This window comes from Enterobacter sp. HMSC16D10, from assembly GCF_001807145.1.
In the GTDB taxonomy this organism is placed as follows: Bacteria; Pseudomonadota; Gammaproteobacteria; order Enterobacterales; family Enterobacteriaceae; genus Enterobacter; species Enterobacter roggenkampii.
Genome location: NZ_KV787924.1, coordinates 26,865 through 83,719, shown reverse-complemented (window position 1 = coordinate 83,719; position 56,855 = coordinate 26,865). Strand labels below are relative to the sequence as shown.

Below are 56,855 nucleotides of genomic sequence, written 5' to 3'. Positions count from 1 at the left end.
TGTTGCCATCAATACCAAAAAGCTGAATGAACTGGCCATGGGGATCAGCCCACTGCCGACCATCAAGGATTTGGTCTCTCTGCCGGGCATGTTTGAAGTCACTGACGAATTCAAAAAAGCCTCTGAGGCGGCGAAAAACGGTACCGAATACAGCGGCCCGGCCAACCACATCATTCCGATTTTCGAAACGCGCCCGGAAATGATCGATCAGAGCAAGTACAGCGGCTCTGACTACTATTTCGACAAGGTGGATTACACTACCACCGAAACCGTTAACGTCATTGGCGATAACTACTTTATCTCCGAACTGATTCGTCGAGAGATCAGCCGCTCCGTAGGCAGCATGTTTGCGATACGAGACGGTCTTGAAGGCGATGCGCTGGTACAAAACCTGATGGATAACGCCGGTATTGCGGCGAAAAACAGCGATCTAAATCTGGTGGTGGGGCAGCCTCTGAGCGAAGAGCAGCGCAATGGGCTAACCCAGGATATCGTCTGGTTCGTGAGCCAGAACATCAAAGGGACGGAAGTGCTGGTGCCGGTGGTCTACCTTTGCCCTGAAACCCTTAGCCAGCTGGCTAACGGTGATATCAGTAAAGGCACAGCGTCCATTGCAGCCGGAAATAGCCTTTCAGTTGATGCCACCGCCATTAACAACGTGAACGGTACCCTCTCCTCTAAGGGTGACGTCACGCTGAAATCCAAAGGGGATATTAACAACATCAGCAATGCGACAGATGCTGGCATCTCGGCGGGCGGTAACGTCTCAATGACGTCGGAAAATGGCAGCATTGCCTCAAACGGCGCGGCAGTGAACGCCGGTGGCGACATTGACATGAAGGCTGAAAAGGGCGACATCACCCTGACCGCATCTGTCGGACACGGCGAAGACGGCAAGCAGAAGATTCATGCGCACGATGATGGCGTCACCGCAGGCGGCAGTATCAACATGCAGGCGAAAACCATCACTTCCAACGCGGCTGATATTACGGCAGGCCAGGACGTGAATATGAAGGCGAGCGAAGGTGACGTCACCTTCAATGACCTGCATCAGATTGATTCTAACCGTACCATCAATACCGAGATCAACGGTCTGTCCAGCTATACCACCACCGACACCAAAACGGTGACCGGCGAAGCTATCGGCGCAACCGTCAAGGCTGGCGGCAATGTGCAGATTGATGCCAGCAAAAATGTGGTCATCGAAGGCGGCAGCATTGACGCGAAAAGCGGCTCCATCAACGCGGCAGAAAACGTTGAGATAAAGACGTCTGAAAACGTGTCCGCTGAGGAACACACCACACAGTCTCGCCAGTTTGTTGCTGAGGCCGGCATCAGCGGCGCCGGTAAATCCGCCTCGGCTTCCTACGGCAAAAACGACGGCACCACAAAAAATACCACCTCTGGCGACTACACCAGCGCAGGCGGTAATTCTGAAACCTCCGCGATTGGTGCCAAACCGGGCCGCGCACCGATCACCGATACTGCCGGTTTCAAGGTGGGTATGGAAGACACAACCGATACCGTGTCGACCCAGAGCAAGCAGAACACCAACGCGTCCATTAATTTTACCGACTCCGGTTCCGTAAATGCAGGAAAAACGGCGGATATTGGCGGCGCTGACCTCTCCGCCGGAGATAAGCTCAGCATTAACGCGAAGGATGTCGCAAGCACCAAATACGAGGATGAAACCAAAACCACCGTCACACATAAAGACCGCTTTGTCGGTGTTTCAGGTGAGGCCCACAGTGCGGTAGTTGATGCGATCGACAAAACCGGGAATCTCATTGATAAATCGCAGCAAGGCCAGTCGATTAACAGCGGAACCACGACGGCGGAAGTGCTGGGCGATGTGTCCAACATCATGCTAAACGATCTTGCTGGCGGCTCCGTCACTTTCGGCGGGAACACGACAAAAACGAAAGAAACGCGCACCGCAACGGCGGAGAATACCACCAATATTAATGCTAAAAACGTCAGCATTAATTCGACCAACGATACCACGCTCAACGGCGTGAACGTGAACTCGCAGAATACGGAGATCAATGCGGGTGGTAATGTGGACATTAACGCAGCGAAATCAACGACCTCTTACACCAATGAAACCGAAAAACACAAAGGCGGTCTTACCGCAGGCGTGGGAGTGGATATAACCGGCGCAAGCGGCGGTATTTCAGTCGATTACAACGGCAGTACGGAACACGGCTCGGGTAACTCTACGTCGTATAAGAACAGTACTATCAACGGCAACACGGTGACAGTGAACGCTGGCGGTGATATGAACATGAAGGGCGCTAACATCGATGCAGAAAAAGCGGATGTTAACGTTGCAGGCGATATGAATATCACCTCCGTGCAGAATACCGAGCACACCGAAAGTAGCCGCGGTAACTGGGGCGCTTCTGTGGGCATCTCCGTCTCGGCAGCGGGCATCATCCCGAACGCGTCCGTCAACGGGGGCGGCGGCTCTGAAAGTTACGATTCGTCTAAAACAGCGAAGCAATCCGGTATCAATACCAGCGGCGAGCTGAATGTGAAAACCGGAGGCGACCTCAATATGACCGGGGCTAATCTGGTATCTCAGGATGGCACCGGATCGGTGAACGTTGCGGGTGATATCAATGCGAAAACGCTGGAAGACCACGTTGAGCAGGATGGTCTGTACGGCGGTGGCGGCATTGGCCTGAGCAATGGCGTAGTGCCTTCCGGTAACATCTACGTCGACACCGTGGATGAAATTCACTACAACGAAACGCAGAAATCCACTATCGCCGTGGGTGACACCACCAGTGCGGCAGTGAATGGCGATCTCAATACCAATAAAGATGAAATGTCGGTTGTCACGCGTGATGAGAAAGAAGCAGGAAATAACATTTCCTACACGCTTGCCGATCCGGGGATTCGTAAGAAGAAGAAAAGCGGCGCTGACGCAGACAGCGATACTCCAGCGAAGCCGGATGACGGCCATACGGACGATGGCGGCTGCCCTCAGAAGTGTACGCCGACTAAGCCAGGCTCAACGCAGCAGCAGACGACAACCACGACGCGTACAACGTCTGATTCTCAGCATATGACGATTGAGAAAACGACGGCGACAACGACCTCCACGTCCGCCTCTTCGGTGGTCCATAAGGAGGCCGTCGCGTCTGAAACCGCACGCAGTGAAGCCGTGCCAAACGTTGCGCCGTCAACCTCCCAGCCGCTGACGCCAAAAGCGAAACCAGAGGCCGCAACGGTTACGCCAAAAGCGAAACCAGAAGCCACAACGGTTACGCCAGTGAAGAAATGGGCCGTACCGGAAACTAACTATCCTGTGCTCTCTCCTGGCTCTGCAACGGGTAAAACCGGTAAAGATATGCCGAAAACACCGGACCACAGGAAGTGGAATGGCGACATGACCAACGGCGTTGCGCCATCCAGCAACACCAAAGGCGATGACGTCAAGCTCTCGCCGGGTTCGTCCACCGGTCAGACCGGGATGGATATGCCGAAAACGCCGGAACACAAGCAGTGGAATGGCGACATGACCAACGGCGTTGCGCCATCCAGCAACACCAAAGGGAATGACGTTAAGCTTTCTCCGGGGTCGTCCACCGGTCAGACCGGGATGGACATGCCGAAAACGCCGGAACACAAGAAGTGGAATGGCGACATGAGCAAAGGTGCGATGAACGCGCGTCCACAGTGGAAGGCGTTGCAAATCGATCGACCGATTGATATCTATGCTCCGGTAACCATTACCTTCACCGACGAGCAGTACAGCTAAAACAAAAGGGTCTGACTTTCGTCAGACCCTTTTTTTAACGCCCCTTTCGAACGTTATTCGTCTTCCAGATACGTATATCCGTACAGACCCGCTTCAAACTCTTCCAGGAACTGCTGCTGCAGCGCATCGTCCAGCCCGGTGTTTTTCACCTGGTCGCGGAACTGCGTGAGCAGGGTTTTCGGATCCAGCTGAACGTATTCCAGCATGTCCGCCACGGTATCCCCTTCGTCAGACAGCTCAACTTCCACGCTGCCGTCAGGGAAGACAAACACGTCAACCGCCTCGGTATCGCCGAACAGGTTGTGCATGTTGCCGAGGATCTCCTGATACGCACCGACCATAAAGAAGCCCAGCATTGGCGGGTTCTCCGGGTCGTATTCCGGCATTGGCATCGTCGTGGCGATACCGTCGCCGTCCACGTAGTGGTCGATAGCGCCGTCAGAGTCGCAGGTGATGTCCAGCAGCACCGCGCGACGTTCCGGGGCGTGATTCAATCCTTCCAGCGGCAGAACCGGGAACAGCTGATCGATACCCCAGGCATCCGGCATCGACTGGAACAGCGAGAAGTTGACGTAAATCTTATCCGCCATTCGCTCCTGCAGCTCGTCGATAATCGGACGGTGGGCGCGGTTGCTCGGGTCGAGCTGCTTCTGCACTTCATGGCACATATTCAGATAGAGCTGCTCTGCCCACGCGCGCTCCTGCAGGCTGAAGGTGCCTGAAGAGTAGCCGACGTGAATGTCGTGCAGATCCATCTGGCTGTCGTGCAGCCATTCGCGCAGGGAACGACGCGTGCCGGGCTCGTGCATCTCCTGCCAGGTTTCCCACATGCTTTGCAGGGAACGCGGGGCATCGTCTGCCGGCGGCGTCGCTTCGGTGGTTTCGCTGCGCTCAACGCCGATGATGTTCGAGACCAGCACCGTATGGTGCGCGGTCACCGCGCGACCGGATTCGGTAATCACCGTCGGGTGCGGCAGGCCGTTCTCTTCACAGGCGTCGCCGATCGCCCAGATGATGTTATTCGCGTATTCGTTCAGGCCGTAGTTCACGGAACAATCAGATTGTGAGCGGGTCCCTTCATAGTCCACGCCCAGGCCGCCGCCCACGTCGAAGCACTGAATATTCACGCCAAGCTTGTGCAGTTCAACGTAGAAACGCGCCGACTCTCGCACGCCGGTGGCGATATCACGAATGTTGGCCATCTGCGAGCCGAGGTGGAAGTGCAGCAGCTGAATGCTGTCCAGACGACCACGCTCGCGCAGAATTTCTACCAGCTGCAGCACCTGGTTGGCCGCCAGGCCGAACTTGGATTTTTCACCGCCGGAGGACTGCCATTTTCCGGAACCCTGCGACGCCAGACGCGCACGCACGCCAAGGCGCGGCACCACGTTCAGACGCTCGGCTTCTTCCAGCACGATGGCGATTTCAGTCATCTTCTCGATAACCAGATAGACCTTGTGGCCCATCTTCTCGCCAATCAGCGCCAGACGAATGTATTCACGGTCTTTATAGCCGTTACAGACGATCACTGAACGGGTCATCCCCGCATGCGCCAGCACGGCCATCAGTTCGGCTTTGGAACCCGCCTCCAGCCCCAGCGGCTCGCCGGAGTGGATCAGCGATTCAATCACGCGGCGGTGCTGGTTTACCTTGATCGGGTAAACCAGGAAGTAGTCGCCTTTATAGCCGTAGGATTCACGCGCGCGTTTGAACGCGGCGTTAATCGAACGCAGGCGATGTTGCAGGATCTGCGGGAAGCAGAACAGTGCAGGCAAACGCTGGCCCTGAGCCTCACGGGCTTTCACCAGTTTGGCGAGATCCACGCGCGCTTCAGGGACGTCCGGATCCGGGCAGACGCTGATGTGGCCCAGTTCATTGACGTCGTAGTAGTTATTGCCCCACCAGGCAATATTGTAAGTGCGCAGCATCTTGCTGGCTTCCTCGGAGCTCATCGCAACCTCCTGCATAGAACGTAGTACACCCTGTTCGCCCGCTGACGAAGGCGAAAAAGAAGACATGTCGTCAGACATAGCGAACCTCAACTCTTTGTATTCAGTGTAAAACAGTTGACTACTATCGCAGCGTTATACGGCGATAACAACCCATAAACGGCTCCGTTTCCCAGCAGAGTATGCTGAAATCCAGACCGTGCGACCGGTTTCTTATTCATATCATTGTAAAACACGTATCCGAACTCTGTATGACAAGGTTCGGCGAAACCACGAGAAAACTCTTGTATTAACAAGAGCGCCCTTGTTCAGTTTTCACAAAGCGTGACCGGCCCTGGAATCCTGAGAAGCGCCGAGATGGGTATAACATCGGCAGGTTTGCAGACTAGAAATGCGGGTTGCGGGAATCAAATGCGCGCCAGAACGGCTGCGCTGAATTAGCGGAAAACGATGGTTCATTATCTCGTATCACCTCCACGGCCGCCTCTGCTGAAACGGACCCCAAGCCAAAGCTAAAAGTTCACTGCTTTACCCGGCTGGAAGTGGCGACACGATGAGTTCATCGAGCGCTTATTTTATATGAGCCGCGCGCCGCGTTTTATACCGAGAAGGGGGCTAAAAAGCAAAACAAAAATGCGCGTGTTGCCAGCACCGTCAGGAATTTTTGCCAGCAGCAATTTCAACTGAGTGAGAGATGAGTCAAAAAAAACTGGAAATCGGGTGAAGAAGTGACCTAAAATAGCCATCCAGATGTTAATCCATCTATACTGATTAACACTCATACTGCCAGTGTCAAAAACCTGCAGGCCTTGGTAGAATTATCTCCTTTGGCTATTCCACACAGCAGCTTGAGCTAACCAAATTCCTCTTAGGTGAAATAAAACATGGCAAAACACCTGTTTACGTCCGAGTCCGTATCAGAAGGACATCCTGATAAAATTGCTGACCAAATCTCCGATGCGGTGCTGGATGCGATCCTCGCGCAGGATCCAAAAGCACGCGTCGCGTGTGAAACCTATGTCAAAACCGGCATGGTTCTGGTTGGCGGTGAGATCACCACCAGCGCATGGGTTGATATCGAAGAGATCACCCGTAACACGGTGCGTGAGATCGGTTATGTGCATTCTGATATGGGCTTTGATGCCAACTCCTGCGCGGTACTGAGCGCAATTGGCAAACAGTCTCCAGACATCAACCAGGGCGTTGACCGTGCCGATCCGCTGGAACAGGGCGCGGGCGACCAGGGCCTGATGTTCGGCTATGCAACCAACGAAACCGACGTGCTGATGCCAGCGCCGGTCACCTACGCACACCGTCTGGTGCAGCGTCAGGCTGAAGTGCGTAAAAACGGCACCCTGCCGTGGCTGCGCCCGGATGCGAAGAGCCAGGTCACCTTCCAGTACGACGACGGTAAAATTGTCGGTATTGACGCGGTGGTTCTGTCTACCCAGCATGCCGAAGATATCGATCAGAAATCCCTGCAGGAAGCGGTGATGGAAGAGATCATCAAGCCGGTTCTGCCAACCGAATGGCTGAGCAGCGCCACCAAATTCTTCATCAACCCGACCGGACGCTTTGTTATCGGCGGCCCAATGGGTGACTGCGGCCTGACCGGTCGTAAAATCATCGTTGATACCTACGGCGGCATGGCGCGTCACGGTGGCGGTGCATTCTCCGGTAAAGATCCATCAAAAGTGGACCGTTCTGCAGCGTACGCGGCACGTTATGTGGCGAAAAACATCGTGGCTGCCGGCCTGGCTGACCGCTGTGAGATTCAGGTTTCCTATGCTATCGGCGTGGCTGAGCCCACCTCCATCATGGTGGAAACCTTTGGTACCGAGAAAGTGCCTTCAGAACAGCTGACCCTGCTGGTGCGCGAGTTCTTCGACCTGCGTCCATACGGCCTGATTCAGATGCTGGATCTGCTGCACCCAATCTACAAAGAAACCGCTGCATACGGTCACTTTGGTCGTGAACATTTCCCATGGGAAAAAACCGACAAAGCCGCCCTGCTGCGTGAAGCTGCCGGTCTGAAGTAATCGACTGACATCGCTTTTAAAAGGCCAGCCTTCGGGCTGGCCTTTTGCATTTGTGCGATCATCCTTGCCCGGCGGCGCTTCGCTTGCACGGGCCTACGAGTTTTGGGCATTTGTAGGCCGGGTAAAGCGCAGCCGCCACCCGGCTGAAAGGCGCACTATTTGGAACCGATTACACCGCACCGGCAGCTCTCCGCTTTCAGAATATTCTCTTTGCATGATCGCCATTCTTCTGCTGTTACATTCCCTTTCAGTTAAGTCTGAAATATCTCCTTTCGCGATGCGCCTCACTTCATTTACCTCTATATTTTCAAAGCTTTAATTTTATTTACGGTTGCACACGAGTGTAACCGATTACACCTATGTGATTAATCTCACATATTTTTACGGGTCGCTCACCTACCCTTACCATCAATAAAACTGATAACCCAACTGGAGGGCATAATGCCTGACAATAAAAAACAGGGGCGTACGTCCAACAAGGCGATGACATTCTTCGTCTGTTTCCTCGCCGCCCTGGCAGGATTACTTTTTGGCCTGGATATCGGCGTGATTGCCGGTGCATTACCTTTCATCACTGACGAGTTCCAGATTAGCGCTCACACCCAGGAATGGGTGGTCAGCTCCATGATGTTCGGTGCGGCCGTTGGGGCCGTCGGCAGCGGCTGGCTCTCCTTCAAGCTCGGACGTAAAAAGAGCCTGATGATTGGCGCGATCCTGTTCGTGGCCGGCTCACTCTTCTCCGCTGCTGCACCTAACGTTGAGGTCCTGCTGGTTTCCCGCGTGCTGCTCGGTCTGGCCGTGGGCGTGGCGTCCTATACCGCCCCGCTCTACCTGTCTGAAATCGCGCCGGAGAAAATCCGCGGCAGTATGATTTCGATGTACCAGCTCATGATCACCATCGGTATCCTGGGCGCGTACCTTTCCGATACCGCGTTTAGCTACAGCGGCGCATGGCGCTGGATGCTCGGCGTGATCATCATCCCTGCGGTTCTGCTGCTGATTGGCGTCTTCTTCCTGCCGGACAGCCCGCGCTGGTTTGCCGCAAAACGTCGCTTCCACGATGCCGAACGCGTGCTGATGCGCCTGCGCGATACCAGCGCGGAAGCGAAAAACGAGCTGGAAGAGATCCGCGAAAGCCTGAAGGTCAAACAGTCCGGCTGGGCGCTGTTTAAAGAGAACAGCAACTTCCGCCGGGCAGTGTTCCTCGGCGTGCTGCTCCAGGTGATGCAGCAGTTCACCGGGATGAACGTCATCATGTACTACGCGCCCAAAATCTTTGAGCTGGCGGGTTATACCAACACCACCGAGCAGATGTGGGGGACCGTCATCGTGGGTCTGACCAACGTGCTGGCGACCTTTATCGCCATCGGTCTGGTGGACCGCTGGGGACGTAAGCCAACCCTGACGCTGGGCTTCATGGTGATGGCGGCCGGTATGGGCGTCCTCGGTACCATGATGCATGTGGGCATTCACTCCCCAACCGCCCAGTACTTTGCGGTAGGCATGCTGCTGATGTTTATCGTCGGGTTTGCGATGAGCGCCGGGCCGCTTATCTGGGTGCTGTGCTCTGAGATCCAGCCGCTGAAAGGGCGTGATTTTGGTATCACCTGCTCTACCGCAACGAACTGGATTGCCAACATGATCGTCGGCGCAACGTTCCTGACCATGCTCAACACTCTGGGCAATGCCAATACCTTCTGGGTCTACGCCGGTCTGAACATCTTCTTCATTGTGCTGACTATCTGGCTGGTTCCGGAAACCAAACACGTTTCGCTGGAACATATTGAACGTAACCTGATGAAAGGTCGTCCTCTGCGCGAAATTGGCGCCCACGACTGATCCTCTTGCGGGAGGCGCCTCTTGCGCCTCCCTGCTTCCCGCTTTATGCTCTGCCCTATGAAAGCTCCCCGTCTCCCCATCGCCATTCAGCAAGCCGTTATGCGCAGCCTGCGGGAAAAACTCGCCCAGGCGAACCTGAAGCTTGGTCGCAATTACCCTGAACCCAAACTCGTCTACCAGCAGCGTGGCACCTCGGCCGGTACCGCCTGGCTGGAATCCTATGAGATCCGCCTGAACCCGGTTCTGATGATGGAAAACCAGCAGGCGTTTATTGATGAGGTGGTGCCGCACGAGCTGGCGCACCTGCTGGTGTGGAAACACTTCGGACGCGTCGCCCCCCACGGCAAGGAGTGGAAGTGGATGATGGAAGCGGTGCTCGGCGTTCCGGCGCGCAGAACCCATCAGTTCGAGCTGGAATCGGTGCGTCGCAATACCTTCCCCTACCGCTGCCTGTGTCAGCAACATCAGCTTACCGTCCGCCGCCATAATCGCGTGGTGCGCGGCGAGGCAACCTACCGCTGCGTGAAATGCGGCGAGCCGCTGGTGGCGGAATAATTATCTGAACGTTCAGGAACTTTCCTGATCTGACTGATTGCATACAGGAACAACATTCGTTACGTTGCGGGCTCGTTTTGACACGGAGTGTAAGATGTCCCGTAATTTTTCTCTCGCGGTCGCCTTTCTGACGACGGCGCTCTCAGGCCACGCCCTGGCCGACGGTATCAACAGTTTCTCTCAGGCCAAAGCGGCCGGTGTAAAGGTCAACGCTGACGTACCGGGCGATTTCTACTGCGGCTGTAAAATTAACTGGCAGGGTAAAAAAGGGGTCGTAGACCTTGAGTCCTGCGGCTACAAGGTGCGTAAAAACGAAAACCGCGCCAGCCGTATTGAATGGGAACATGTCGTTCCGGCATGGCAGTTTGGCCACCAGCGCCAGTGCTGGCAGGATGGCGGACGTAAAAACTGCGCCAAAGATCCGGTATACCGCCAGATGGAAAGCGACATGCATAACCTGCAGCCCGCGGTGGGCGAAGTGAACGGCGATCGCGGCAACTTCATGTACAGCCAGTGGAACGGTGGCGAAGGTCAGTACGGCCAGTGCGGTATGAAGATTGATTTTAAAGAGAAAGTCGCCGAGCCCCCTGCCCGCGCGCGCGGCAGCATTGCCCGCACCTATTTCTATATGCGTGACCGTTACGATCTCAACCTCTCCCGCCAGCAGACCCAGTTGTTCAACGCCTGGGACAATCAGTACCCGGTGACGGAGTGGGAATGCCAGCGCGACGAGCGTATCGCCAGAGTCCAGGGGAATCACAACCCTTACGTCCAGCGGGCTTGCCAGGCGCAAAAGAGCTAACCTACACTACGGCAATTCGCTTATATCGCATGACACATGGAATTTCTGACTATGCGCATTCCCCGCATTTACCATCCTGAACTGATTACCGCAGGCCGTGAAATCGCCCTGTCTGATGACGCCGCTAACCACGTTGGCCGCGTGCTGCGCATGGGCGCCGGCCAGGCAATACAATTGTTCGACGGCTCTAACCAGGTTTTCGACGCGGAAATCACGCGGGCGGATAAAAAAAGCGTACACGTGAACGTCCTGCGTGGTGAAGTGGATGACCGGGAATCACCGCTGCATATCCATCTGGGCCAGGTGATGTCGCGCGGCGAGAAAATGGAGTTCACGATTCAGAAATCCATTGAACTGGGTGTAAGCCTCATTACGCCACTTTTTTCTGAGCGCTGTGGCGTTAAACTGGATGCGGAACGTCTGAACAAAAAGATCCAGCAGTGGCAGAAAATTGCCATCGCGGCTTGCGAACAGAGTGGCCGCAACCGTATTCCGGAGATCCGTCCGGCGATGGATCTGGAGGAGTGGTGTGCAGAAGAGGACAGTGGGCTGAAGCTCAATCTTCATCCGCGCGCCAGCGCCAGCATCAATACGCTGCCGCTGCCCGTTGAGCGCGTTCGCCTGCTGATTGGCCCTGAAGGCGGCCTGTCGGCGGACGAAATTGCGATGACGGCACGTTACCAGTTTACTGATATTCTGTTGGGACCACGCGTTCTGCGCACTGAGACAACGGCACTCACGGCCATTACCGCGCTACAGGTACGGTTTGGCGATCTGGGTTGACGCATTATTGGAGAGAAAGATGATCAAGCTCGGCATCGTGATGGACCCCATCGCAAACATCAACATCAAGAAAGATTCCAGCTTCGCCATGCTGCTGGAAGCGCAGCGTCGCGGCTATGAACTCCACTATATGGAGATGAACGATCTTTACCTGATCAACGGTGAAGCCCGCGCCCGCACCCGCATCGTTAACGTCGAGCAGAACTACGACAAATGGTATGAGTTCGGCACCGAGCAGGACATTGCGCTGGCCGATCTCAACGTCATTCTGATGCGTAAAGATCCGCCATTCGACACCGAGTATATCTACTGCACCTATATCCTTGAACGTGCAGAAGAGAAAGGGACGCTGATCGTCAACAAGCCGCAGAGCCTGCGCGACTGCAACGAGAAGCTCTACACCGCCTGGTTCTCTGACCTGACGCCGGAAACCCTGGTGACCCGCAGCAAAGCGCAGTTGAAGGCATTCTGGCAGAAGCACGGCGATATCATCATGAAGCCGCTGGACGGGATGGGTGGTGCGTCGATTTTCCGCGTGAAGGAAGGCGACCCGAACATTGGCGTGATTGCCGAAACCCTGACCGAACTGGGCACCCGTTACTGCATGGCACAGAACTATATTCCGGCGATCAAGGACGGCGACAAACGCGTGCTGGTGGTGGATGGCGAACCGGTCCCTTACTGCCTGGCGCGTATCCCGCAGGGTGGCGAAACCCGTGGTAACCTGGCGGCCGGTGGCCGGGGTGAACCGCGTCCGTTGACCGAAAGCGACTGGGAAATTGCCCGCCGCGTAGGCCCGACGCTGAAAGCCAAAGGCCTGATCTTCGTCGGACTGGATATCATCGGCGATCGTCTGACCGAAGTGAACGTCACCAGCCCGACCTGCATTCGTGAAATTGAAGCGGAATTCCCGGTCTCGATCACCGGAATGCTGATGGACGCCATCGAAAAACGCCTGCAGAAATAACCCACCAATGAGTGACAGCGCCCGGGTTTCTCGGCATACTGGTCGCTGTCGCTTTTTAAACCAGGAAACAGTACCTCTGACAATGAATTTACAGCATCACTTTCTTATTGCCATGCCTGCTCTCCAGGACCCGATTTTTCGCCGCGCCGTGGTTTATATTTGTGAATACAATGAAGACGGCGCGATGGGTATTATCATTAATAAACCGCTGGAAAATCTTCAGGTTGAAGGGATTCTGGACAAGCTGAAAATCCCGGCTGAAGCGCGACTGCCGGAGATCCGGCTTGATAAGCCCGTGATGCTGGGTGGACCTCTTGCAGAAGATCGCGGCTTTATCCTGCATACGCCGCCGGTGTTCTCTTCCAGTATTCGCATTTCGGATAACACCGTCATCACCACCTCGCGTGACGTGCTCGAAACGCTGGGCACCGCAGAGCAGCCTTCTGAAGTGCTGGTGGCGCTGGGCTATTCGTCGTGGGAGAAAGGCCAGCTTGAGCAGGAGATCCTCGATAACGCCTGGCTCACCGCCCCTGCGGACATGAATATCCTGTTTAAAACGCCGATTGCCGATCGCTGGCGCGACGCGGCGAAGTTGATTGGCATTGATATCCTGACCATGCCTGGCGTAGCGGGGCACGCCTGATGAGCGGAACGCTTCTGGCCTTCGATTTTGGCACCAAAAGCATTGGCGTCGCCGTGGGGCAGCGCATCACCGGCACCGCGCGTCCGCTTACCGCCCTGAAGGCCAACGACGGTACGCCGGACTGGAACCTCATTGAGCGTCTGCTCAAAGAGTGGCAGCCGGATGACGTGATTGTCGGATTACCGCTCAACATGGACGGTACCGAACAGCCGCTGACCTCCCGGGCGCGTAAGTTCGCCAATAAAATCCATGGTCGCTTTGGTGTCTCCGTGAAGCTGCACGACGAGCGTCTCAGCACCGTCGAAGCGCGTGCGGGTCTGTTTGAGCACGGCGGCTTCCGGGCGCTGAACAAAGGCAGCGTGGACTCCGCTTCTGCCGTCATCATCCTCGAAAGCTATTTCGAGCAGGGCTTTTAAGCACAGGGGCCTACAGCCGCCCCTGCGCCCGTCTCTCCGCCAGGCTTTGGTCAAAGTTCTGCATGCCTGCCTGCTGTCCGGTTTGAATAATGCCGGGCAGCTGCCACGTTTTTCCTTCTCGTATCAGATTTGCCGCCGCCGCGGTATTCACCAGCAGCTCATACAGCGCGACGCGCCCGTCCTGTAAGTCAGGAACCAGCTTCTGCGCCAGCACCGCCCGCAGGCTGCCGGCCAGCTGGTTACGCACCGGATCTTTCTCCTGCGCCGGGAACGTATCGACCAGCCGCTCAATCGCCTGCGATGCCCCGCGCGTATGCAGCGTCGCCAGCACCAGATGCCCGGTCTCCGCTGCCGTTAGCGCCAGGCGGATCGTTTCGCTGTCGCGCAACTCTCCCAGTAAAATCACGTCCGGATCCTGGCGTAAGGCACTGCGCAGCGCATCGGCAAATGACGGGCTGTGCTGGCCGATCTCCCGCTGCTGGATCAGGCAACGCTCGCTCTGATAGATAAACTCCACCGGATCTTCGAGCGTGAGAATATGGCCGTCAGTATGGTGGTTGAGAAAATCGACCATCGCCGCCAGCGTCGTGGATTTGCCGCTGCCGGTCGCCCCCGTCACCAGAATCAACCCGGACGCATTGGTTAACAGTTCCGGGATTGCCCTCGGCGCGCCCAGCGAAGCGAGCTGCGGACAGGTACGCGGCAACAGCCGCAGCGTCACAGAGACTCCGCGCATCTGCTTAAAGGCACTGCCGCGCAGGCGCTGGCCTCCCGCCACCGTCGCGGCAAAATCCACCTGCCCGCTGGCCCACCATATCCCCTGCTGCTCATCGTTGAGCCACGCTTTTAACAACGCCCCGAGGTCCGGAGAAGGAAACGGTGCCGGTTCAAGGCGGCCCGTTCTGCGCCAGCGGGGTGGCGAATCACTGCACAGGTGTAGATCGGAGACGTTATGCTTTACACTAAGGGCCACAATTTCTTCCACATCCATAGACTACTCCTCGGAAAATGAACGACATTGCGCATAACCTGGCACAGGTCCGGGACAAAATCTCAGCCGCCGCAACGCGTTGCGGCCGGGCTTCAGAAGAAATTACGCTGCTTGCAGTCAGCAAAACCAAGCCTGCGAGCGCCATCGCAGAAGCCATTGACGCAGGCCAGCGGGCGTTTGGTGAAAACTACGTCCAGGAAGGCGTGGATAAAATTCGCTACTTCCAGGAACAGGGGAAGACGGATCTGCAGTGGCACTTTATCGGCCCACTGCAGTCGAACAAAAGCCGTCTGGTGGCGGAGCACTTCGACTGGTGCCATACCGTTGACCGTCTGCGCATTGCGACACGCCTGAACGACCAGCGTCCGGCAGAGATGCCAGCGCTTAACGTGCTGATTCAAATCAACATCAGCGATGAAAACAGCAAGTCCGGTATTGCGCTGAGCGAGCTGGATACGCTGGCAGCCGAGGTGGCCGAACTGCCGCGCTTAAGCCTGCGTGGTTTGATGGCAATCCCGGCGCCTGAGTCAAGTTATGAAAGGCAGTTTGCCGTGGCACAGCAAATGGCTGTAGCATTTGAGGCGCTTAAAGCGCGCTATAACACGGTAGACACGCTTTCTCTGGGCATGTCGGATGATATGGAAGCCGCCATTGCGGCAGGCAGCACGATGGTGCGCATCGGCACGGCAATTTTCGGTGCGCGCGACTACTCAAAATAATAAGGAAACCTGAGGAACGCCATGAAGACGTTGACTTTCCTGCTCTCAACGGTCATTGAGCTGTACACGATGGCGCTTTTGCTGCGCGTCTGGATGCAGTGGGCCCGCTGTGATTTTTACAATCCGTTCTCGCAGTTTGTCGTGAAAATCACGCAGCCTGTTGTTGGACCGCTGCGCCGTATTATCCCGGCCATGGGGCCCATCGACAGTTCGTCTCTGCTGGTGGCGTTTATTCTGAGCGTTATCAAAGCGATTGTGCTGTTTATGGTCTTCACCTTCCAGCCGATTATCTGGATTGTCGCCGTCCTGATTTTGATCAAAACCATCGGTCTGCTGATCTTCTGGGTGCTGCTGGTCATGGCGATCATGAGCTGGGTGAGCCAGGGCCGTAGCCCGGTGGAGTACGCCTTGATTCAGCTGACCGAGCCGCTGCTGCGCCCGATCCGTAACCTGCTTCCGTCTATGGGCGGCATCGATTTTTCGCCGATGATCCTGGTTCTGCTGCTCTATGTGATCAACATGGGGGTCGCTGAACTGCTGCAGTCCACGGGCGATATGCTGCTGCCGGGGCTGTGGATGGCGCTATGAGTGCCGTAAGCACCTGCGCTGACGGGCTGGTTTTACGGCTGTATATTCAGCCGAAAGCCAGCCGTGACGGTATTGTTGGACTGCATGGCGACGAGTTAAAAGTCGCCATCACTGCCCCGCCGGTTGACGGCCAGGCGAACGCGCATCTGACCAAATATCTGGCAAAACAGTTTCGCGTCGCCAAAAGCCAGGTCATCATTGAAAAAGGCGAACTGGGGCGACATAAACAGGTAAAAATCCTTAATCCGCAATCTATCCCGACGGAAGTCGCGGCTCTGACAGAACAGGACTAAACCATGCAGAAAGTTGTTCTCGCGACCGGCAACGCCGGTAAAGTGCGCGAGCTGGCCTCGCTATTAAATGATTTTGGTCTGGACGTGGTCGCCCAGACCGATCTTGGCGTGGATTCCGCCGAAGAGACGGGGCTGACGTTTATCGAAAACGCGATCATTAAAGCGCGCCACGCTGCGCAGGTAACTGGCCTCCCCGCGATTGCCGACGACTCCGGCCTGGCCGTAGACGCCCTCGGCGGCGCGCCGGGGATCTACTCTGCCCGCTATTCCGGCGTTGACGCTACCGACCAGCAGAATCTGGAAAAGCTGCTTGTCGCCCTGAAAGACGTCCCGGACGAGCAGCGCACCGCGCAGTTCCACTGCGTGCTGGTCTATCTGCGTCACGCGGAAGACCCGACGCCGATCGTCTGCCACGGCAGCTGGCCGGGCGTGATTACCCGTGAAGCAGCTGGCAAAGGCGGCTTTGGCTATGACCCGATTTTCTTTGTCCCTTCCGAGGGCAAAACCGCTGCGGAACTGACCCGCGAAGAAAAAAGCGCGATATCCCACCGCGGACGCGCGCTGAAACTGTTACTGGAAGCACTGCGTAATGGCTAATTTGCCACCTCTGAGTCTTTATATTCACATCCCGTGGTGCGTGCAAAAATGCCCGTACTGTGATTTCAACTCGCACGCGCTGAAGGGCGAAGTGCCGCACGATGACTACGTTGCGCATCTGCTGGCCGACCTGGATGCCGATGTACCTTACGCACAGGGACGTGAAGTTAAGACCATTTTCATTGGTGGCGGTACGCCGAGCCTGCTGTCAGGCCCGGCGATGCAAACGCTGCTGGACGGCGTGCGTGCGCGCCTGAACCTGGCAGCGGATGCTGAAATTACGATGGAAGCCAACCCCGGCACCGTTGAGGCCGACCGTTTTGTCGACTACCAGCGCGCGGGCGTGAACCGCATCTCCATCGGCGTGCAGAGCTTTAGCGAGCCGAAGCTGAAGCGCCTGGGGCGTATTCACGGCCCGGAAGAGGCGAAACGCGCGGCAAACCTGGCGACCGGTCTTAATCTTCGCAGCTTTAACCTCGATCTGATGCACGGCCTGCCGGATCAGTCTCTGGAAGAGGCGCTGGACGACTTACGCCAGGCCATTGCGCTGAATCCCCCTCATCTGTCGTGGTACCAGCTCACCATCGAGCCCAACACCCTGTTTGGCTCGCGTCCGCCGGTGCTGCCGGATGACGACGCGCTGTGGGATATCTTCGAGCAGGGTCACCAGCTGTTAACCGCTGCGGGCTATCAGCAGTACGAAACGTCGGCATATGCAAAGCCGGGCTACCAGTGTCAGCACAACCTGAACTACTGGCGCTTTGGCGACTATCTCGGCATCGGCTGCGGCGCACACGGCAAGGTGACCTTCCCGGACGGGCGTATTCTGCGTACTGCCAAAACCCGCCACCCTCGCGGGTATATGGAAGGCCGCTACCTGGAGCGTCAGCACGACGTCGAGGCGGCGGATAAGCCGTTTGAGTTCTTTATGAACCGCTTCCGTCTGCTGGAAGCCGCGCCGCGCGCTGAGTTTGCGCTGTACACCGGGCTGCCGGAGTCGGTGATTCGCCCGCAGATCGACGAGGCGCTGGCGCAGGGGTATCTCACGGAATGTGAGGAATACTGGCAGATCACCGAGCACGGCAAACTGTTCCTCAATTCCCTTCTTGAGCTGTTCCTCGCCGAAGATTCCTGAAGGTTGGTTCAGGATTTTGCATCCCGTTCTGTCGGCTGAGGGAAAGGCTGGCAGAGTGTGGGGATGGAAATTACGCGTTCATATGCAAAACAGCTCAGACGCGAGCTGACAACGGAAGAAAGGCGGCTTTGGTATCTACTGCGCAGCCGCCGTTTCGAAAATTATAAATTTCGCCGACAGCATCCGGTAGGAAACTACATACTGGATTTCGCCTGCTGCGAAGCACGTCTGGCAGTTGAGCTGGATGGCGGACAGCATGATGAAAATCAGGAATACGATCATCAAAGGACGTTGTGGTTAAACCAAAAGGGCTGGCACGTTATTCGATTCTGGAACAACGAACTTTGGAATAATGAAGAGGCTGTGTTGGAAAAGATCCTTGAGACACTGCAAATGCTGCAACCCTCACCCCGGCCCTCTCCTTGAAAGGGAGAGGGAGCAAACCATCCCCTCGCCCCTTTGGGGAGAGGGTTAGGGTGAGGGGCCCAGCGCGCAGAGACCTTACTTCAGCGTCCCCACCAGCGCCTTCCGGCTGTCTTCCAGCGACACCACGCGTTTACACACGTCTTTGCCGAACTGCTGGAAATCATCTTCCTGGTTTTTCCACTCGTTCTGAATGGAAGTTTGCAGGCCGCCCAGACTGCCCAGCACGCCCTGCAGCGGGTTACCGCCGCCTTTCAGCACCGCTTTGGCGCCCATCTCGTTGATGCTGTCCTGCAGGATGCCGCCCATCGCCTGGTTCACCAGCTGCTGCCCGTCAGCACGGACCTGATCGATCGCCTTGTAGTGGAACGTCAGGCCGTCGGAGCGCGTCTCGATAATGCGGTTCATCTGTTCTTTAAGCTGCTTGTCCAGCTTCGTCAGGCGGGTGCGCATGTTACTGCTCTCACCCACCTCTTTGGTGATGATCTTATCCAGCGCCACGCGGCTCTTTTCGACGCGCGTCAGGGCACCTTCATTAATCCACGGCAGCGCGGTACGCAATTCGGACTGGTAGTCTTTCGCCTGCTCGCGCTGTGCGGCAGTCAGGTTGTACTGTTTGCCGTTATAGGTGACGTTCCCTTCTGGCGTAATTACCAGATTGCCGTTCTCGCCTTTGACCTGCACGGTTTGCGGGCTTAACACCACGTCATCACGCGGGGTGACGCTACATTGATAATCCGCATGGGCGGTGAATACGGTTGCCATCAAAGCAACTGCCAGCAACGTTTTGCGCATCTTAAACACTCCCTCAGACAAAACGGGCCAGCTAATGCTGGCCCCTTACTGCTTAATTAGTCCCACCAAACGTCGAAAAGTTCGCTGACGCGGACATCTTCGAGCTTGTGGTCTTCAAGCCATTTACGGACCAGGGCCTGATGTTCTTCGGTGCATTTACCCACTTCCTGGGTGCAGATCAGACCTTCCCAGGCCAGATAGCCGCTACCGTCGAAGGCCAGTTTGTTTGGCTCGATCACCTCGTTGATGAACGCATCCACGTCCTGATCGATCTGCTCAACGCTGGTGCCTTCCGGGAAACGCCACGCAACGGAGAAGCCCACTTCCTGGAATTCTTCGATGTGCATCTTTTTACGCAGACGACGGCTACGATTCTTTGCCATTATTTCACCCTCTCGAACATTAAGTCCCATACACCGTGACCAAGACGATGGCCACGCTGTTCAAATTTCGTTACCGGACGCGATTCCGGACGCGGTACATAGTCGTTATTCGCAGACTGGTTTTTATAACCGTCGAGCGATGACATCACTTCCAGCATATGTTCCGCATACGGTTCCCAGTCGGTCGCCATATGGAAGACACCGCCCAGCTTCAGCTTGCTTTTAACCAGCTCGGCAAACGGCGCCTGAACGATACGGCGTTTATTATGACGCGCTTTATGCCACGGGTCAGGGAAAAAGAGCTGAACCATGGTTAAAGAATTGTCAGGAATCATTTTGTGCAGCACTTCCACCGCGTCGTGACACATCACGCGCAGGTTCTCAACGCCCTCTTCATGGGCCGTTGCCAGACACGCACCGACGCCCGGGGAGTGGACTTCGATACCGAGGAAGTTCTGCTCCGGGCGCGCTTTCGCCATGGTCACCAGCGAGGCGCCCATACCGAAGCCAATTTCCAGCGTGACCGGCGCGTCGCGGCCAAACAGCTCGGCAAAATCCAGAGGCTGCTCGCTGAACTCAACGCCCATCACCGGCCAGTAGTTGTCCAGCGCGTGTTGCTGACCTTTTGTCAGGCGGCCCTGACGACGGACAAAGCTGCGAATACGGCGCAGCGGGCGACCGTTTTCATCAAATTCCGGTGAAATGACGTCGTTTTTCATAAAAGAGTTGTCTGCTTGTGAGAATGTTCGGGAAACGGGCATTATCCAAAGTTAAGGCTTCTATGCAAGCATGGGAAAGATCCGGTTTACAGCAGATTGACGCTGTGCTGCAATCTGCGTCCCTGATTATGCGAATCGATGACCATGCAAGCCTCTCAATTTTCAGCCCAGGTGCTGGACTGGTACGACAAATACGGGCGTAAAACCCTGCCCTGGCAAATTGAAAAAACGCCGTACAAAGTATGGCTCTCCGAGGTGATGTTGCAACAAACGCAGGTCGCCACGGTGATCCCTTACTTCGAGCGTTTTATGGCGCGCTTCCCGACGGTCACCGATCTGGCCAACGCCCCGCTGGACGAGGTGCTGCACCTGTGGACCGGGCTGGGCTATTACGCCCGCGCGCGCAACCTGCACAAGGCCGCACAGCAGGTCGCGACGCGCCACAACGGGAAATTCCCGGAAACCTTCGATGAGGTGGCCGATCTCCCCGGCGTGGGACGCTCAACCGCAGGCGCTATTCTCTCCCTGTCTTTAGGCAAGCATTTCCCGATCCTCGACGGCAACGTGAAGCGCGTGCTGGCACGCTGCTATGCCGTTGACGGCTGGCCGGGGAAGAAGGATGTTGAAAAACGCCTTTGGGAAATCAGTGAAGCGGTTACCCCAGCCAACGGCGTCGAGCGTTTCAACCAGGCGATGATGGATCTCGGCGCCATGGTCTGCACGCGCTCAAAACCCAAATGCGAACTCTGCCCGGTGAATAACCTCTGCGTGGCGTATGCCAACCATTCCTGGGCGCAGTATCCGGGCAAGAAACCCAAACAGACGCTGCCGGAGCGCACCGGCTATATGCTGCTGATGCAGCACGGCGATGAGGTCTTCCTCGCCCAGCGTCCGCCGAGCGGTCTGTGGGGTGGTCTATACTGCTTCCCACAGTTTGAAGATGAAGACTTGCTGCGTGAATGGCTTAAACAGCGCGGGATTGCTGCCGATAACCTGACGCAGCAGACCGCGTTTCGCCACACCTTCAGCCATTTCCATCTGGAGATTGTGCCGATGTGGCTTCCCGTGTCCTCCGTCGCCTCGTGCATGGATGAAGGCACCGCTCTCTGGTATAACTTAGCGCAACCGCCATCAGTCGGACTGGCGGCTCCCGTGGAGCGCCTGTTACAGCAATTACGTGCCGGTGCAATGGTTTAGCATCGACAAGAAAAAGAGGAATGAGTATGGCCAGAACGATTTTTTGTACTTTCCTGCAGCGTGACGCTGAGGGCCAGGATTTCCAGCTTTATCCGGGCGAGCTGGGTAAACGCATCTACAATGAAATCTCCAAAGAAGCCTGGGGACAGTGGCAGAAAAAGCAGACCATGCTGATCAACGAGAAGAAACTCAGCATGATGAACCCGGAACACCGCAAGCTGCTGGAGCAGGAGATGGTGAGCTTCCTGTTCGAAGGTAAAGACGTACACATCGAAGGCTATACGCCACCGGAAAAATAACATCGAGCGGCTGTTGCCGGGCGGCGCTTCGCTTGCACGGGCCTACGGTTTTGTAGGCCGGGTAAGCGCAGCGCCACCCGGCGAAAGCAACGACTAAGCAAACACAACACGCACTCCCGGAATGATGAAAAAACTTTTAGCGCTAGCCCTTGTTGCGCCGTTGCTTGTCTCGTGTTCGTCAAAAAAAGGCGATGATTACAACGAAGCCTGGATCAAGGACACCAACGGTTTTGACATTTTGATGGGGCAGTTTGCCCACAACATCGAGAACATATGGGGATTTAACGAAGTTCTTATTGCCGGACCTAAGGACTACGTTAAGTACACCGACGCCTATCTGACCCGTAGCCACATCAACTTTGATGAGGGGACGATCACGATTGAGACCATCGCAGGCACGGACCCTGCGGCTCGACTCCGTCAGGCGATTATCAAAACCCTGCTGATGGGTGACGATCCGGGCTCAATCGATCTCTACTCCGATGCCGACGATATCACCATCTCGAAAGAGCCGTTCCTGTACGGTCAGGTCGTCGATCAGACCGGCCAGCCGATCCGCTGGGAAGGTCGCGCCACGAAATTTGCCGACTACCTGCTGCAGACGCGCCTGAAAAGCCGCTCGAACGGTCTGAAGATTATCTACAGCGTCACCATCAACCTCGTCCCGAACCACCTCGACAAGCGTGCGCATAAGTATCTGGGCATGGTGCGTCAGGCCTCGCGTAAATACGGCGTGGATGAGTCGCTGATCCTGGCGATTATGCAGACCGAATCCTCGTTTAACCCGTATGCGGTAAGCCGTTCCGACGCCCTGGGGCTGATGCAGGTGGTGCAGCACAGCGCCGGTAAAGACGTGTTCCGCGCGCAGGGGAAATCCGGCACGCCGAGCCGCAGCTATCTGTTCGACCCGCAGAGCAACATTGATACCGGCACGGCCTATCTGGCGATGCTGAACAATGTCTACCTCGGCGGCATCGACAACCCGACGTCGCGTCGCTATGCGGTGATCACCGCCTATAACGGCGGCGCGGGCAGCGTGCTGCGCGTCTTCTCAAATGACAAAGTGCAGGCCGCAAACATCATCAACAGCATGGCGCCAGGGGATGTCTACGCCACCCTGACCACCCGCCACCCGTCCGCGGAATCCCGTCGTTATCTGTATAAGGTGAATACGGCGCAGAAGAACTACCGTCGCCGGTGATCCGCACACCTTCTCCTGCAAGGAGAAGGTGTTCTGCTTCCCCCCACCCATACGAAAATGTTATTTGCATCACAATCCAAACTGCAAATTAATGTGGATTGCATTTTTTTGCGGGAGGTAACAAAACATATCGTTGCCAACTGATAGAATTGCATCAAATAACAACCCTGAATGTTTCTATAACAACATATCTCCCGCTCACTTGTGAGGAAAGTAACATGAACCTTAAGCTGCAGCTTAAAATATTGTCGTTTCTGCAGTTCTGCCTGTGGGGTAGCTGGCTGACTACACTCGGCTCCTATATGTTTGTGACGCTCAAGTTCGATGGTGCGTCAATCGGTGCCGTCTACAGCTCGCTCGGTATTGCGGCTGTCTTCATGCCAACGCTGCTGGGGATCGTGGCGGATAAATGGTTAAGCGCCAAATGGCTGTACATGCTTTGCCACCTGGTGGGCGCGGGGACGCTGTTTATGGCAGCCCAGGTGACCACGCCGGGGGCGATGTTCATGGTGATTCTGCTCAACTCGCTGGCCTATATGCCAACGCTTGGGCTGATCAACACCATCTCCTACTACCGCCTGAAGTCCGCGGATATGGATATCGTGACCGATTTCCCGCCAATCCGTATCTGGGGCACCATCGGCTTTATCATGGCAATGTGGGGCGTAAGCTTCGCGGGCTTCGAACTGAGCCATATGCAGCTCTATATCGGTGCGGCGCTCTCCGTATTGCTGGCGATCTTCACCCTGACGCTGCCAACCATTCCGGTGTCTAACCAGCAGAAAAACCAGAGCTGGAGCACCATGCTCGGCCTGGATGCCTTCGCGCTGTTCAAAAACAAACGCATGGCGATCTTCTTCATCTTCTCCATGCTGCTGGGCGCGGAGCTGCAGATCACCAACATGTTCGGCAACACCTTCCTGCACAGCTTCGATAACAACCCGCTGTTCTCCGGCAGCTTTATCGTTGAGCATGCGTCGGTGATGATGTCCATCTCTCAGATCTCTGAGACGCTGTTCATCCTGACCATCCCGTTCTTCCTGAGCCGCTACGGCATCAAGAACGTCATGCTGATCAGTATCGCGGCGTGGATGCTGCGCTTCGGTCTGTTCGCCTACGGCGACCCAAGCCCGTTCGGCACCGTGCTGCTGGTGCTGTCGATGATTGTTTACGGCTGCGCCTTCGACTTCTTCAACATCTCCGGCTCGGTGTTTGTGGAAAAAGAGGTTAAACCTGAAATCCGCGCCAGCGCGCAGGGTATGTTCCTGATGATGACCAACGGCTTCGGCTGTATTCTGGGCGGCGTGGTAAGCGGTAAAGTGGTTGAGATGTACACCACCAACGGCATCACCAACTGGCAGCCGGTGTGGCTGATCTTCGCGGCGTACTCGCTGGTGCTGTTCTTCGCGTTCATCGCACTGTTCAAGTACAAGCACGTGCGTGAACCGCACGGTGCGCAGCCGATCGCGCATTGATTGTTGTGCCCGGTGGCGGCTTCGCTTACCGGGCCTGCAAAACCAGACCGTAAGCCGGGTAAGGCGAAGCCGCCACCCGGCTATTTTATTGCAGACAACACCCACCCCACCGACAGCAAATCCGCGCTGCCGCCCGGGCTCAGGTTCCGTTCAATCAGTGCGTTATCCATTCTAAGCAACGCCTCGCGGTCCCAGCCGTTATCCAGCAGTTCCCGCGCGTAGCCCTGAACGTAGCGCAGCCCTTCCATGCCGCCGCGCGACACGAGATTACTGTCCTGATTGACCGCCATCAGGCGCAACAGCAGGCCGTGAAGTGACTGTCCGTTCCACGAATCTAAAGCCTTACGCACCGTCGCAAAGCCGCTCTCCGCCTCACCGCGCGCGCCGGTTAAGCCGTACTGCTTAAACTGCCGCTCGCCCGCCGTCGCCTGTCCGCTGCGTGCGGCCAGCTCCCGCGACACCAGCCCGCGGCAGATGTTACTCACCTCACAGCAGAGGCTCTCTGCGGAGACATTTTTCACACGCCCGGCGGCGAAGCACAGTAACCCCAGGGCAAAAATGCCGCCCTTGTGGGTGTTCACTCCGTTCGTCGCGGCATACATCGCCTGCTCGCAGGCCAGCCCCATCGGGCGGAGAAGTCGTAGCTGTTCCCCAGCCGGTTTATCCGCATGCGCGCTGCCCAGCTCGGCAAAGCGCGAAAACCACGGCGTAATCGCCGCAATGCTGCGGACAAACAGCGCGTGGTCCATATCGCGATGGGAACCGTTGTTGAGCCTGTCCACCAGCCCCGGCTTGGGCGTCAGCTCCAGCTCCTGCCACAGCGCCGCTTCGGCAAGCGCGGGCACGTCAGCCGGGCGCGGTTTAGTCGCGAGCAAACCAGTCATCGATCGTCTTCTCCACGCGGGAAACCACCTGCTCAATGGGGTGATTGCGCGAACGGGAACAGACATGCGCGGGCGCGTCGCAGATCAGGCAGCGCCTGAGATTCCCCCCCAGCGACTGACGCCCGACGTGGCCGTGCTGAGGGCAAATCACGTCCAGATCCCACAGCCTGCCGAGCGGGTGCGTCTGCTCCAGATCCGCACAGTGCGCTTTGATTTCCACCGCCGGATGGGCCACGCACCACAGGGCTTCGGGCCCGGTCGGGAGCCACAGCACCTGGCGGTCCAGCACCTGCCAGCGGTTTTCCCACAGCAGCTGGTCGCACATCTGCAGCGCCACGCCCATGGTATTGCGGTAGCGCAGGCTGTCCTTGATTTCCCCCGGCGTGACCAGCGTGAGGGAGATCACCGGTTGTTGATAGTGCTCAAGCATGTCAGCCTGGCGCGCTGCGCGGCGCTCTTTCGCCGCCAGCAGTTCGTCAAGGCAGACACCCGCCCGCACGGGTGTCGCTAAAGTCATACGTCCTCCTTCACCTGTCGCACGGTGTCGATCACGCTGCCGTCGCGGTAGCGGATCACCCCGACGATTTTGTCGGTGAACTCAATCGGTTTCGGGACGCCGGTCAGGGAGATCGCTCGCTCGTACAGCGCGTTGATATCCACCACCTTCAGCCCCGCCTCCAGCAGGCGCTCGCGGATTTCGGGGCGCGCCGGGTTGACCGCGATGCCGTGATCGGTAACCAGGACATCGATGCTCTCCCCCGGCGTAAGGCGCGTGGTAACGCGCTTCACCACCGTCGGAATGCGGCTGCGCAGCAGCGGCGCGACCACAATGGTCAGGTTCGCCGCGGCGGCCACGTCGCAGTGCCCGCCGGACGCGCCGCGCATCACGCCGTCTGAGCCGGTGATGACGTTGACGTTGAACTCGACGTCGATCTCCAGGGCGCTGAGGATCACCACGTCGAGCTGGTCGCAGCTTGCCGCCTTGCTGCCGGGGTTGGCGTAGACGTTGGTGGAGATCTCCACGTGGTTCGGGTTACGCGCCAGCGAGGCCGCCGCCTGACCGTCAAAGCACTGGGTATCGAGCAGCTTTTCGATGAGCCCCTTCTCGTGCAGATCCACCAGGCTGCCGGTGATGCCGCCGAGCGCAAAGCGAGCCTTCACGCCGCTGCGCTCCATCTTCTCTTCCATAAAGCGGGTGCAGGCCGTGGCCGCCGCGCCGGAGCCGGTCTGCATCGAGAAGCCCGGTTTGAAGTAGCCGGAATGCTCGATCACGTCCGCCGCATAGCGGGCAATCATCAGCTCGCGCGGGTTGCTGGTGACGCGCGCCGCGCCGACGCTGATTTTCGCCGGGTCGCCCACGCTCTCCACCTGCACGATGTAGTCCACCTGGTCCTGCACCAGGCTGGCGGGCATATTGGGGAACGGCACCAGCTCTTCGGTCAGCAGCACTACCTTGCGGGCAAAGTGGGCGTCCACCATGGCGTAGCCCAGCGAGCCGCAGCACGATTTTCCGTGCGTCCCGTTGGCGTTGCCAAACTCATCGCTGCACGGCACGCCGAGAAACGCCACGTCGATATTCAGCTCGCCGTCCTGGAGCAGCTTCACGCGCCCGCCGTGGGAGTGAATTTGCACCGGCTCGTCCATCAGCCCGTGGGAGATGGCGTCTGCCAGCCTGCCGCGCATGCCCGAGGTGTAAATCCGGGTGATGACGCCGCTTTCGATATGCTCGATCAGCGCGTCGTTGCAGGTCATCAGCGAGCTGGAGGCCAGCGTCAGGTTTTTGAAGCCCATCCGCGCCAGCAGCGCCACGACGGTGTTAATCACCCGGTCGCCTTCGCGAAACGCATGGTGGAAGGAGATGGTCATCCCGTCCTGCAGGCCGCAGCGTTTAACCGCCTCTTCAATGGAGGCACACAGCTTGCGGCTGTGCTTCGCATCGCTGTCCGCCAGCCACGGCGTGGCGCTGTGGGCGGTATCAAACGGTTTTAAGTCCCGCAGATGGGGAAAATTCACGTGAAGAAGTTCAGTCTGATTCATTGTCTTATCCTTACCGACGCACGCCGGAGGCCGCCGCGCGCTCCAGCACCACCTGCGCGTGGTTAATAATCGGTGCATCCACCATTTTGCCGTTGAGCGACACCACGCCCAGGCCGTTACGCTCGCCCTCTTCTGCCGCCTCAATCACCCTTCTGGCGTGATCCACCTCTTCCTGCGTCGGGGCGTAGGCGTTGTGCAACAGGTCAATCTGGCGCGGGTTAATCAGCGATTTGCCGTTGAAGCCCATCTTGCGGATCAGATCGACCTCGCGCAGGAACCCGGCCTCGTCGTTAACGTCTGACCACACCACGTCGAAGGCGTCGATGCCCGCCGCGCGGGCGGCGTGCAGCACGGCGCAGCGGGCGTAGAACAGCTCGGTGCCGTCGCCGCGCTCGGTCTGCATATCCATCACGTAGTCAAAGGCGGCCAGCGCAATGCCGATGAGGCGCGGAGAGCTGCGGGCAATCGCCACGGCGTTGATGACGCCAATGGCCGATTCAATCGCCGCCATCACGCGGGTGGAGCCGACCTCGCGGCCGCACGCCTGCTCGATGCGCTCGAGGTGGCCCTCCAGCTCGTAAATGTCGTCCGGGGTATCGGTTTTCGGCAGACGGATCACGTCCACGCCGGCCCGCACGGCGGCTTCCAGATCCAGCAGACCAAACGGCGTGCTCAGCGGGTTAATGCGCACCACGGTTTCGATATCCTGATACATCGGGTGCTGCAGCGCGTGGAACACCAGCATGCGCGCCGTATCCTTCTCGCGCAGGGCAACGGCGTCCTCAAGGTCAAACATGATAGAGTCGGGACGGTAGATAAAGGCGGTGGAGAGCATGGCGGCGTTAGCGCCCGGCAGGAACAGCATGCTGCGGCGGAGTTTGCTCATTTTAGCGCCCCCCAGTTGATGGCCTGTTCATCGGCGGCACGCATCAGCGCGCTTTGCAGGCGGGCGCGGATCACACAGTCCAGCGCCCCTTTGTCTTCAATAATGATTAATCCCTGGTGCACGTTCATGGCGCGCAATGTGTCGTTGACCACCTGGCGAATCTGCTCGCCAAACTGCTTAATCACTTCGCTGTGGATGACGATCTCCAGCTCGCCGTGAGCGGGAGCAATTTTCACCATCAGGTCGCTGGACTCCTGCGTTCCGGCCAGCGCCTCCCTTACAATTTTCATGATAAATTCCTGGTAGTTAAGCGACTTCGGCACTCGCACGGTAATGCGTTTCGAGGTGCGCGAAGGTGGAGTCCGGGACAATCTCCCGGATCCGGGAAAACTGCTGTGTCTTCAGTAATCGGCGCACTTCGGACGCCGATATGGCGTTACCGGTGGCCTTGATGCGCGGCATTTCCACCACCTCGATATGCGAGGCCAGCAGGTCGTGCAGCGTCTGGTTGTACTGGCGGGTGATGTCGCAGAACGGCTCCGAGCCGATGAAGCGGTGCGTGATGCCGAGCGCCGGGGCGATGAAGTCCCGGAAGATCAGCACGTCGATCTCGCTCCACGCCTGCTGCACCTTGCCGGTCTCCTTCAGGAAGTAGGCCGGAAAGGTGGCGCGAGAGATGATGTACTGCGAGCCTTCATGCACCACCACGTTCGGCAGGTGCGCCACGCCCGCGCGCACCATCTCGAGACGCGCGCTGAACGGGAAGAACGACGCGTCTTCGCGCACCACGAACAGATGCAGGGCGTCACACCGCGCTGCCGCCTGCTCCACCAGATGGCGGTGCCCGAGGGTGAACGGGTTGGCGTTCATCACGATGGCGCCAATCTTCTCCCCACATTTGCGGCTCGCGCGCAGAGAACGGCAGTAGCGCGCGATCCCCTGCGGGGTGTTCTCCATCAGCACGGCGTTGTTCCCGCTCTGGGCAATCGGCCAGAAGCCGCTGCGGGCAAAGCGCTCCCGGTTGCACGGCCGGGTGCAGAGGAAGAGATGAAAATGGCCGCGCTCCAGCGCCGCATTTTGCACCTCCGCCAGCAGCCGCGCGCTGAGGTTCTCGCCGCGAAGCTGCTCGTTAACCGCCACGCACTTGATGACGTTGGCGGCAAGCCCTGCGCACCCCACCAGCTGCGAGCCGGACCAGGCTTCGACGAACAGCGTGATGTCGTTGTCCAGGCCAAGGCCGCTGTCTGCCAGCAGATAACGGATCTGACTCAAGCGTTCCGGGTGTTTCGCCACCAGCGTGTGGCGAAAATCGATGGGTTGCGAATGCATGCTGCCGCCTTACTTAATGTGCTGCCGCAAGCCCGACGGCTGGCGCTTCCACGATCACGTTGCTGAGATGACCGATATGCTCGATCTCCACCTCAATGCGATCGCCCTCTTTCATAAACAGCGGCGGGTTACGCTTTTTACCCACCCCGCCCGGGGATCCTGTGATGATCACATCGCCAGGACTTAAGCGGGTGAAGGTGCTGATGTACTCGATCAGCTCCGCCACCTTGTGGATCATGCTGCTGGTGTTGTCTTCCTGCACCATGCGGCCGTTCAGCCAGGTGCGGATTGCCAGTTGGTGCGGATCGGGGATCTCGTCCGCCGTCGCCATCCACGGGCCAAACGCGCCGGTTTTGCGCCAGTTTTTACCGGCGGTGAACCAGGTGTGCTGCCAATCGCGGGCGGAGCCGTCCATGTAGCAGCTGTAGCCCGCCACGTGGCGCAGGGCGTCGTCGCGGCTGATATTCTCCCCGCCTTTACCGATGATCACCGCCAGCTCGCCTTCGTAGTCGAATTCGCTGGAGTGGCGCGGCTTCAGCACCGGCTCGTTGTGGCCGGTCTGTGAATCCGGGAAGCGGACAAACAGCGTTGGGGCCGGGTTGTGCTGGTCAAACTCCTTGCGCTTGTCGGCGTAGTTCATGCCCACGCAGAGGATTTTTTCCGGCTGCTCAATCACCGGTAAGAAGGTGATGGCGCTCATCGGCACGTCCACGGCATCGTTCAGGTAGCGGGTGGCCTGCGCCAGCCCGTTGCCCTGCAGCAGCGCCTTAAGGTCGCTGTAGCGGTCGCCCAGACGGCGGCCTAAATCAATCACGCCGTCGGCCTGGACGATGCCGTAGCTGCGTTTTCCCTGGTATAAAAAGCTTGCGAGTTTCATTGTTCTTTCCTGAAAACTTAAACGAGGAAGTTGCCCAGAATCAGCAGTGAGATGGAGACGTTAATCGCCCCGCCGATACGGGTAGCAATCTGGGCGAACGGCATCAGGCTCATGCGGTTGCCTGCGGTCAGGATCGCCACGTCGCCGGTACCGCCCTGACCGCTCTGGCAGCAGGAGACGATGGCGACATCAATCGGGTGCATACCAATCTTTTTGCCGACGAAGAACCCGGTCGCCACGAGCGCGGAGACGGTGCTGATAATCACCAGCAGGTTGGTCAGCGTGAAGGCGGCCACCAGTTCATGCCACGGGGTGATAGCCACGCCAACGGCAAAGAGAATCGGATAGGTCACAGAGGTCTGGAAGAATTTGTACACCACCTGCGAGCCTTCCAGCAGGCGTGGAGAGGCACCGTTACAGAGCTTCACCAGAACCGCCATAAACAGCATGCCGACCGGAGCAGGCAGGCCAATCAGCTTGTGGCCGAGCATGCCCAGCATGTAGAGCAGCACCGCCAGCAGCGCGCCGGAGGCGATAGTGGTCACGTCCGCCTTGCCGGAGAATGCAGGCTGAGAGACGGTGGCATCGGCATTGGCGCGGTTAGGCATCAGCTGGCCTTCACCGGTCAGGTGCGGGTAGCGTTTACCGAGCTGGTTCAGGCAGCCGGAGATGATGATTGCCGTCAGCCCGCCGAGCATGACCATCGGCAGCACGCGGCCGAGCGCCACGCCCTGATCCATATGCAGCAGGGTGGCATAGCCGATGGAGAGCGGGATTGCACCTTCGCCCACGCCGCCCGCCATAATCGGCAGAATGATAAAGAAGAAGATCTGGAAAGGCTCAAGGCCCAGCGCCAGGCCGACGCCCATCCCTACCAGCATGCCGACGATTTCGCCGCACAGCATCGGGAAGAAAATGCGCAAGAAGCCCTGAATCAGCACCGTGCGGTTCATGCTCATGATGCTGCCGACGATAATGCAGCAGATGTAGAGATAGAGAATGTTGGTGGATTTGTAGAACTTGGTGGTGGACTCGACCACCACGTCCGGCAGCAGGCCGTAATAGACCAGCGCGGAAGGGATAAAGGTGGCGCAAATCGCCGCCGCGCCGAGCTTGCCGACAATCGGCAGGCGTTTGCCAAACTCGCCGCAGGCAAAGCCGAAGAAGGCCAGCGTGGCGACCATCACCACGATATCGCTCGGCAGTTTTCCGCCCAGGCAATCAATCGCAATCAGCACGCCCGCCAGAACGAACAGCGGCAGAGGAATAATCCCGATTTTCCAGGTATCCATAATATGCCACCAGCGCTCTTTAAGCGAAGGCCGCTGAATTTCAATCGGGTCGTGGGTAACAGAGAAAGAATCGTCAGTTGTGCTCATAATAAGCCCCTTGGTTATTTTGTGCGTTCAGCTTAGAGTCACAAAGGCTTACTTTATGTGAGGAATGGCATATTAAAAGCGAAGTTTTAATGGCAGCTATGGTTTTAATGGTTTCTTTTATTTAATGTGATTTACGCCTTATTTATGGCCGTGGTTTTTATGGTTTCTTTTCTGAATTGAACAAACAAATAACATTTATTCGTGCAGCCAGAGGCCACCCCTCTTTGGGATAACGCTTTTACAACGCCCGCTGTGCAAGGGATCACAAGTTTTCGGCAAAGCGGACGTCCGCGCGAAAAAAGATGATATATTGGCGTTCTTTGTCGCTACCTTGCGTGAGAGTTATGAAAGTCTCTTTCCAGATAAAGCTGTTTATTTCGCTGGTCGCCTTTTTCTCAGTGCTTTTTGCGTTACTGGGCGGATATTATTATGCCGATGTCGGGAAACAGCTTTATCAGGAAATGAGCACGCGCGCCAAAATACAGGCTGAAGAGATTGCGCTTATTCCAACATTGCGACATGAAGTTGAACAAAAGAATATCATCGCCATCCATGATTTTATGCAGAAGATTTCTGCGCACAGTGACGCCAGCTTTATTGTGATTGGTGATAATAAGGGCCAGCATCTTTTTCACTCCGTCTTCGCCGACAGAGTGGGCACCACGCTGGTAGGCGGTGACAACGAAGCCGTATTGCAGGGTAAAAGCACCACCACCATCCGCAAAGGCGGGTTGGGTATTTCGCTGCGCAGTAAGGCCCCCATCTTCAACGCTGCCGGACAGGTGGTCGGCATTGTTTCGGTCGGCTATCTCACCAGCTACCTGGACACCATTACCGTCAGTAAAGTGGTCAATATCCTGATTGCCGCGGTGCTGCTGCTGATTGCTCTCTTTATCTTCTCCTGGTTCTTTACCCGCAGTATTAAGAAGCAGATCTTCTCCCTCGAGCCGCGCGAGATCGGCCTGCTGGTGCGCCAGCAGAAGGCGTTGATGGAGTCTATTTATGAAGGCGTAATTGCCATTGACGATCAAAGGCGGATTGAAGTCATCAACCAGGCGGCGCGCAAGCTGCTGGGGCTGAGCCAGCCGGCCCGTGAGCTTCGCGGGCAGCTGATAAACCAGGTGATCGATCCGGTCCCGTTCTTCGACACGCAGACGATGCTGGCGAAAGATACCCATGATGAGATTTGCCGTTTTAACGATCTCACGGTGATTGCCAGCCGGGTCCACATCATGCTTGAGGGATCGCTGCAGGGCTGGGTGATCACCTTCCGCGATCGCAACGAGATCGACTCGCTGAGCGCCCAGCTCAGCCAGGTCAAACGCTACGTCGATAACCTTCGCATCATGCGCCATGAGCAGTTAAACCGGATGACCACCCTCTCCGGTCTGCTGCATATGGGCCGCTATGAGGAGGCGATTGGCTACATTCAGGCGCAGTCTGAACACGCTCAGGAGCTGCTGGACTTTATCTCTTCGCGCTTCAGCTCCCCGACCCTGTGCGGCCTGCTGCTGGGGAAAGCCGCCCGCGCGCGGGAGAAAGGGGTCGAGCTGAGTTTCGACCCGGCCTGTCGGCTGGACAGGCCGTTCCTGCCGTTGGGGGAACAAGAGCTGATTTCGATTATTGGCAACCTGCTGGATAACGCTATCGAAGCGACGCAGCGGTCGCCGCTTCCCCACGCGCCGGTGGAGGTGCTGATAAAGCTCAGCGACCAGGAGCTGATTATTGAAGTGGCCGACCAGGGCGTTGGCATCAAGCCGGAGATCCGTGAGCGGATCTTTGAGCGCGGCATCACCACCAAAACGCGCGGCGATCATGGGATTGGTCTGTATCTGATCGAAAGCTACGTCACACAGGCTGGCGGCGCGATAGAAGTTGCCGATAATATCCCGCGCGGCGCCATTTTCTCCCTGTTTATCCCGTCCACGGGAACCGCCCGGCAACTGGAAGACACCGACTATGCAACATGAACTTATCGACGTACTGATTGTTGAAGACGAGAACGAGCTGGCGCAACTGCACGCGGAGCTGATAAGCAAGCATCCGCGTCTGAGGCTGGTGGGCATTGCCTCGTCGCTGGCTGCGGCCCAGGCAGAGCTTGCAAGCAAACAGCCGCAGCTGGTGCTGCTGGATAACTATCTGCCGGACGGCAAAGGGATCTCGCTGATCAATAACCCCATGCTGGCCCGCGCCAACTGCTCGGTCATTTTTATCACTGCCGCCAGCGATATGGACACCTGCAGCCAGGCCATCCGCAACGGCGCGTTCGACTACATCCTCAAACCCGTCTCCTGGAAGCGGCTCAGCCAGTCGCTGGAGCGGTTTGTGCAGTTTGCCGAACAGCAGCGCGTCTGGAAGATTGTCGACCAGCAGAACGTCGATTCGCTCTATCAGCTTCAGGCGAAAAACTACCGCCAGGACAACGGCAGCAAGGGCATTGAGGAAAATACCCTGGCGCGGGTGCAGTCGCTGTTTAACGACAAGGCAACGCACTGCTTTACCGTGGATGAAGTGGTGAGCGAGACGGGACTGAGTAAAACCACCACCCGTCGCTATCTGGAGCACTGCGTAGAGACCGGGTTTCTCAGCGTGGAGATGCTGTACGGCAAGATTGGGCATCCGAGGAGGATGTACCGCCGCGCAGAAGCCTGAAGCGATATTGTAGGCCCGGTAAGCTTGCGCCACCGGGCAAATCGCCGGGTGGCGCTAACGCTTACCCGGCCTACGTTCGGGGGAGAGTCTACTTCAACACATATCCATACAGCCGCTTAATCCCGTCGGCATCCTTCTCGCTGTAAACGCCCTGCAGCTCCGGCGAGAAGCCCGGCAGCAGGTTGATGCCCTCCTCCAGCGCCAGGAAGTAACGCTGTACCGCCCCGCCCCAGACTTCACCCGGCACCACGCACAGCACGCCCGGCGGATAGGGCAGCGCCCCTTCGGCAGCAATCCGCCCTTCGGCATCCCGTATGCGGACCAGCTCCACGTTCCCGCGAATATACGCCTGATTGGCATCCTGCGGGTTCATCAGCACCTCAGGCAGGCTCTCCTTGCGGAACATCGCCTTCTGCAAATCCTTCACGTCGAAGCTGACGTAGAGATCGTGCATCTCCTGACACAGCTGGCGAAGGGTATAATCCCGATAGCGCACCGGGTATTTCTGGAAGATCGTCGGCAGCACGTCGGCCAGCGGGGTGTCGTCTTCAATATGCTGTTCAAACTGCCCCAGCATTGCCACCAGTTGCGCCAGCTTCTCGCTGCTTTCGGCAGGCGTCAGCAGGAACAGGATCGAGTTAAGGTCGCATTTTTCCGGCACGATGCCGTTTTCACGCAGGTAGTGCGCCAGAATCGTCGCCGGGATCCCGAAATCGGTGTACTCCCCGGTTTCGGCATCAATGCCCGGCGTGGTCAGCAGCAGCTTGCACGAGTCAACAAAGTACTGCTCGCTCGCATAGCCCTCAAATCCGTGCCATTTGGCCCCCGGCTCGAAGCTGAAGAAGCGCAGCTCGCTGGCAATGGCGTGCGTCGGATGATCCTGCCACGGCCGCCCCGCCACCACCGGTGGGATAAACGGCTTGATCATATGGCAGTTGGCGATGATGGCCTTGCGCGCCTCAATGCCCAGCTCCACACACTCGGCCCACAGCCTGCGCCCGCTTTCCCCTTCGTGGATTTTCGCATTGACATCCAGCGCCGCGAACAGCGGGTAAAACGGGCTGGTGGAGGCATGCAGCATAAAGGCGTTGTTCAGCCGCTTGTGCGGGCAGAAACGCGCCTGGCCGCGAATGTGGTTATCCTTTTTATGGATCTGCGAGGTTTGCGAGAACCCGGCCTGCTGTTTGTGCACCGACTGGGTCACGAAAATGCCCGGATCGTTCTCGTTCAGTTCCAGCAACAGCGGGGACGTTTCCGCCATCATCGGAATAAACTGCTCGTAGCCTACCCAGGCGGAGTCAAAAAGAATGTAGTCGCACAGATGGCCGATCTTGTCGATCACCTGACGGGCGTTGTAGATCGTCCCGTCGTAGGTGCCAAGCTGAATGATCGCAAGGCGGAATGGACGCGGCTCGTCGGCCTTCTCCGGCGCCGCCTCGCGGATCAGGTCCCGCAGATACGCGTCGTCAAAGCAATGCTCGTCAATCCCGCCAATAAAGCCAAACGGGTTACGCGCGGCCTCAAGGTAAACCGGCGTGGCGCCCGCCTGGATCAGCGCCCCGTGGTGGTTAGATTTATGGTTGTTGCGGTCGAACAGCACCAGATCGCCGCGGGTGAGCAGCGCGTTGGTCACCACCTTGTTGGCCGCCGACGTGCCGTTCAGCACGAAGTAGGTTTTATCCGCGTTGAAGACTTTCGCCGCAAACTTTTGCGCATGCTTGGCGGACCCTTCGTGGATCAGCAGATCGCCCAGCTTCACGTCGGCATTGCACATGTCCGCGCGGAACACGTTCTCACCGAAGAAATCATAGAACTGCCGCCCTGCCGGATGCTTTTTGAAAAACGCGCCGTGCTGGTGGCCCGGACAGGCGAAAGTGCTGTTGCCCATCTCCACATACTGACTCAGGGTGTCGAAAAACGGCGGCAGCAGGTTCTCTTCGTAACGGCTGGCAGCAGTCTCCAGTTCCAGAAACTCCTGAGCTTTACCCGAGATGACCGCGGTGGCGCCGTCGGGCACCTCCGTCGGCTCCTGGGAGAAAATAAACACCGGTAAATGAAAGCCCGTGCGTTTCAGCAAGGCAAGGATGCCGCTGCGACTCTCTGTCGTCGTCATGACGACGGCTGCCACATCGGTGAAATCCGTGCTGTCCAGCGTCACCTTTTCGCGATGCGTAGACACCGTTGAGAGCAGCTCGCGGCTGACGGCGATTTTCATGGTTTTCATAAGCGCAATTACCCTCACCGAACGGTGAGACAGGGAGGAGAAAATTCGCGCAATAATGTCACCTTTTATTTTGAGGTGCAAGAAGGAATCAGTATGCACTTATATCACCCAAAGCTAAGGCCCGCGCAGCGCTGACGTGCCATAATAATGCAATATCAATGATTAAATAACAGGAGTTAAGCGTGGTTATCGGGCCATTTATCAACGCAGGAGCCGTATTGCTGGGCGGCGTACTCGGCGCAGTACTGAGCCAGCGGCTGCCGGAGCGTATCCGCTCATCCATGCCCTCGATATTCGGCCTGGCCTCGTTAGGGATCGGTATTCTGTTAGTGGTCAAATGCGCCAACCTGCCGGTGATGGTGTTGGCCACCCTGCTCGGCGCGCTGATTGGCGAGTTTTGCTATCTGGAAAAAGGCATCAATAATGCGGTAGGCAAAGCCAAAAACCTGATAGCCCGACCGGGCAAGGCGAAGCACGGCACGCACGAGACGTTTATTCAGAACTATGTCGCCATCATTATTCTGTTTTGCGCCAGCGGCACCGGGATTTTCGGTTCGATGCAGGAAGGGATGACGGGCGACCCGAGCATTTTGATTGCAAAAGCGTTTCTGGATTTCTTCACCGCCACCATTTTTGCCACCACGCTCGGCATTGCCGTCGCGGCGATTTGCGTGCCGATGCTGCTTATCCAGCTGGCACTGGCTACCTGCGCCACGTTAATTCTCCCGCTCACTACGCCGGCGATGATGGCAGACTTTACCGCCGTCGGCGGCCTGCTGCTGCTTGCTACCGGGCTGCGCATCTGTGGGATTAAGATGTTTGCCGTGGTGAACATGCTGCCCGCGCTGCTGCTCGCCATGCCGCTCTCCGCGCTCTGGACGCACTTTTTCGCTTAAGGATGCGGCGAAATGGTGAGAGATTGCGCAGTCCGTAACGAAAACAACATTTTTCGTTGACGCCACCGGGCAGATCGGGTTTAATGCGCCCCGTTGCCCGGATAGCTCAGTCGGTAGAGCAGGGGATTGAAAATCCCCGTGTCCTTGGTTCGATTCCGAGTCCGGGCACCACTATTTAAAGAACCCGCCCTCGTGGCGGGTTTTTGCTTTCTGAGTCAACAACTTGTTGGTTTATCAGTAGTTACCCCTCTTATCTTTCCTCCGGCCCCGCTTCCCGGTGGTACAAAATGGGCATTATGATAAAGCCTACCAAAGACCGAAACGGCACCTACTATACAGTGGACACATGCCGGATTGCCCAGGGCCTCCGAAAACGTCCAGTCGTGCTGCACATCCGGCCTGATTGATGGTGAAATTCCCGACAAAAACGGCTGGCTTTCCGCTGGTGTTGCCCTTTCCCTACTACAGCGGCCACTCAAGCGAGAACGGGCTTCTCATTGATGCCATTGAGCAAAAATCTGGCCTGATACTTTCGGTGATGCCCGGTGAAAGCCGTCTAGTAGGCCGAGGTGTGTAGCTGCAAAAAGCGACTTCTGCTTCAGACCCCGTAACCACATTGCTACTATATTGTGCATGCGTTGGCACGCATGGCAGTCAGAGGGAGCCGTTTATCAGTCTAAACAGACGCCGGTAAAGCAATTGAGAGGAATTACAATGGATGCAGCATTGCTTAACATGATGCAATCAGGTGGAAGAAATAAAGCCTGGGCGGAAACGATGGTGAATATGGAAGCCAGGAAACTGGTAAATACAGCCAACACTCTGTCGGCTTTTCATCTCAGCGATGGTCTGACTCGAATGAAGTTCATTCAGGAAATTCGGGACCTCATAGAACAACAGTTTACGCTAGCTCGTCAGGCTAAATCAGATAAAGAATGCATGGACTGCGTTAAAATACTTCGAGAAGAAAACTATAACCTCCTGGAACAAGCTCGTTTATTACGAACGAAGGCAGCGAAGCTTTACGCGAAAGTCGAGTTCATCCGAGAGAATAACAAAATTGTTGGGTATGTTATCTCGGCAGTTAGTGTTGTCCTGGCCGGTGCTGAAATAGCCGCAGGATTTACACTGATTGGCACGATGACCCCTCTCGGAGTTCTTGCTGGTGCGATTCTGGTTACTGACGGGGCAAACAGCATCAGTAAAGAAGTGGCTCGCTACGCAACGAACAACACTACCAGTGAAGGGCTGGTCGCGAATGCCGCGATGTCTACAGCTGAGTTTATGGGCTTTAGTCGTGAGAATGGTTTAGGTGTCTACAAATCAATCTCACTGGCCGCTAATGCGTATACCATTTTTGGCTTGTTACGGCGACCTGGTACCTGGCGACTGTTTCGTTATCTACCCACAGACTATTACCGAAAGGTGAGCACATTGAGCCGCCCGCAGCTTACAATGAAAATAGCAGGTTACGGCGTGAAAGCTAAGATTATTTTTGATCTGTTGTCCGTCAGCGACCCGTCTCAGAATTAGTCAGCATTTTACGGTAACGCCAGGATTTGTAGCCAAGTTTTGCTGGCGTTATATACCAGATAAAAGGTAGTACAATCAATAACGTGAGCGCAAGTGTCAGACTTGTATCCCTGGATGCAAGTAAAAGAGTTAAAGCCAGTATGATAAAGGCAATAATAGTTATCCACTTCATTGCCTTAAAACGATTGGCCAGATCATGAGTTACGCTATCAAACGAACCACCGTAATTCTCGATATTGTTTTTTAGCTTTTGAAGATCTCGTTTACTAAAACCTGATTTTAAAAGTGCTTCTTCGCTGGTCATTCTACTAACCATCCCATAACTCACTGAAACATGTGACGAAGTTTAACTGAATTTGACGGATAAATCGCTACCTGTCGATATTTGTCAAATTTATATTTATATCAAATAGTTGAAGATATCTTATAGTGGCGGTGACCAGACTCTTCAATCGTGTCCATGACAACGTCCTTGTGTCGTTTTGAGCCAGAGTAAATCCAAACCCAAGGCCAGGAAGTTGTCCTCATCCAGCGTTCTCAAACCTCTGAATACCGCCCGCAATTATGCTTTTGTTCTCTCCCCAACCTAGGGATCGTTCCCACCTGCGCCCAGCAGTTTGTTTTTGAAGATAAACAAACACGCCTCGTTGAAGTTCTCCGCCCCCAGTCGTTCCGAGAGCGCCATTCGTTTGCGATAGAGACTTTTCACCGACGTATTCAGCTCGCCTGCAATCTCCTCCATTGACATCCCTGCTCTCAGCAACCTCAACATGATCGTTTCATGCGTGCTCAGCCGTAAATTCAGCAGCCACTTCGTGGTCAGGCGACGGCCCTTCATATTGAGCACCAGGTTAAACAGCGAGGCCATGTCCGGCGCCGTCAGCGACGTGTTCATAAACAGCTTCATACTGAGCAGATTCTCCTCGCGATGGCGCATATCAAGCATAACGCAGCAAATCGTTTTTTTCGTTCTGGCCGGATGGCGTATCAGATAATCATATAGACGGAGCGGCGCACGACTATCAATCAATATAGAATATTCATCTGCACCGTTATCAAATATGTTTCTGTCAATCGAATCGAGCAGGATAATATCCGGAAAAAATATCCGCATCCCCCTGACAAGGTAGCGATCCTGAGTCACTAACACTATTGAAGTTGCCACTAACCATCCCTTTTAGATTAAAGCAAGAACGATCCTGCGAAAAGAAGACCGCCTTCGTTTTATAGCGCTGTTATATTAACGATAGATGTATTCTGGCTTTGGACATCCCTCAATACACACATTGATGAGTAAGACTTCCTGTAGACTATCATTCAATGTCTGTCTTTAATTATAAATAAAAAACAATCGCAGAAAAGTCACTTCTCTAAACATTAAGAATTTTTGTCATGAAACTTCCCAAACATGCACCAGAAAGTACTTTAATTGAGGCTAGCAAGCGTCATTAAAAATATATACAAAACTGTCACAATAAAAATAAAATCATTATATTTCAACGAATTACAATTAATCACTCAATTCAAAATAAACACAAAAATCTGCTCATTACAGAATTATCTCAAAACGACACAGCCGCTTTTCAGCATATTTATCGGGCAACATATCGGGTGTACATTACCTCCCATCCAGTCCACTAAGATGAGGCGCCATAATTACCTTTAAGTAAGTACCCCTTAACGTTACTGCATTCAGATTTAATGTTCTCATTTATGGCCTTTAACGCAGAGTTAAAAGGCAGCCGTGTTATGCAATGGATTCATGATAAACAAATGGCAAATAGATATGGAAAGATCGCTTCGCTTCAGTACATTATTCTTTTATCGCACCCCAACATTATTGTTTCTGTTATTACTCTTTCCTGTTCTGGTTCAGGCGACGGAATCCGTTTATGAGCAACAGATTCAACAGGCGCGTAACGGTAATTACACGTCGTTTCTCGATTATCTTCAGCGCTATCAGCAGCAGCATGCCCTGACGCCTGAGCACGTTGCGGACTGGTTACAGGTGGCGGCCTGGGCAGGCCATGATGACGAGGTTATTCAGGTCTGGCAGCGCTACAGCATTTATATGCCGCTGCCCGCCCGCGGCGTTGCGGCTGTCGCGCAGGCCAGACGAAATCAGAAAGCGTGGGAGCCCGCTCTGGCGCTCTGGAAAGAAGCGCGCAGCCTTGCGCCGGATAACGACGATTATCGTATCGGCTACATCAAAACCCTGGCCGATGCCCGTAAAGATACGCTTGCCCTGCAGGAAGCCCGACGGCTGGTCGCGGAGGATCCCTCTCAGGCGCATCTTCAGACGCTGGCATACGTCTGGTTACGCCAGGGAAAAAGCTGGGATCGGCTTTTAGCCGACACGCGCGCGCTGTATGTCGCGCCAGAAAATCACGCGCTTCTCCGCGAGCGGGTCGACGCGCTAACGGATAACCGGGTCAATACCCCCGCGCTCCTGCTTTCACAAAAGGTGGCGCTAGCCCCCGCGGAGCGTCGTCGTCTTGAGCTGAATGCCGCCGCCGAAAGCGTTCGCCTTGCTGATGTGCCGGGCAGAACAGAAAAGGAGCGCCTGCAGCTTGCGCAATCTGCGCTGAATCGTTACGAAGCGCTGCTGTCTCGCTGGCAGAGCGAGCCGCAGGCCGCGGAAGACGTCGTGCTTGCGCGTATCGACCGGCTCGGCGCGCTGTATGCCCATGCCGATTACCCGCGGGTCATCAGCGAATATCAGGATCTGACGGCAGCCCGGCATCCGGTGCCGGGCTGGGCAATCGGCTGGGTGATCTCCGCATATCTGCAGGAGAAAAACGCTTCCGCCGCCTTCGCGCTTCTGCAACGCTATCCGCAGTACGCATCCGATCCGCAGGACGAGGAGCACGCGCTTTTCTACGCCTGGCTGGATACGGGAGAGTATCCGTCCGCCCGCCGGTATGCAGAGCGCCACACCCGCAACGTTCCCTGGACCCGTTACGATTTCGGTTCCCCTACCCCTCAGCCGAACGATCGGTGGCTTACCGGTCAGTCGCTCCGTTTTAACTATTTGCTGGCGACGAATGCCCTGCCGGAAGCCGAAAAGCTGGCGCGACGTCTGGCAGCAACCGCGCCGGGCAATCAGGGATTGCAGATTGACTACGCCACCCTGCTTCAGGCGCGAGGCCTGCCGCGCGCGGCCGAGCAAACGCTGAAAATGGCGGAGGCGCTGGAGCCCTCGAATCTGGAACTTGAGCAGCAGCAGGCTTACGTCGCCATGGATCTGCAGGAGTGGCGGCAGATGGATTTACTGGCCGACGACGTCGTTGCCCGCGCGCCGCGCGATCGCAGCGCAAGGCGTCTGGACAGGCTCCGCACCGTCCACCATATGTCCGAGCTGCGCCTCAACGCGAGCAAGGGTTTGCACTCCGATAACCCCGTCAGCGGGACGCACGATCTCAACTGGGACGCCACGCTCTATGGCCCGCCCGTAGCGGATAACTGGCGGCTGTTTGCCGGCACCCGCTATGCAGAGGGCAATTTCGATGAAGGCAAAGGCACCAGCCGTCACCTGTTGGGCGGCATCGAATGGCGGCCACGCGATCTCCAGCTCGAAGCCGAGCTCTCAAGCAACCGCTATCACGGCGCGAACAAGCCGGGCGCTCGCCTCTCAACGACGTACAGCCTCACCGATAGCTGGCAGGTCAGCGGCAGCCTTGAGCGCCTGTCGCGCACCACGCCCCTGCGGGCGTTACGCAACGGGATCAGCGCCAACCGGGGGGAAGGCGGCGTGCGCTGGTATCAAAACGAGCGCCGTGAGTATCAGTTCAGCGCCGCCCTCAGCCGCTTCTCGGATCATAACCGCCGACAGGAATACACCCTCACGGGCAAGGAGCGTCTCTGGCAGACCCCGTCCCTGACGCTGGATCTCGAACCGGGGATCGCCGCCAGCAAAAACAGCCTGCGGGACACCCTCTATTACAACCCGGCACGGGATCTTTCCGTGACGGCCGCCCTGGCCGTTGACCATGAGATGTATCGCCATTACGACACCCTCTGGAGCCAGCAGTTCGTGGCGGGAGGCGGCCGCTACTGGCAGAAAAATCAGTCCGCTGGCGCCATCGCTCTGCTGGGTTACGGACAACGCGTTCAGTGGAACAACGTCATGGATACCGGCGTGATGCTGAACTGGGACAAGCGCCCTTACGACGGCAAACGCGAGAGCAACCTCTCCGTCACGTTTGATGCGACTTTACGCTTTTAAGGATGATGAAGATGAACACACGTTTTTCCACGAGCCTGATACTCATCGGCTGGCTCTGCCTCAGCGCAAATGCCTGCGCGCAGGCATTTTCGTTTATTGCGCCCAAAGATCGGCCGCAGCTGGAGGCGAGCAAACCCTGGCCGCAGAACCAGTTTCTGGTGCTGGCCTACCACGACGTCGAAGACGATGCCGCCGATCAGCGCTACCTCTCCGTGCGCACCAGCGCGCTAAACGAGCAGATAAGCTGGCTGCTGCACAACGGTTATCACGTCATCAGCGTGCAGGACATTCTGGATGCCCATGACGGAAAAAAAACGCTGCCGCCCAAAGCCGTTCTGCTCAGCTTTGACGACGGCTACAGCAGCTTTTACACCCGCGTCTGGCCACTGCTTCAGGCGTGGAACGTCCCTGCGCTCTGGGCGCCGGTGGGCAGCTGGGTGGATACGCCGGAAAATCAAAAAGTTAACTTCGGCGGTCTGATGACGGCCCGCGATCGTTTCGCGACGTGGGATATGGTGCGCGAGCTCAGCCGGTCTCCGCTGATTGAGATCGGTTCGCACACCTGGGCCTCGCATTACGGCATTGTTGCCAACCCGCAGGGCAGCCGCGAACCCGCCATCGCCAACCGCTTTTACGATAAAGCGACGGGCCGCTATGAAACCGATCGGCAGTTCAACCAGCGGATCGGCGATGACGTTCGCAAAGTGACTGAAAAAATCACGCAGGTGACGGGCAAGGCGCCGCGCGCCTGGGTCTGGCCCTACGGTGCCGCCAACGGCACGTCGCTCGCCATCGCCAGACAGCAGGGTTATCAGCTGGCCTTTACCCTTGAGGACGGGCTGGGGAACGTGCAGGAGCTGGGCAATATCCCCCGTCTGCTAATCGCCGGCAATCCCTCGCTTAAGGCGTTTGCCAGTACGGTCAGCCAGGTTCAGGAGCGCGAACCCGTGCGCGTCATGCACGTCGATCTCGACTACGTTTACGATCCCGATCCAGCCCAGCAGACGCAAAATATCAACAGGCTGATCCAGCGGGTCTACGACATGAAAATTAGCCATGTTTTCCTGCAGGCGTTTGCCGACCCGCAGGGCGACGGCAGGATCAGGGCGCTCTATTTCCCCAACCGCCAGCTGCCGGTCCGGGCCGATCTCTTTAATTTTGTCTCCTGGCAGCTGCAAACCCGGGCGGGCGTGAAAGTCTTCGCGTGGATGCCGGTGCTCTCGTTCGATCTCGATCCTGCCCTGCCGCGCGTGCAGCGTCGGGACCGCTCGTCAGGCCAGCTGTGCGAAGCCACCGATCCCTATATCCGGCTCTCCCCGTGGGACCCGCAGGTGCGCCAGCAGGTGACGGACATCTATGAAGATCTGGCCCGCTATGCCAGCTTCAACGGGATCTTGTTCCATGACGATGCGGTGCTGACCGACGTGGACGATAGCCCTCAGAGCACAACACGTCAGAAAAGCCAGACGCTTATCGGGTTTACCCACGCCCTGAGCCTCGCGGTGAAGCACATCCGTGGCCCGCAGATAAAAACCGCGCGCAACATGTTCGCCTTGCCCATACTGCAGCCCGAAAGCGAAGCGTGGTTCGCGCAGAATCTTGACGATTTTCTGGCGGAGTATGACTGGACGGTGCCGATGGCCATGCCGCTGATGGAGTCCGTCCCGGCAGACGAAAGTGATGCCTGGCTGACGCGTCTGGTTAACGCGGTCGCCGCGCGTACCGGCGCGCTCGATAAAACCATTTTCGAGCTGCAGGCCAGGGACTGGGATGGGAAACCGCAGCGCGCCGTTTCCGACAGCCAGCTGGCACAGTGGATGCGCGTGCTCCAGCTGAACGGCGTCAAAAACTACGGTTACTACCCCGATGATTTCATCAACAACCAACCTGATATCTCACGCATCAGGCCTGTATTTTCTTCGTACTGGTACCCTGACAATGACTGATCGCATTATCGCCTTTTCCATTTTATGTCTGGTATTCGGGTTGCCGTTAGGCGTGGCCGCCCTCTTTACCGGCGAGCTGATTCTGGATTTTGTGTTCTTCTGGCCGCTGTTCATGTCGGTGCTCTGGATAACCGGCGGCCTCTATTTCTGGTTTCAGCTTGAACGCCACTGGTCGTGGGATAAAGAGACGCCCGCCCCGACGCTCGCCGGTGAGCCGCTCATCTCCATTCTTATCCCCTGCTTCAACGAGGGAAGGAATGCCCGGGAGACCATCAGCGCCGCGCTGGATCAGCGGTATGAAAATATCGAAGTTATCGCCATCAACGACGGCTCGTCTGACAACACCGCGCAGGTGCTGCAGGCGCTGGTGCAGGAACATCCGCGCCTGCGGGTAATTAATCTCGCGGAAAACCAGGGGAAAGCGCTGGCGCTCAAAGCCGGGGCAGCGGCGGCCCGGGGCGATCTGCTGGTCTGCATTGACGGCGACGCCCTGCTCGACCGCGATACGGCAGCGTATCTGGTGGCCCCGCTGATTCAGTATCCCCACGTCGGTGCGGTCACCGGGAATCCGCGTATCCGCACGCGCTCCACGCTGATTGGCCGCATTCAGGTGGGCGAGTTCTCATCGATTATCGGGCTCATCAAGCGGACGCAGCGGATCTATGGCCGGGTCTTTACCGTCTCGGGCGTCATCGCCGCCTTTCGCCGACAGGCGCTGGCGGACGTCGGGTACTGGAGCCCGGACATGATCACCGAAGACATCGACATCAGCTGGAAGCTGCAGCTGCGCCACTGGGATATCTTTTTCGAGCCGCGGGCGCTGTGCTGGATCCTGATGCCGGAGACGCTGAAGGGCCTGTGGAAACAGCGTCTGCGCTGGGCCCAGGGCGGTGCGGAGGTGTTTCTGGTCAACCTTCGCAGGATTGTGCGCTGGGAGCATCACCGCATGTGGCCCCTGTTTCTTGAGTATGCCCTGTCAACGCTGTGGGCCTTCGCCTACGCCATGACGGTGCTGTTATTTATCCTCAGCCATATCACGCCGATTCCCGCCAGGCTGACCGTGGAGAGCCTCTTTCCACCGGAGTTTACCGGGCTGCTGCTGGGCGTGATGTGCCTGCTGCAGTTCCTGGTCAGCCTGTTCATCGAGCGGCGCTATGAACGGAAGGTGGCCAGCTCGCTTTTCTGGGTGATCTGGTTCCCGATGGTGTACTGGATGATCGGCCTGTTCACCACCCTCGTCGCGTTTCCAAAAGTCATGCTTAAACGCCAGCGCGCCCGCGCGCGCTGGATCAGTCCGGACCGGGGAAAAGGACGCATTTAATGAACGAAAATACCTTAATTCTGACCGAACATCGGCTGTTGCCACGTCTTTTCGATGCCGCGTTAACGCTGGTGGCGTGGGGAGGCTTTCTGTTTTTCCTGTATGCCCGGCTCTGGATGCAGCTCACCGAGGAGAGCGACCACCGCTGGAGCGTGATTATTGCGTCCTTTAATACGGTGTTGCTCTACCTGCTGTTCGCCGCGCTCAACGGCTGGCTGCTGATTTTGTGGTATCAGTACAATCGCCGTCGGGCCCACGCGAGGCGGCGTCAGCCGGGTTATTTTCACCAGGAGGAGCTGGCCCGCAGCTTTAATGTCTCACCGCAGATCATCTCTGAGATGAGCCAGTACAACCTGCTGACGGTCTATCATGACCAGATTGGCCGCATCATCGATCTGAAAATCAACGGGCAGGAAGAGGAAGAACAGTAACGAAAAGCCCCCGCAGGATGCCCTGCGGGGGCTTTTTTATTGCGGGTAAGAGCTACTTATCTTTAACCACGATCAGCGGCTCAATATCGCTCTCTTTCTTCACCACCAGCGAGTCATCGCCGCGCAGGCAGGTCCCACCGTAGTTCCCGCCCACGGTAAAGGTACAGACCTGTATGTACTTGCCGTCGACCTTCGGCAGGCACCACAGCTGCTGGTAGATGTTTTTGCGGTCAACAAACTTGCCGCTGGATTTATCCAGCAGTTCGTCTTGGGCGCTGATCAGATCGATATTGCTGCCGCAGCGTCCGGCAATCGGCTTAACGGCGTATCCGGTCTGCTTCAGCAGATCGTTGACCTCAAAATCGGTGTCGAGCAGATAACGGTGGTTCGGGAACAGTTGCCACAGCACCGGGAGAATCGCCTTGTTGCCGGGAATAACGGTCCACAGGGGTTCAAAGACCAGCACCTCCGGGCGCAGCAGGACGTCAATCAGGCGCACTTCGCCTTCAGGGTGTCCGGTGCGGATCGGCACCGCCGCGTATTCGGTTTCGCTGACCTCGCGGATCTGCTCAATCGCCGTCTCCCACGCCCAGGTTTTCCACACGCAGTTGACGTGGCGGCCTTCGTCGTCAATCAGCTGTCCGGCGGCATCCCAGCTGAGCGCCCCCAGCCCGTGGAGGATTTTGGTCTCGAACCCGGCCTGCAGCAGAGAACGCTGGATAAAGAGCGCGTGATAGTCCTCTTCGACATCGTTGTCCTGCATGATGTGGACAAACGGCCGCGCGTGGCTGTGCTTCCAGGCGCCGGTCAGCTCTTCCAGCAGCCCTTCCGCCGGGTTATGCCCGTTGCCGCGATAGCCATTTTTCACCCACTCTTCGAGAATCAGCCCGCCCTCGGTATGGCAGGAGGCGGAGTCGGCGTTGTACTCGTAGACCTTGATGCCGCGCTCATCCATGCAGAAATCCATACGACCGGTGATCATATGGTGACGACGCCACTGCCAGGAGAGGCGCAGGCGCGGCCAGAGGATTTTCGGGATGTCGAAAAGCGCCAGCAGGCTATCGTCTTTCAGCACCTTGTCCGTCGCGTGCAGGTACATCAGGTGCAGCTCGTTGGTGGCTTTGATCAGCTCCTGTTCGGCGCTTTCGGTAATGGTGAAGTACTGGCAGGGATCTTTGTTGATCACGTGACCGTTGGCGCGAATATACGCCTGCTGCAGCGCGTCATTTTCGTTGAGCCACTTGCCGTCGAACTGACGTGTGTTTTTCAGCCGCGCGCCGCTGATTTTCAGCAGTTCGCCGTCGATTTCCGGCTGCGGAATGCTGTGTTCTGTGTCGTCGGTCTGGATCATCCAGCCGAGAATTTCCGTGTCGCTGAAGGTGTCGTGGAGGGTGTAACACCCGTTCTCCACGCTCAGGCGCAGCTCGCGCGTCCACTGCTGCCCGAGCGGCAGCGGAGAGTGAATCACGTTCTGCTCGGCGATACGCACCTTATCGTCCAGAAGCTGGGTGATCACCGCCACGTGGCCGGTCTCATGAAACTCGCCGCCTTTTTGCCAGATCAGCAGCGCTCCGGCGCGCGGCGCGCGTTTTGAGCCGTTGGCAAACGCCTGAAGGGGCAGAATGTTATCGTTCACCACCTGACGCAAAAAGCGCAGGGAGAAAATTTCCCACGCCATACCAACGTCGGTAAACACAAAGCCATAGTTGAGGAACAGGAAACGGCGGGCAAACTCAACGCACTGCCACTTGTGGCCCATGTATTCGTTGCCGATGTAGCTGCGGAAATCCGCATCTTCCGGATAGTTTCGCGGGTCCAGACTGCCGTAATTTGAAGAGTAAATCGCCACGCCACCGGGCGCATAGCCTAACAATGTCCCGAATGGCGCATCACTGCTTAACGTTCCTTTACGCATGTATCCAACCTAAAACAGGCAGGCGGCAATTTTTATGGGTTGTCGTCGTCTGCACGTTGTAATTAACCTGACAGAGGAGCGTTTATCATACACCTGCGTGGTAAATAATTCGCCTTACCCGGCCGACAAAACGCAAAACCCTGTAGGTCGGGTAAGCGAAGCGCCACCCGACACGTTTAAGGCTCACATCTTAAACAGCCAGCACGCCGCGAAATGCCCTGGCGCGATCTCCTGCATGGCAGGCTCCTGCGTCTGGCAAACCGGCACGGCGTGCGGGCAGCGGCTGCAGAACTTACAGCCCGGCAGCGCGGACGTAGGGCCGGGCATTTCGCCGCGCAGGGTTGCGTCTTCGAGGTTGCGAATCCGCGGGTCGGGCTGGGGAACCGCCGCCAGCAGCGCGCGGGTATAAGGGTGCGCCGGACGCTGATACAGCTCATTCGCCGGGGCCACCTCCACCAGCTTACCGAGGTACATCACCCCAATGCGGCTGGAGATATGACGCACCATCGAGAGATCGTGGGCGATGAACAGATAGGTCAGCCCCAGCTCCTGCTGCAGATCCTGCAGAATATTCACTACCTGCGCCTGCACCGAGACGTCCAGCGCCGAGAGCGGCTCATCGCACAGCACAAATTCGGGACGCACGGACAACGCGCGGGCAATACTGATGCGCTGGCGCTGCCCGCCGCTGAACTCATGCGGAAACCGCTCAAGGTGTTCCTGCTTAAGCCCCACTTTGTAGAGCAGCGTTTCCGTTCGTTCGCGCTGTTCTTCACGACTGTAGCCGTGGATCTGCATCGGCTCGGCCACCAGCTGTCGTACCGTCATGCCGGGGTTAAGCGAGGAGTAAGGGTCCTGGAAAATCGCCTGCATCCGCTTACGCAGCGGCTTGAGCTCTTTTTCGCGGGCATGGGCAATCGCCTGTCCGGCAAAGTGGATCTCGCCCGCGGTGATATCGAAAAGGCGCAGGATGGCGCGCCCGAGGGTGGATTTTCCGCAGCCGGACTCGCCCACCAGGCCAAACGTCTCGCCGGGCTGGATATCAAAGCTCACGCCATCAACCGCCTTCACCGCCGCGCCTTTACGCAGCAGACCGCCGTTAAGCGGGTAGTGCTTGCGCAGATCGCGCACGCTTACTAAAGGGGCCTGTTGTTCACTCATGCCTGAATCTCCTTATCGGCCCATAGCCAGCAGGCGGCGCGATGGCCTTCACCCATGGCGTAAAAAGCGGGCTGCCGTTCACACTGGGGCATGCGTTTCGGGCAGCGTTCGGCGAACGGACAGCCCGGCGGCGGGTTAAGCAGACCAGGCGGCGCGCCTTCAATAGGTGATAAACGTTGATTGACCTCATCCGGGCGCGGCAGCGAGGCCAGCAGCCCCTGGGTATAAGGATGCGCAGGGCGATAAAAAATGTCCTCCACGCTCCCCTCCTCCATCACCAGCCCGCCGTACATCACCACCACGCGGCTGCAGACCTGCGCCACCACGCCGAGATCGTGGGTGATCAGCAGAATCGCGGTTTGGGTCTGCTGTTGCAGGCTTTTCAGCAGACGCAGGATCTGCGCCTGAATGGTGACGTCCAGCGCGGTGGTCGGCTCATCGGCAATAAGCAGCTTCGGGTTGCAGGAGAGCGCAATGGCGATCATCACCCGCTGGCGCATCCCGCCGCTGAACTCGTGGGGATACTGGTCGTATCGGCGTTCCGCCTCGGCAATCCCCACCTGTTCCAGCATGGCGATCGCCGCCGCTTTGGCCGCTCTTTTGGTGAGCCCTTTATTGCGCATCAGGATCTCTGCCATCTGTTTGCCGATGGTCAGCACCGGGTTCAGGGCGGTCATCGGATCCTGGAAAATCATCGCGATCTCGTTGCCGCGAATGGCGCGCATCTGCGCAGGGGTTTTCTGCGCCAGATCGTCATTCTGGAAGCGAATGCTGCCGCCGGCGATCCGTCCGTTGCTCCCCAGAAGCTGAATGATCGACTTACAGGTGACGCTTTTCCCGCAGCCCGACTCGCCGACGATGCCGACGAGTTCCCCCGGCTGCACCTGAAAGCTCACGCCACGCACCGCGTGAACCTCGCCCTCGCGGGTGCGGAAGGTGGTTTGCAGGTTCTCAAGCGCTAATAAGCTACTCATCGCGATTCGCTCCTGGCTCAAAGGCGGTACGGAACACATCGCCCAGCACGTTAAAGCTGAACACCGTCAGCAGGATAAGAATGCCGGGGAACATCGCCAGCCACGACGCTTCGCCAATATAAGACTGGGCGTTGTTGAGCATGCTTCCCCACGACGCCGCCGGTGCCTGTACGCCCAGCCCTAAGAAGCTAAGCGTCGACTCCATCAGAATGGCCGAGGCGATATTGAGCGTGGCGGCCACGATAATGGTCGGCAGCACGCCGGGAATAATGTGGCGCACGATAATGCGCAGCGGGTGTTCCCCCGACGCGCGGGCATAAAGCACATACTCGCGCTCTTTCACCGACAGGGTTTCTGCGCGCACCAGCCGCGACATGTTCATCCACGTCAGCAGGCTGATGATCAGAATGATGTTATCCACGCCCGGCTTGAGGTACGCATTCACCACCAGCAGCAGGAAGAAGGCCGGAATGGCCATCAGGATATCCACGGCGCGCATCATCAGGTTGTCCAGCCAGCCGCCAAAGTAGCCGCTCACCGTTCCCACCACCGTGCCAATAAGCGTGGAAAAGAGCATGGCGAGAAAACCGACCATCAGGGAGATCAGCCCGCCATACAGCGCGCGGGTGAAGTAGTCGCGCCCGTACTCGTCGGTGCCGAACCAGTGTGCGGCATCCGGCGGCAGCGTGCGTGCGCCGAGCGCCATCCGATCCGGATCGTACGGACTCAAGCCCGCACAGAGCGCGGCGACAACGAAAATAAAAAGCACAAACAGGGAGAACTGCGCCGGACGGTTGCGGCGCAGCTGGTGACGAACCTGCTGCCAGCGTCTGCTCATGCGGGTTACCTCAGCGTACGAATGCGGGGATCGGCGAAGCGATAAAGCAGATCGGCGATCAGGTTACCGACGATCAGCATCATCGACGAGAGCATGATGATCGCCATGATCAGCGGGTAGTCCAGCGAAGCGATCGACTGGATCCCGAGCAGCCCCATCCCCGGCCAGGAGAAGACGCTTTCCGTCACGTAGGCCCCCACAATCAGCTCACCGAACGACAGCCCAAACAGGGTGATCACCGGCAGCAGCACGTTTTTCAGCACGTGGCGGAACAGAATGCTGGAACGCGTGGCGCCGTAAGCCAGCTGGGTCTGCACGTAGTCGGCCGAGAGCTGCGAGATGGTGTTGGAGCGGATGTAGCGCACGTAGCTGGAGAGGTTGTAGAACGTGAGGGCAATACACGGCAGCACGCCGTGGCGCAGCACGTCCAGCGCATTATCCTCCATGCCGATGGTGCGCATCCCCATGCTGGGGAACCAGTTAAGCTGCACGGCAAAAACGGTGATGAGCAAAATGCCGAACCAGAAAATCGGCACCGAGATGCCGATATAGGCGAACAGGTTCAGGAGATGATCCAGCCAGCGGTGCTTAAATGCCCCGGCCAGCAGGCCCAGCGGGATGGCCAGCACGATCGCCAGCAGCAGCGACGCGCCCATCAGCCCCAGCGTGGCCGGAATGCGTTCGCCGATCATCTCCAGCACCGGCCGGTGGTAGATCAGCGAATAGCCGAGATCGCCCTGCAGGACGTTTTTCAGCCACAGGACGTACTGCGTGACCAGCGGCTTATCCAGCCCCAGGCTCTGGCGAATACGTTCGATATCTTCCGGAGCCATGCGCGGTGTGATGTACGCCGCCACCGGATCGCCGGGCGCGAGCTTGACCAGCAAAAACGCCACCAGCGAAATGAAGAACAGCATCGGCAGCAGTTGCAGCAGCCGACGCGTGAGGAGTGTGTTCACGACGTGCCCTTACAAAGGCCCCGACCCGACGGCCGGGGCAATCGCTTATTTCTGATAGATTTTTGACAGATCCTGGAACAGATAGACCGGTTTCGGCTCCGCTTCCTCGGTACCGCCAAAACGCTTGTCTACCGCGACGGTCGCATTGGTATAGGCGATCGGGTAGTACGTCATGTCGTTCGCCACGGTCTGCTGAATTTGCTTGTAGATATCGGCACGTTTTGCGGCGTCGGTTTCCACGGCGCCTTTATCCCACAGGGCATCAAACTGCGGATTTTTGTAGTGCGCGTAGTTATAGGCTTCGTTGCTCATGAACAGCGATTTGTAGCCGTCCGGCTCTGAGCCCATGATGTAGCCGCCCAGGTTCAGCTCCCACGCGGTGTTGTTCATATCGAGGCTGCGCTGGGACATGGCGTTGGAGTCCAGCGGCATCAGCTCCACGTTCACCCCAATGCCCTTCAGCGCCTGCTGAATGTAGAGCACCATGCTCTCCTGGGTTTTGTTGGTATTCACATACGCCAGGCGCAGCTTGAGGTTGTCCGGCGCGCCGGACGCTTTAAGCCGCTCTTTGGCTTTTTGCAGGTCGAATGTGTATTGCTCGACGTCATCCGTCTTGTAAAGCGTATCGGGCGTCAGGAAGGACGTCGCCGGTTTGGCGTAGTCCAGCGAGGTAAAGGCGGTCTGGGTCAGCTCGTCTTTGTTGATGGCGTACGCAATGGCCTGACGCAATTCTTTGCTCTTCATTACCGGCACGTTCTGGTTGAACGTCATATAGGCCAGACGGCCTTCCGGATAGACCACGAAGTCAAACTTACCGGTATTTTTCAGGCGGTTCACATCCTGCGGGTCAACCATCTTGAGGTTGATTTCACCGTTTTGCAGCGCAAGGTTGGCGGCGTTACTGTCTTTGGCGAAACGGTAGGTCACCGAATCTAGCTTCGCTTTGCCGTTCCAGTAATCGTCAAAACGGGTCAGGGCATAATATTGTCCGGCGCGGTACTCTTTAAATTTGAACGGCCCGGAGCCGACCGGTGCATCGTTTTTGCTGCTCTTTTCCAGGTCGCCTTCGCCGGCGAACACGTGCTGCGGGATCGGGTAGATCTGTACCAGCGTGCCGGTAAAGGCCGCGCTGACCTGCGGTAAGGTGAACTTAACGGTGCGGTCGTCAACCTTGCTTACCTGTACCGGCTTATCGCCGTAGGTGAACATGCTGCGGAAGAAGCTGTGCTGTTTGGCATCCAGCAGCTTATTGAAGGTGAAGACCACGTCGTCCGCCGTCAGCGGCTGGCCGTCCTGCCATTTCAGGTTCGGTTTTAACGTCAGGGTGTAGCTCAGGTTGTCGGCGGAGGGCGTCAGGCTTTCCGCCAGGCCCCATTCGATCTTACCGTTGTTGAAGCTATAGAGGGGAGCATACAACGCTTGCATGATCGTCAACGTGGTACGGTCGCTGGCGTAGAGCGGATTTACAGCTAACGGGTCGCCGGAGGTAATACCGATAATCAGCGAACCGCCCGCTTTTGGCGCATCGCTTTTTGCCGCTGAGGGCGTATTTGTCTCTTTATTTTTCGCATCATCACAGCCCGCCAGGCCTAACGCGAGCGAAACAACCACTGCCGATAACAGAAGCTTGCGCATCTCACTAACTCCTTGCCTTATAAAGTGTTTATGACTGCATCTTTTATTTATGTTGAAGCATCATATGCAGCTTTATCCGTTTACGCATTAATTATGAAAATGCGATTTTCGATTAAGCTTATACCTGATTTGATATATATAAGCGCCGGAAGGAATAGCGGCAGATCGATTACGCTCAGTTCGTTAAACGCCTCACAAATCTCCTGCTACACTGCCTCAACACATCACTCAAAAGGCAGGCCAACATGTCAGACAACACGTATCAGCCACCCAAAGTGTGGGAATGGAAAAAGAACAACGGCGGCGCGTTCGCCAATATCAACCGCCCGATTTCCGGCGCGACCCATGAAAAAGATCTTCCTGTCGGTTCGCACCCGCTGCAGCTTTACTCGCTGGGCACACCGAACGGCCAGAAGGTGACGATCATGCTCGAAGAGCTGCTGGCGCTGGGCGTAACGGGCGCGGAGTACGACGCGTGGTTGATCCGCATCGGCGAGGGCGATCAGTTCTCCAGCGGCTTCGTGGAGGTGAACCCGAACTCGAAAATACCGGCGCTGCGTGACCACTCCACGAACCCGCCAACGCGCGTCTTTGAATCCGGCAATATCCTGCTCTATCTGGCGGAAAAATTCGGCCACTTCCTGCCGAAAGATCCGGCGGGACGCACCGAGACGCTGAACTGGCTGTTCTGGCTGCAGGGCGCGGCGCCGTTCCTCGGCGGCGGTTTTGGCCACTTCTATAACTATGCCCCGGTGAAAATCGAGTACGCGATTGACCGCTTCACCATGGAAGCCAAACGCCTGTTCGACGTGCTGGATAAACAGCTGGCGCGCGGTCGCTACGTGGCGGGTGAGGAGTACACCATTGCCGATATCGCCATCTGGCCATGGTTCGGCTGCGTGGCGCTGGGCAGCGTGTATAACGCCGCTGAGTTCCTCGACGCAGAAAAGTACACCAACGTGCAGCGCTGGGCGAAAGACGTGGCGAACCGCCATGCCGTTAAGCGCGGACGCATCGTTAACCGCACCAGCGGCGAGCTGAACGAGCAACTTCACGAACGCCACGCGGCGAGCGACTTCGAGACCAATACGGAAGATAAGCGTCAGGCGTAATGTTCTGCCGGGCGGATCGCCGCCCGGCAACAGAGGTCCTTGCCCAGGGCATGATTGGCCTAAAGGTTGAGCCGGTATTGCTGGCACTATCTGTGCGTTTTTCTCACCTCAGAGTGAGAAGCGACGTATCAACCGACAGCAGTCACAAAGGATCTGTTATGAAACTGATTAAAACAACGCTGGTTATCAGCGCCCTCATTTTTTCCACCTCGGGAATGGCCATCGATAAAACCGCCGCTGGCGCGGTAGCAGGCGCTGCCATTGGCGCGGCCACGGGCAAAGATCTGAAATCCACCGTTGGCGGTGCCGTTGTTGGCGCAGGCACGGGTGCCATGTTCAAAAACGGCGACAAAGGTAAAGCCGCGCGTAAAGGCGGCGCCGTAGGGGCTGCCGTGGGCGCAGGCGCCGCGGTGGTTACCGGCAAGAGCGTGCTGAAAGGTGCAGCCGTTGGCGCGGGCACGGGCGCGCTGATTGGTGAAGCGACGCACTGATAAACGCCGTAGTTCTGCCTTTAGAATCGGTATGATGATGAAACCCAGCTATTATGCTGGGTTTTTTGTCTTATCTCGGTTCCGTTTGAGAAACGGGAAGTATTACCACGATCGTTACGGGTAGCCTCCTGTTTGCGGTATCCTTACGTTCGGGACTTTCTCCGGAAAGTTGTCCGCATTTCATGTTCCGTAATTTCTTTTATTTTGCTTACGCTGGCCACCTGGGATTATTGGTCTGATACAGTATACTTTCGCCTGTTTAGGGAGGACGTGATGGCTATCAGTGAGAAAGACCTGCTTGAGGCAGGTTTCAGCAAAAGCGAAGTAGACAATTTACAGGGCCGACTCGCAGCAGCCGGAGGCACAATGCAGCATCTCATCGATGCGCTCTCACGGCGCTTCCGGGTTTCGGTATGGATCACGGTCGCGCTGGTTCTGGTTATGCTGGTCACCCTTATCGCTGGCAGCCGGACACACATTCTTTCCGGGGGCATGAGTTCCCTTGTTGTCCTGATCATTGCTTGGGTGACCTTTCCACCAGCTCTGGGCTGGAAAGCATTCCGCCTGCAGAAGACT

Annotated in this window: 54 protein-coding genes, 1 tRNA gene and 1 pseudogene (1 of these 56 only partly in view); 31 read left to right on the top strand and 25 right to left on the bottom strand. The window is 57.1% G+C overall.

Annotation, left to right across the window (positions count from 1 at the left end; all coding sequences use genetic code 11):
• Nucleotides 1–3,766: the 3' portion of a two-partner secretion domain-containing protein gene (locus HMPREF3143_RS24195; RefSeq protein WP_070534406.1), read on the top strand. It extends 4,493 nt beyond the left edge of the window; 3,766 of the gene's 8,259 nt are visible here — the last part of the coding sequence; its start codon lies off the left edge, out of view; it ends in the stop codon at nt 3,764–3,766.
• A gap of 53 nt (nt 3,767–3,819) precedes the next feature.
• Here HMPREF3143_RS24195 and speA read toward each other — a convergent pair whose 3' ends face one another.
• The 4 genes and pseudogenes from speA to HMPREF3143_RS26045 all read right to left on the bottom strand — a co-directional run bounded on the left by speA (nt 3,820) and on the right by HMPREF3143_RS26045 (nt 6,461).
• Nucleotides 3,820–5,796, bottom strand: coding sequence for a biosynthetic arginine decarboxylase (gene speA / locus HMPREF3143_RS24190; protein WP_008499744.1), 1,977 nt, complete (start codon nt 5,794–5,796; stop codon nt 3,820–3,822).
• 8 nt (nt 5,797–5,804) lie between these two features.
• Complete coding sequence (gene yqgB / locus HMPREF3143_RS25400; protein ID WP_127312443.1) at nt 5,805–5,936, bottom strand: acid stress response protein YqgB; 132 nt, start codon at nt 5,934–5,936, stop codon at nt 5,805–5,807.
• Nucleotides 5,937–6,030: 94 nt separating this feature from the next.
• Nucleotides 6,031–6,120: pseudogene (locus HMPREF3143_RS26435) on the bottom strand (hypothetical protein); the annotation flags it as partial.
• A gap of 170 nt (nt 6,121–6,290) precedes the next feature.
• On the bottom strand, nt 6,291–6,461 hold the full coding sequence (locus HMPREF3143_RS26045) for a hypothetical protein (RefSeq protein WP_045335271.1): 171 nt from the start codon (nt 6,459–6,461) through the stop codon (nt 6,291–6,293).
• 138 nt (nt 6,462–6,599) lie between these two features.
• Here HMPREF3143_RS26045 and metK point away from each other — a divergent pair, with 138 nt between their 5' ends.
• From metK to ruvX, 8 genes are all read left to right on the top strand, one after another.
• Nucleotides 6,600–7,754, top strand: coding sequence for a methionine adenosyltransferase (gene metK, locus HMPREF3143_RS24180; protein ID WP_008499745.1), 1,155 nt, complete (start codon nt 6,600–6,602; stop codon nt 7,752–7,754).
• A 441-nt stretch (nt 7,755–8,195) separates the two neighbouring features.
• Entirely contained in the window at nt 8,196–9,593 is a 1,398-nt protein-coding gene (gene galP, locus HMPREF3143_RS24175) for a galactose/proton symporter (RefSeq protein WP_044597669.1), read from the top strand.
• 57 nt (nt 9,594–9,650) lie between these two features.
• Nucleotides 9,651–10,148, top strand: coding sequence for a SprT family zinc-dependent metalloprotease (locus tag HMPREF3143_RS24170; RefSeq protein WP_039265483.1), 498 nt, complete (start codon nt 9,651–9,653; stop codon nt 10,146–10,148).
• 94 nt (nt 10,149–10,242) lie between these two features.
• Entirely contained in the window at nt 10,243–10,950 is a 708-nt protein-coding gene (gene endA / locus HMPREF3143_RS24165) for a deoxyribonuclease I (protein WP_070534405.1), read from the top strand.
• Nucleotides 10,951–11,001: 51 nt separating this feature from the next.
• The gene (gene rsmE / locus HMPREF3143_RS24160; protein ID WP_021242075.1) at nt 11,002–11,733 is read left to right on the top strand and encodes a 16S rRNA (uracil(1498)-N(3))-methyltransferase; all 732 of its coding nucleotides are present in this window, start codon (nt 11,002–11,004) and stop codon (nt 11,731–11,733) included.
• A 19-nt stretch (nt 11,734–11,752) separates the two neighbouring features.
• Nucleotides 11,753–12,700 (top strand): glutathione synthase, encoded by a 948-nt coding sequence (gene gshB / locus HMPREF3143_RS24155; protein WP_008499751.1) that lies wholly within the window; start codon nt 11,753–11,755, stop codon nt 12,698–12,700.
• An 82-nt stretch (nt 12,701–12,782) separates the two neighbouring features.
• A complete protein-coding gene (locus HMPREF3143_RS24150; protein ID WP_008499752.1) occupies nt 12,783–13,343 on the top strand; it encodes a YqgE/AlgH family protein in 561 nt (186 codons plus the stop codon).
• Nucleotides 13,343–13,759, top strand: a complete 417-nt coding sequence (ruvX, locus tag HMPREF3143_RS24145) for a Holliday junction resolvase RuvX (protein ID WP_070534404.1) — start codon at nt 13,343–13,345, stop codon at nt 13,757–13,759. The genes HMPREF3143_RS24150 and ruvX overlap by 1 nt, the downstream gene beginning before the upstream one ends.
• Before the next feature lie 10 nt (nt 13,760–13,769).
• Here the strand turns inward: ruvX and HMPREF3143_RS24140 are convergent, their stop codons facing one another.
• On the bottom strand, nt 13,770–14,750 hold the full coding sequence (locus HMPREF3143_RS24140) for a type IV pilus twitching motility protein PilT (protein WP_025912467.1): 981 nt from the start codon (nt 14,748–14,750) through the stop codon (nt 13,770–13,772).
• 17 nt (nt 14,751–14,767) lie between these two features.
• On the opposite strand from HMPREF3143_RS24140, the gene HMPREF3143_RS24135 reads away from it, so the two are divergent.
• The 6 genes from HMPREF3143_RS24135 (at nt 14,768) to HMPREF3143_RS25395 (ending at nt 18,508) form a co-directional block, all read left to right on the top strand.
• Nucleotides 14,768–15,469, top strand: coding sequence for a YggS family pyridoxal phosphate-dependent enzyme (locus HMPREF3143_RS24135; RefSeq protein WP_070534403.1), 702 nt, complete (start codon nt 14,768–14,770; stop codon nt 15,467–15,469).
• Between the two features lie 21 nt (nt 15,470–15,490).
• A complete protein-coding gene (locus HMPREF3143_RS24130; RefSeq protein ID WP_008499757.1) occupies nt 15,491–16,057 on the top strand; it encodes a YggT family protein in 567 nt (188 codons plus the stop codon).
• Entirely contained in the window at nt 16,054–16,350 is a 297-nt protein-coding gene (gene yggU / locus HMPREF3143_RS24125; RefSeq protein ID WP_008499758.1) for a DUF167 family protein YggU, read from the top strand. The genes HMPREF3143_RS24130 and yggU overlap by 4 nt, the downstream gene beginning before the upstream one ends.
• Before the next feature lie 3 nt (nt 16,351–16,353).
• Nucleotides 16,354–16,947, top strand: a complete 594-nt coding sequence (locus tag HMPREF3143_RS24120) for an XTP/dITP diphosphatase (protein WP_032653325.1) — start codon at nt 16,354–16,356, stop codon at nt 16,945–16,947.
• Nucleotides 16,940–18,082: a radical SAM family heme chaperone HemW gene (gene hemW / locus HMPREF3143_RS24115; RefSeq protein ID WP_045335221.1), complete on the top strand. Its 1,143-nt coding sequence runs from the start codon at nt 16,940–16,942 to the stop codon at nt 18,080–18,082. Before HMPREF3143_RS24120 ends, hemW begins: the two co-directional genes overlap by 8 nt.
• Before the next feature lie 63 nt (nt 18,083–18,145).
• A complete protein-coding gene (locus HMPREF3143_RS25395) occupies nt 18,146–18,508 on the top strand; it encodes an endonuclease domain-containing protein (RefSeq protein ID WP_071949300.1) in 363 nt (120 codons plus the stop codon).
• 75 nt (nt 18,509–18,583) lie between these two features.
• On the opposite strand, the gene HMPREF3143_RS24110 is transcribed toward HMPREF3143_RS25395, so the two are convergent.
• From HMPREF3143_RS24110 to trmB, 3 genes are read right to left on the bottom strand one after another with little or no spacing between them, the layout of a single operon-like run.
• The gene (locus HMPREF3143_RS24110; RefSeq protein WP_045407162.1) at nt 18,584–19,300 is read right to left on the bottom strand and encodes a YggN family protein; all 717 of its coding nucleotides are present in this window, start codon (nt 19,298–19,300) and stop codon (nt 18,584–18,586) included.
• Between the two features lie 56 nt (nt 19,301–19,356).
• The gene (locus HMPREF3143_RS24105) at nt 19,357–19,683 is read right to left on the bottom strand and encodes a YggL family protein (protein ID WP_003862421.1); all 327 of its coding nucleotides are present in this window, start codon (nt 19,681–19,683) and stop codon (nt 19,357–19,359) included.
• Nucleotides 19,683–20,402: a tRNA (guanosine(46)-N7)-methyltransferase TrmB gene (trmB, locus tag HMPREF3143_RS24100; RefSeq protein ID WP_008499763.1), complete on the bottom strand. Its 720-nt coding sequence runs from the start codon at nt 20,400–20,402 to the stop codon at nt 19,683–19,685. Before trmB ends, HMPREF3143_RS24105 begins: the two co-directional genes overlap by 1 nt.
• A gap of 144 nt (nt 20,403–20,546) precedes the next feature.
• Here trmB and mutY point away from each other — a divergent pair, with 144 nt between their 5' ends.
• From mutY to HMPREF3143_RS24080, 4 genes are all read left to right on the top strand, one after another.
• The gene (gene mutY, locus HMPREF3143_RS24095) at nt 20,547–21,599 is read left to right on the top strand and encodes an A/G-specific adenine glycosylase (protein WP_175441134.1); all 1,053 of its coding nucleotides are present in this window, start codon (nt 20,547–20,549) and stop codon (nt 21,597–21,599) included.
• A 26-nt stretch (nt 21,600–21,625) separates the two neighbouring features.
• Nucleotides 21,626–21,898 (top strand): oxidative damage protection protein, encoded by a 273-nt coding sequence (locus HMPREF3143_RS24090; RefSeq protein WP_008499765.1) that lies wholly within the window; start codon nt 21,626–21,628, stop codon nt 21,896–21,898.
• Nucleotides 21,899–22,022: 124 nt separating this feature from the next.
• Nucleotides 22,023–23,099, top strand: coding sequence for a membrane-bound lytic murein transglycosylase MltC (mltC, locus tag HMPREF3143_RS24085; RefSeq protein WP_021242082.1), 1,077 nt, complete (start codon nt 22,023–22,025; stop codon nt 23,097–23,099).
• Between the two features lie 218 nt (nt 23,100–23,317).
• The gene (locus tag HMPREF3143_RS24080; protein WP_008499767.1) at nt 23,318–24,574 is read left to right on the top strand and encodes a nucleoside permease; all 1,257 of its coding nucleotides are present in this window, start codon (nt 23,318–23,320) and stop codon (nt 24,572–24,574) included.
• A gap of 80 nt (nt 24,575–24,654) precedes the next feature.
• Here HMPREF3143_RS24080 and citG read toward each other — a convergent pair whose 3' ends face one another.
• Genes citG through HMPREF3143_RS24040 form a run of 8 tightly spaced genes read right to left on the bottom strand, consistent with a single transcriptional unit; the run spans nt 24,655 to nt 31,966 of the window.
• Nucleotides 24,655–25,458 carry a triphosphoribosyl-dephospho-CoA synthase CitG gene (gene citG, locus HMPREF3143_RS24075; protein WP_070534401.1) on the bottom strand — a complete coding sequence of 268 codons (804 nt, stop codon included), beginning with the start codon at nt 25,456–25,458 and terminating at the stop codon, nt 24,655–24,657.
• Nucleotides 25,436–25,975, bottom strand: coding sequence for a citrate lyase holo-[acyl-carrier protein] synthase (gene citX, locus HMPREF3143_RS24070; protein ID WP_070534400.1), 540 nt, complete (start codon nt 25,973–25,975; stop codon nt 25,436–25,438). The genes citG and citX overlap by 23 nt, the downstream gene beginning before the upstream one ends.
• Nucleotides 25,972–27,495, bottom strand: a complete 1,524-nt coding sequence (citF, locus tag HMPREF3143_RS24065; protein WP_045371292.1) for a citrate lyase subunit alpha — start codon at nt 27,493–27,495, stop codon at nt 25,972–25,974. Before citF ends, citX begins: the two co-directional genes overlap by 4 nt.
• 10 nt (nt 27,496–27,505) lie before the next feature.
• Nucleotides 27,506–28,381 carry a citrate (pro-3S)-lyase subunit beta gene (citE, locus tag HMPREF3143_RS24060; protein ID WP_023326048.1) on the bottom strand — a complete coding sequence of 292 codons (876 nt, stop codon included), beginning with the start codon at nt 28,379–28,381 and terminating at the stop codon, nt 27,506–27,508.
• Nucleotides 28,378–28,671, bottom strand: coding sequence for a citrate lyase acyl carrier protein (citD, locus tag HMPREF3143_RS24055; protein ID WP_008499773.1), 294 nt, complete (start codon nt 28,669–28,671; stop codon nt 28,378–28,380). The genes citE and citD overlap by 4 nt, the downstream gene beginning before the upstream one ends.
• Before the next feature lie 16 nt (nt 28,672–28,687).
• Complete coding sequence (gene citC / locus HMPREF3143_RS24050; RefSeq protein WP_070534399.1) at nt 28,688–29,710, bottom strand: [citrate (pro-3S)-lyase] ligase; 1,023 nt, start codon at nt 29,708–29,710, stop codon at nt 28,688–28,690.
• A 13-nt stretch (nt 29,711–29,723) separates the two neighbouring features.
• The gene (locus HMPREF3143_RS24045) at nt 29,724–30,587 is read right to left on the bottom strand and encodes a fumarylacetoacetate hydrolase family protein (protein WP_021242089.1); all 864 of its coding nucleotides are present in this window, start codon (nt 30,585–30,587) and stop codon (nt 29,724–29,726) included.
• A gap of 17 nt (nt 30,588–30,604) precedes the next feature.
• The gene (locus HMPREF3143_RS24040) at nt 30,605–31,966 is read right to left on the bottom strand and encodes a 2-hydroxycarboxylate transporter family protein (RefSeq protein ID WP_045329311.1); all 1,362 of its coding nucleotides are present in this window, start codon (nt 31,964–31,966) and stop codon (nt 30,605–30,607) included.
• A 344-nt stretch (nt 31,967–32,310) separates the two neighbouring features.
• Between HMPREF3143_RS24040 and HMPREF3143_RS24035 the strand changes: the two genes are divergently transcribed.
• Nucleotides 32,311–33,936: an ATP-binding protein gene (locus HMPREF3143_RS24035; RefSeq protein WP_070534398.1), complete on the top strand. Its 1,626-nt coding sequence runs from the start codon at nt 32,311–32,313 to the stop codon at nt 33,934–33,936.
• Nucleotides 33,926–34,618, top strand: a complete 693-nt coding sequence (locus HMPREF3143_RS24030) for a response regulator (RefSeq protein ID WP_008499779.1) — start codon at nt 33,926–33,928, stop codon at nt 34,616–34,618. The genes HMPREF3143_RS24035 and HMPREF3143_RS24030 overlap by 11 nt, the downstream gene beginning before the upstream one ends.
• An 88-nt stretch (nt 34,619–34,706) precedes the next feature.
• Here HMPREF3143_RS24030 and HMPREF3143_RS24025 read toward each other — a convergent pair whose 3' ends face one another.
• Nucleotides 34,707–36,842, bottom strand: coding sequence for an ornithine decarboxylase (locus HMPREF3143_RS24025; RefSeq protein WP_070534397.1), 2,136 nt, complete (start codon nt 36,840–36,842; stop codon nt 34,707–34,709).
• A gap of 182 nt (nt 36,843–37,024) precedes the next feature.
• Between HMPREF3143_RS24025 and HMPREF3143_RS24020 the strand changes: the two genes are divergently transcribed.
• The 3 genes from HMPREF3143_RS24020 (at nt 37,025) to HMPREF3143_RS24010 (ending at nt 39,271) form a co-directional block, all read left to right on the top strand.
• Complete coding sequence (locus HMPREF3143_RS24020; RefSeq protein ID WP_008499781.1) at nt 37,025–37,738, top strand: DUF554 domain-containing protein; 714 nt, start codon at nt 37,025–37,027, stop codon at nt 37,736–37,738.
• A 95-nt stretch (nt 37,739–37,833) separates the two neighbouring features.
• A tRNA-Phe gene (locus tag HMPREF3143_RS24015) sits at nt 37,834–37,909 on the top strand.
• A 543-nt stretch (nt 37,910–38,452) separates the two neighbouring features.
• Nucleotides 38,453–39,271 (top strand): DUF4225 domain-containing protein, encoded by an 819-nt coding sequence (locus tag HMPREF3143_RS24010; RefSeq protein ID WP_023326053.1) that lies wholly within the window; start codon nt 38,453–38,455, stop codon nt 39,269–39,271.
• Here the strand turns inward: HMPREF3143_RS24010 and HMPREF3143_RS24005 are convergent.
• Nucleotides 39,249–39,575 carry a hypothetical protein gene (locus HMPREF3143_RS24005; RefSeq protein WP_039265473.1) on the bottom strand — a complete coding sequence of 109 codons (327 nt, stop codon included), beginning with the start codon at nt 39,573–39,575 and terminating at the stop codon, nt 39,249–39,251. The two genes, HMPREF3143_RS24010 and HMPREF3143_RS24005, sit on opposite strands and share 23 nt — an antisense overlap.
• A gap of 282 nt (nt 39,576–39,857) precedes the next feature.
• Complete coding sequence (locus tag HMPREF3143_RS24000; RefSeq protein WP_175441135.1) at nt 39,858–40,385, bottom strand: helix-turn-helix domain-containing protein; 528 nt, start codon at nt 40,383–40,385, stop codon at nt 39,858–39,860.
• 672 nt (nt 40,386–41,057) lie between these two features.
• Here HMPREF3143_RS24000 and pgaA point away from each other — a divergent pair.
• Genes pgaA through pgaD form a run of 4 tightly spaced genes read left to right on the top strand, consistent with a single transcriptional unit; the run spans nt 41,058 to nt 47,194 of the window.
• A complete protein-coding gene (gene pgaA, locus HMPREF3143_RS23995) occupies nt 41,058–43,496 on the top strand; it encodes a poly-beta-1,6 N-acetyl-D-glucosamine export porin PgaA (RefSeq protein WP_070534395.1) in 2,439 nt (812 codons plus the stop codon).
• A gap of 2 nt (nt 43,497–43,498) precedes the next feature.
• Nucleotides 43,499–45,442, top strand: coding sequence for a poly-beta-1,6-N-acetyl-D-glucosamine N-deacetylase PgaB (gene pgaB, locus HMPREF3143_RS23990; protein WP_070534394.1), 1,944 nt, complete (start codon nt 43,499–43,501; stop codon nt 45,440–45,442).
• Nucleotides 45,435–46,763, top strand: coding sequence for a poly-beta-1,6-N-acetyl-D-glucosamine synthase (gene pgaC, locus HMPREF3143_RS23985; protein WP_070534393.1), 1,329 nt, complete (start codon nt 45,435–45,437; stop codon nt 46,761–46,763). The genes pgaB and pgaC overlap by 8 nt, the downstream gene beginning before the upstream one ends.
• On the top strand, nt 46,763–47,194 hold the full coding sequence (gene pgaD, locus HMPREF3143_RS23980) for a poly-beta-1,6-N-acetyl-D-glucosamine biosynthesis protein PgaD (protein WP_008499789.1): 432 nt from the start codon (nt 46,763–46,765) through the stop codon (nt 47,192–47,194). The genes pgaC and pgaD overlap by 1 nt, the downstream gene beginning before the upstream one ends.
• 52 nt (nt 47,195–47,246) lie before the next feature.
• Here the strand turns inward: pgaD and gss are convergent, their stop codons facing one another.
• From gss to HMPREF3143_RS23950, 6 genes are all read right to left on the bottom strand, one after another.
• Nucleotides 47,247–49,109 (bottom strand): bifunctional glutathionylspermidine amidase/synthase, encoded by a 1,863-nt coding sequence (gss, locus tag HMPREF3143_RS23975; RefSeq protein WP_025912482.1) that lies wholly within the window; start codon nt 49,107–49,109, stop codon nt 47,247–47,249.
• Between the two features lie 183 nt (nt 49,110–49,292).
• Nucleotides 49,293–50,270 (bottom strand): ABC transporter ATP-binding protein, encoded by a 978-nt coding sequence (locus tag HMPREF3143_RS23970; protein WP_047748087.1) that lies wholly within the window; start codon nt 50,268–50,270, stop codon nt 49,293–49,295.
• Nucleotides 50,267–51,244, bottom strand: coding sequence for an ABC transporter ATP-binding protein (locus HMPREF3143_RS23965; RefSeq protein ID WP_070534392.1), 978 nt, complete (start codon nt 51,242–51,244; stop codon nt 50,267–50,269). Before HMPREF3143_RS23965 ends, HMPREF3143_RS23970 begins: the two co-directional genes overlap by 4 nt.
• On the bottom strand, nt 51,237–52,082 hold the full coding sequence (locus HMPREF3143_RS23960) for an ABC transporter permease (RefSeq protein ID WP_070534391.1): 846 nt from the start codon (nt 52,080–52,082) through the stop codon (nt 51,237–51,239). Before HMPREF3143_RS23960 ends, HMPREF3143_RS23965 begins: the two co-directional genes overlap by 8 nt.
• Nucleotides 52,083–52,087: 5 nt before the next feature.
• Nucleotides 52,088–53,041: an ABC transporter permease gene (locus HMPREF3143_RS23955; RefSeq protein ID WP_008499794.1), complete on the bottom strand. Its 954-nt coding sequence runs from the start codon at nt 53,039–53,041 to the stop codon at nt 52,088–52,090.
• 45 nt (nt 53,042–53,086) lie between these two features.
• A complete protein-coding gene (locus HMPREF3143_RS23950; RefSeq protein WP_070534390.1) occupies nt 53,087–54,676 on the bottom strand; it encodes an ABC transporter substrate-binding protein in 1,590 nt (529 codons plus the stop codon).
• Between the two features lie 245 nt (nt 54,677–54,921).
• Between HMPREF3143_RS23950 and yghU the strand changes: the two genes are divergently transcribed.
• The 3 genes from yghU to HMPREF3143_RS23935 all read left to right on the top strand — a co-directional run.
• Nucleotides 54,922–55,788 carry a glutathione-dependent disulfide-bond oxidoreductase gene (yghU, locus tag HMPREF3143_RS23945; RefSeq protein WP_008499796.1) on the top strand — a complete coding sequence of 289 codons (867 nt, stop codon included), beginning with the start codon at nt 54,922–54,924 and terminating at the stop codon, nt 55,786–55,788.
• Between the two features lie 158 nt (nt 55,789–55,946).
• The gene (locus HMPREF3143_RS23940; protein ID WP_070534389.1) at nt 55,947–56,279 is read left to right on the top strand and encodes a glycine zipper domain-containing protein; all 333 of its coding nucleotides are present in this window, start codon (nt 55,947–55,949) and stop codon (nt 56,277–56,279) included.
• Between the two features lie 273 nt (nt 56,280–56,552).
• Nucleotides 56,553–56,855: hypothetical protein (locus tag HMPREF3143_RS23935; RefSeq protein ID WP_070534388.1), on the top strand; the 303-nt coding region annotated here is incomplete at its 3' end.

Coding starts and splice junctions, on each gene's coding strand:
- HMPREF3143_RS24140 (WP_025912467.1), bottom strand. CDS start 14,750: ATGGATGTGGAAGAAATTGTGGCCCTTAGTGTAAAGCATAACGTCTCC.
- citG (WP_070534401.1), bottom strand. CDS start 25,458: ATGACTGGTTTGCTCGCGACTAAACCGCGCCCGGCTGACGTGCCCGCG.
- HMPREF3143_RS24130 (WP_008499757.1), top strand. CDS start 15,491: ATGAAGACGTTGACTTTCCTGCTCTCAACGGTCATTGAGCTGTACACG.
- pgaD (WP_008499789.1), top strand. CDS start 46,763: ATGAACGAAAATACCTTAATTCTGACCGAACATCGGCTGTTGCCACGT.
- HMPREF3143_RS24110 (WP_045407162.1), bottom strand. CDS start 19,300: ATGCGCAAAACGTTGCTGGCAGTTGCTTTGATGGCAACCGTATTCACC.
- citX (WP_070534400.1), bottom strand. CDS start 25,975: ATGACTTTAGCGACACCCGTGCGGGCGGGTGTCTGCCTTGACGAACTG.
- HMPREF3143_RS24170 (WP_039265483.1), top strand. CDS start 9,651: ATGAAAGCTCCCCGTCTCCCCATCGCCATTCAGCAAGCCGTTATGCGC.
- HMPREF3143_RS24005 (WP_039265473.1), bottom strand. CDS start 39,575: ATGACCAGCGAAGAAGCACTTTTAAAATCAGGTTTTAGTAAACGAGAT.
- gss (WP_025912482.1), bottom strand. CDS start 49,109: ATGCGTAAAGGAACGTTAAGCAGTGATGCGCCATTCGGGACATTGTTA.
- HMPREF3143_RS24105 (WP_003862421.1), bottom strand. CDS start 19,683: ATGGCAAAGAATCGTAGCCGTCGTCTGCGTAAAAAGATGCACATCGAA.
- citF (WP_045371292.1), bottom strand. CDS start 27,495: ATGAATCAGACTGAACTTCTTCACGTGAATTTTCCCCATCTGCGGGAC.
- HMPREF3143_RS23970 (WP_047748087.1), bottom strand. CDS start 50,270: ATGAGTGAACAACAGGCCCCTTTAGTAAGCGTGCGCGATCTGCGCAAG.
- metK (WP_008499745.1), top strand. CDS start 6,600: ATGGCAAAACACCTGTTTACGTCCGAGTCCGTATCAGAAGGACATCCT.
- citE (WP_023326048.1), bottom strand. CDS start 28,381: ATGAGCAAACTCCGCCGCAGCATGCTGTTCCTGCCGGGCGCTAACGCC.
- HMPREF3143_RS24000 (WP_175441135.1), bottom strand. CDS start 40,385: ATGCGGATATTTTTTCCGGATATTATCCTGCTCGATTCGATTGACAGA.
- citC (WP_070534399.1), bottom strand. CDS start 29,710: ATGCATTCGCAACCCATCGATTTTCGCCACACGCTGGTGGCGAAACAC.
- rsmE (WP_021242075.1), top strand. CDS start 11,002: ATGCGCATTCCCCGCATTTACCATCCTGAACTGATTACCGCAGGCCGT.
- galP (WP_044597669.1), top strand. CDS start 8,196: ATGCCTGACAATAAAAAACAGGGGCGTACGTCCAACAAGGCGATGACA.
- yggU (WP_008499758.1), top strand. CDS start 16,054: ATGAGTGCCGTAAGCACCTGCGCTGACGGGCTGGTTTTACGGCTGTAT.
- HMPREF3143_RS24030 (WP_008499779.1), top strand. CDS start 33,926: ATGCAACATGAACTTATCGACGTACTGATTGTTGAAGACGAGAACGAG.
- HMPREF3143_RS24120 (WP_032653325.1), top strand. CDS start 16,354: ATGCAGAAAGTTGTTCTCGCGACCGGCAACGCCGGTAAAGTGCGCGAG.
- pgaA (WP_070534395.1), top strand. CDS start 41,058: ATGGAAAGATCGCTTCGCTTCAGTACATTATTCTTTTATCGCACCCCA.
- yqgB (WP_127312443.1), bottom strand. CDS start 5,936: ATGAATAAGAAACCGGTCGCACGGTCTGGATTTCAGCATACTCTGCTG.
- HMPREF3143_RS24045 (WP_021242089.1), bottom strand. CDS start 30,587: ATGAAACTCGCAAGCTTTTTATACCAGGGAAAACGCAGCTACGGCATC.
- citD (WP_008499773.1), bottom strand. CDS start 28,671: ATGAAAATTGTAAGGGAGGCGCTGGCCGGAACGCAGGAGTCCAGCGAC.
- HMPREF3143_RS24150 (WP_008499752.1), top strand. CDS start 12,783: ATGAATTTACAGCATCACTTTCTTATTGCCATGCCTGCTCTCCAGGAC.
- mutY (WP_175441134.1), top strand. CDS start 20,547: ATGCAAGCCTCTCAATTTTCAGCCCAGGTGCTGGACTGGTACGACAAA.
- HMPREF3143_RS25395 (WP_071949300.1), top strand. CDS start 18,146: ATGGAAATTACGCGTTCATATGCAAAACAGCTCAGACGCGAGCTGACA.
- mltC (WP_021242082.1), top strand. CDS start 22,023: ATGAAAAAACTTTTAGCGCTAGCCCTTGTTGCGCCGTTGCTTGTCTCG.
- HMPREF3143_RS24025 (WP_070534397.1), bottom strand. CDS start 36,842: ATGAAAACCATGAAAATCGCCGTCAGCCGCGAGCTGCTCTCAACGGTG.
- HMPREF3143_RS26045 (WP_045335271.1), bottom strand. CDS start 6,461: ATGGCTATTTTAGGTCACTTCTTCACCCGATTTCCAGTTTTTTTTGAC.
- HMPREF3143_RS24090 (WP_008499765.1), top strand. CDS start 21,626: ATGGCCAGAACGATTTTTTGTACTTTCCTGCAGCGTGACGCTGAGGGC.
- HMPREF3143_RS24135 (WP_070534403.1), top strand. CDS start 14,768: ATGAACGACATTGCGCATAACCTGGCACAGGTCCGGGACAAAATCTCA.
- HMPREF3143_RS23950 (WP_070534390.1), bottom strand. CDS start 54,676: ATGCGCAAGCTTCTGTTATCGGCAGTGGTTGTTTCGCTCGCGTTAGGC.
- HMPREF3143_RS24035 (WP_070534398.1), top strand. CDS start 32,311: ATGAAAGTCTCTTTCCAGATAAAGCTGTTTATTTCGCTGGTCGCCTTT.
- gshB (WP_008499751.1), top strand. CDS start 11,753: ATGATCAAGCTCGGCATCGTGATGGACCCCATCGCAAACATCAACATC.
- HMPREF3143_RS23965 (WP_070534392.1), bottom strand. CDS start 51,244: ATGAGTAGCTTATTAGCGCTTGAGAACCTGCAAACCACCTTCCGCACC.
- ruvX (WP_070534404.1), top strand. CDS start 13,343: ATGAGCGGAACGCTTCTGGCCTTCGATTTTGGCACCAAAAGCATTGGC.
- hemW (WP_045335221.1), top strand. CDS start 16,940: ATGGCTAATTTGCCACCTCTGAGTCTTTATATTCACATCCCGTGGTGC.
- pgaC (WP_070534393.1), top strand. CDS start 45,435: ATGACTGATCGCATTATCGCCTTTTCCATTTTATGTCTGGTATTCGGG.
- HMPREF3143_RS24040 (WP_045329311.1), bottom strand. CDS start 31,966: ATGAGCACAACTGACGATTCTTTCTCTGTTACCCACGACCCGATTGAA.
- speA (WP_008499744.1), bottom strand. CDS start 5,796: ATGTCTGACGACATGTCTTCTTTTTCGCCTTCGTCAGCGGGCGAACAG.
- HMPREF3143_RS23960 (WP_070534391.1), bottom strand. CDS start 52,082: ATGAGCAGACGCTGGCAGCAGGTTCGTCACCAGCTGCGCCGCAACCGT.
- yghU (WP_008499796.1), top strand. CDS start 54,922: ATGTCAGACAACACGTATCAGCCACCCAAAGTGTGGGAATGGAAAAAG.
- HMPREF3143_RS24010 (WP_023326053.1), top strand. CDS start 38,453: ATGGATGCAGCATTGCTTAACATGATGCAATCAGGTGGAAGAAATAAA.
- pgaB (WP_070534394.1), top strand. CDS start 43,499: ATGATGAAGATGAACACACGTTTTTCCACGAGCCTGATACTCATCGGC.
- HMPREF3143_RS24080 (WP_008499767.1), top strand. CDS start 23,318: ATGAACCTTAAGCTGCAGCTTAAAATATTGTCGTTTCTGCAGTTCTGC.
- endA (WP_070534405.1), top strand. CDS start 10,243: ATGTCCCGTAATTTTTCTCTCGCGGTCGCCTTTCTGACGACGGCGCTC.
- trmB (WP_008499763.1), bottom strand. CDS start 20,402: ATGAAAAACGACGTCATTTCACCGGAATTTGATGAAAACGGTCGCCCG.
- HMPREF3143_RS23940 (WP_070534389.1), top strand. CDS start 55,947: ATGAAACTGATTAAAACAACGCTGGTTATCAGCGCCCTCATTTTTTCC.